The 54,957-nt window shown below is 58.7% G+C and carries 58 protein-coding genes (1 of these 58 cut by a window edge); 30 read left to right on the top strand and 28 right to left on the bottom strand.

The annotated features are described in order from the left end of the window. Window positions 1-57 precede the first annotated feature (57 nt). Window positions 58-1,284 (bottom strand): molybdopterin molybdotransferase MoeA, encoded by a 1,227-nt coding sequence (locus tag ACQKPC_RS10035; RefSeq protein ID WP_427624325.1) that lies wholly within the window; start codon window positions 1,282-1,284, stop codon window positions 58-60. Beyond that, a complete protein-coding gene (gene moaB / locus ACQKPC_RS10030) occupies window positions 1,268-1,807 on the bottom strand; it encodes a molybdenum cofactor biosynthesis protein B (RefSeq protein WP_008075630.1) in 540 nt (179 codons plus the stop codon). The genes ACQKPC_RS10035 and moaB overlap by 17 nt, the downstream gene beginning before the upstream one ends. Window positions 1,808-1,888: 81 nt before the next feature. On the opposite strand from moaB, the gene mobA reads away from it, so the two are divergent. Both mobA and ACQKPC_RS10020 read left to right on the top strand, forming a co-directional pair. After that, entirely contained in the window at window positions 1,889-2,491 is a 603-nt protein-coding gene (gene mobA / locus ACQKPC_RS10025) for a molybdenum cofactor guanylyltransferase MobA (RefSeq protein ID WP_427624323.1), read from the top strand. A 76-nt stretch (window positions 2,492-2,567) separates the two neighbouring features. Then, the gene (locus ACQKPC_RS10020) at window positions 2,568-2,789 is read left to right on the top strand and encodes a YgdI/YgdR family lipoprotein (protein ID WP_007895056.1); all 222 of its coding nucleotides are present in this window, start codon (window positions 2,568-2,570) and stop codon (window positions 2,787-2,789) included. Window positions 2,790-2,878: 89 nt separating this feature from the next. Here ACQKPC_RS10020 and ACQKPC_RS10015 read toward each other — a convergent pair whose 3' ends face one another. The 3 genes from ACQKPC_RS10015 to ACQKPC_RS10005 all read right to left on the bottom strand — a co-directional run bounded on the left by ACQKPC_RS10015 (window position 2,879) and on the right by ACQKPC_RS10005 (window position 4,569). Beyond that, complete coding sequence (locus ACQKPC_RS10015) at window positions 2,879-3,769, bottom strand: pseudouridine synthase (RefSeq protein ID WP_427624321.1); 891 nt, start codon at window positions 3,767-3,769, stop codon at window positions 2,879-2,881. Window positions 3,770-3,842: 73 nt separating this feature from the next. Then, window positions 3,843-4,163: a hypothetical protein gene (locus ACQKPC_RS10010; RefSeq protein WP_008075636.1), complete on the bottom strand. Its 321-nt coding sequence runs from the start codon at window positions 4,161-4,163 to the stop codon at window positions 3,843-3,845. Window positions 4,164-4,326: 163 nt separating this feature from the next. Continuing rightward, on the bottom strand, window positions 4,327-4,569 hold the full coding sequence (locus ACQKPC_RS10005) for a glutaredoxin family protein (RefSeq protein WP_032835369.1): 243 nt from the start codon (window positions 4,567-4,569) through the stop codon (window positions 4,327-4,329). Between the two features lie 207 nt (window positions 4,570-4,776). Here ACQKPC_RS10005 and ACQKPC_RS10000 point away from each other — a divergent pair, with 207 nt between their 5' ends. Further along, window positions 4,777-6,489 carry a cation:proton antiporter gene (locus ACQKPC_RS10000; protein WP_427624318.1) on the top strand — a complete coding sequence of 571 codons (1,713 nt, stop codon included), beginning with the start codon at window positions 4,777-4,779 and terminating at the stop codon, window positions 6,487-6,489. A 1-nt stretch (window position 6,490) separates the two neighbouring features. On the opposite strand, the gene ACQKPC_RS09995 is transcribed toward ACQKPC_RS10000, so the two are convergent. Beyond that, window positions 6,491-7,699, bottom strand: a complete 1,209-nt coding sequence (locus ACQKPC_RS09995; protein ID WP_427624316.1) for an ammonium transporter — start codon at window positions 7,697-7,699, stop codon at window positions 6,491-6,493. Window positions 7,700-8,005: 306 nt separating this feature from the next. Here ACQKPC_RS09995 and ACQKPC_RS09990 point away from each other — a divergent pair, with 306 nt between their 5' ends. The 9 genes from ACQKPC_RS09990 (at window position 8,006) to ACQKPC_RS09950 (ending at window position 19,938) form a co-directional block, all read left to right on the top strand. Next, window positions 8,006-8,320 (top strand): DUF883 family protein, encoded by a 315-nt coding sequence (locus tag ACQKPC_RS09990; protein ID WP_427624314.1) that lies wholly within the window; start codon window positions 8,006-8,008, stop codon window positions 8,318-8,320. Between the two features lies 1 nt (window position 8,321). Beyond that, window positions 8,322-8,711: a phage holin family protein gene (locus tag ACQKPC_RS09985; protein ID WP_367372439.1), complete on the top strand. Its 390-nt coding sequence runs from the start codon at window positions 8,322-8,324 to the stop codon at window positions 8,709-8,711. Further along, entirely contained in the window at window positions 8,708-9,049 is a 342-nt protein-coding gene (locus ACQKPC_RS09980) for a hypothetical protein (protein ID WP_218397486.1), read from the top strand. The genes ACQKPC_RS09985 and ACQKPC_RS09980 overlap by 4 nt, the downstream gene beginning before the upstream one ends. 122 nt (window positions 9,050-9,171) lie before the next feature. Further along, window positions 9,172-10,335, top strand: coding sequence for an EAL domain-containing protein (locus ACQKPC_RS09975; RefSeq protein WP_427624312.1), 1,164 nt, complete (start codon window positions 9,172-9,174; stop codon window positions 10,333-10,335). Window positions 10,336-10,501: 166 nt separating this feature from the next. Next, on the top strand, window positions 10,502-11,833 hold the full coding sequence (locus ACQKPC_RS09970; protein ID WP_008075647.1) for a deoxyguanosinetriphosphate triphosphohydrolase: 1,332 nt from the start codon (window positions 10,502-10,504) through the stop codon (window positions 11,831-11,833). A gap of 169 nt (window positions 11,834-12,002) precedes the next feature. After that, a complete protein-coding gene (locus ACQKPC_RS09965) occupies window positions 12,003-12,407 on the top strand; it encodes a response regulator (RefSeq protein WP_427624310.1) in 405 nt (134 codons plus the stop codon). 256 nt (window positions 12,408-12,663) lie between these two features. Continuing rightward, a complete protein-coding gene (locus ACQKPC_RS09960) occupies window positions 12,664-13,290 on the top strand; it encodes a response regulator transcription factor (RefSeq protein ID WP_095634681.1) in 627 nt (208 codons plus the stop codon). 8 nt (window positions 13,291-13,298) lie between these two features. Then, on the top strand, window positions 13,299-16,943 hold the full coding sequence (locus tag ACQKPC_RS09955) for a transporter substrate-binding domain-containing protein (RefSeq protein WP_427624309.1): 3,645 nt from the start codon (window positions 13,299-13,301) through the stop codon (window positions 16,941-16,943). Between the two features lie 49 nt (window positions 16,944-16,992). Then, on the top strand, window positions 16,993-19,938 hold the full coding sequence (locus tag ACQKPC_RS09950) for an HD domain-containing phosphohydrolase (protein WP_427624308.1): 2,946 nt from the start codon (window positions 16,993-16,995) through the stop codon (window positions 19,936-19,938). Here the strand turns inward: ACQKPC_RS09950 and ACQKPC_RS09945 are convergent, their stop codons facing one another. Both ACQKPC_RS09945 and ACQKPC_RS09940 read right to left on the bottom strand, forming a co-directional pair. After that, the gene (locus ACQKPC_RS09945; RefSeq protein WP_008075659.1) at window positions 19,939-20,421 is read right to left on the bottom strand and encodes a GAF domain-containing protein; all 483 of its coding nucleotides are present in this window, start codon (window positions 20,419-20,421) and stop codon (window positions 19,939-19,941) included. Continuing rightward, window positions 20,418-21,308: an ATP-binding protein gene (locus ACQKPC_RS09940; RefSeq protein WP_427624307.1), complete on the bottom strand. Its 891-nt coding sequence runs from the start codon at window positions 21,306-21,308 to the stop codon at window positions 20,418-20,420. The genes ACQKPC_RS09945 and ACQKPC_RS09940 overlap by 4 nt, the downstream gene beginning before the upstream one ends. Before the next feature lie 153 nt (window positions 21,309-21,461). Between ACQKPC_RS09940 and ACQKPC_RS09935 the strand changes: the two genes are divergently transcribed. After that, window positions 21,462-23,783, top strand: a complete 2,322-nt coding sequence (locus tag ACQKPC_RS09935; RefSeq protein ID WP_427624306.1) for a response regulator — start codon at window positions 21,462-21,464, stop codon at window positions 23,781-23,783. Here the strand turns inward: ACQKPC_RS09935 and ACQKPC_RS09930 are convergent. The 3 genes from ACQKPC_RS09930 to msrB all read right to left on the bottom strand — a co-directional run bounded on the left by ACQKPC_RS09930 (window position 23,767) and on the right by msrB (window position 25,239). Beyond that, on the bottom strand, window positions 23,767-24,228 hold the full coding sequence (locus ACQKPC_RS09930) for a MarR family winged helix-turn-helix transcriptional regulator (protein WP_007895038.1): 462 nt from the start codon (window positions 24,226-24,228) through the stop codon (window positions 23,767-23,769). The genes ACQKPC_RS09935 and ACQKPC_RS09930 overlap by 17 nt on opposite strands. Then, window positions 24,225-24,710 carry a glutathione peroxidase gene (locus ACQKPC_RS09925; RefSeq protein ID WP_008075665.1) on the bottom strand — a complete coding sequence of 162 codons (486 nt, stop codon included), beginning with the start codon at window positions 24,708-24,710 and terminating at the stop codon, window positions 24,225-24,227. Before ACQKPC_RS09925 ends, ACQKPC_RS09930 begins: the two co-directional genes overlap by 4 nt. A gap of 133 nt (window positions 24,711-24,843) precedes the next feature. After that, entirely contained in the window at window positions 24,844-25,239 is a 396-nt protein-coding gene (gene msrB, locus ACQKPC_RS09920) for a peptide-methionine (R)-S-oxide reductase MsrB (protein ID WP_052963997.1), read from the bottom strand. 225 nt (window positions 25,240-25,464) lie between these two features. Between msrB and ACQKPC_RS09915 the strand changes: the two genes are divergently transcribed. Then, entirely contained in the window at window positions 25,465-26,676 is a 1,212-nt protein-coding gene (locus ACQKPC_RS09915; RefSeq protein ID WP_427624379.1) for a pyridoxal phosphate-dependent aminotransferase, read from the top strand. A gap of 317 nt (window positions 26,677-26,993) precedes the next feature. Beyond that, window positions 26,994-27,881 carry a protease HtpX gene (htpX, locus tag ACQKPC_RS09910; RefSeq protein WP_007895034.1) on the top strand — a complete coding sequence of 296 codons (888 nt, stop codon included), beginning with the start codon at window positions 26,994-26,996 and terminating at the stop codon, window positions 27,879-27,881. Window positions 27,882-28,058: 177 nt separating this feature from the next. Here htpX and ACQKPC_RS09905 read toward each other — a convergent pair whose 3' ends face one another. Beyond that, window positions 28,059-28,715, bottom strand: a complete 657-nt coding sequence (locus ACQKPC_RS09905; protein WP_427624304.1) for a thiopurine S-methyltransferase — start codon at window positions 28,713-28,715, stop codon at window positions 28,059-28,061. Window positions 28,716-28,818: 103 nt separating this feature from the next. Between ACQKPC_RS09905 and ACQKPC_RS09900 the strand changes: the two genes are divergently transcribed. After that, a complete protein-coding gene (locus ACQKPC_RS09900; protein WP_427624303.1) occupies window positions 28,819-29,586 on the top strand; it encodes a DODA-type extradiol aromatic ring-opening family dioxygenase in 768 nt (255 codons plus the stop codon). A gap of 183 nt (window positions 29,587-29,769) precedes the next feature. On the opposite strand, the gene ACQKPC_RS09895 is transcribed toward ACQKPC_RS09900, so the two are convergent. After that, the gene (locus tag ACQKPC_RS09895) at window positions 29,770-31,443 is read right to left on the bottom strand and encodes a DEAD/DEAH box helicase (RefSeq protein ID WP_007899905.1); all 1,674 of its coding nucleotides are present in this window, start codon (window positions 31,441-31,443) and stop codon (window positions 29,770-29,772) included. Between the two features lie 422 nt (window positions 31,444-31,865). On the opposite strand from ACQKPC_RS09895, the gene ACQKPC_RS09890 reads away from it, so the two are divergent. Further along, on the top strand, window positions 31,866-32,657 hold the full coding sequence (locus ACQKPC_RS09890; RefSeq protein WP_427624301.1) for a crotonase/enoyl-CoA hydratase family protein: 792 nt from the start codon (window positions 31,866-31,868) through the stop codon (window positions 32,655-32,657). Between the two features lie 161 nt (window positions 32,658-32,818). On the opposite strand, the gene ACQKPC_RS09885 is transcribed toward ACQKPC_RS09890, so the two are convergent. After that, window positions 32,819-33,574 (bottom strand): spermidine synthase, encoded by a 756-nt coding sequence (locus tag ACQKPC_RS09885; RefSeq protein WP_123501247.1) that lies wholly within the window; start codon window positions 33,572-33,574, stop codon window positions 32,819-32,821. Window positions 33,575-33,725: 151 nt separating this feature from the next. Between ACQKPC_RS09885 and ACQKPC_RS09880 the strand changes: the two genes are divergently transcribed. Further along, window positions 33,726-35,072 (top strand): class II 3-deoxy-7-phosphoheptulonate synthase, encoded by a 1,347-nt coding sequence (locus tag ACQKPC_RS09880; RefSeq protein ID WP_007899909.1) that lies wholly within the window; start codon window positions 33,726-33,728, stop codon window positions 35,070-35,072. Between the two features lie 132 nt (window positions 35,073-35,204). Here ACQKPC_RS09880 and ACQKPC_RS09875 read toward each other — a convergent pair whose 3' ends face one another. Together ACQKPC_RS09875 and ACQKPC_RS09870 are read right to left on the bottom strand one after the other, a co-directional pair. Beyond that, window positions 35,205-36,434 carry a winged helix-turn-helix domain-containing protein gene (locus tag ACQKPC_RS09875; protein WP_427624300.1) on the bottom strand — a complete coding sequence of 410 codons (1,230 nt, stop codon included), beginning with the start codon at window positions 36,432-36,434 and terminating at the stop codon, window positions 35,205-35,207. A 64-nt stretch (window positions 36,435-36,498) separates the two neighbouring features. After that, complete coding sequence (locus tag ACQKPC_RS09870) at window positions 36,499-36,714, bottom strand: DUF1127 domain-containing protein (protein ID WP_008075682.1); 216 nt, start codon at window positions 36,712-36,714, stop codon at window positions 36,499-36,501. Window positions 36,715-36,810: 96 nt separating this feature from the next. Here ACQKPC_RS09870 and ACQKPC_RS09865 point away from each other — a divergent pair, with 96 nt between their 5' ends. Then, window positions 36,811-37,665, top strand: a complete 855-nt coding sequence (locus tag ACQKPC_RS09865) for a LysR substrate-binding domain-containing protein (protein ID WP_007899911.1) — start codon at window positions 36,811-36,813, stop codon at window positions 37,663-37,665. Here ACQKPC_RS09865 and ACQKPC_RS09860 read toward each other — a convergent pair. Next, window positions 37,655-38,404, bottom strand: a complete 750-nt coding sequence (locus ACQKPC_RS09860; protein WP_427624298.1) for a sulfite exporter TauE/SafE family protein — start codon at window positions 38,402-38,404, stop codon at window positions 37,655-37,657. The genes ACQKPC_RS09865 and ACQKPC_RS09860 overlap by 11 nt on opposite strands. A 108-nt stretch (window positions 38,405-38,512) precedes the next feature. Here ACQKPC_RS09860 and ACQKPC_RS09855 point away from each other — a divergent pair, with 108 nt between their 5' ends. The 4 genes from ACQKPC_RS09855 (at window position 38,513) to ACQKPC_RS09840 (ending at window position 41,816) form a co-directional block, all read left to right on the top strand. Then, entirely contained in the window at window positions 38,513-39,469 is a 957-nt protein-coding gene (locus ACQKPC_RS09855) for a LysR family transcriptional regulator (protein ID WP_427624378.1), read from the top strand. Between the two features lie 69 nt (window positions 39,470-39,538). Then, window positions 39,539-40,000 carry a MarR family winged helix-turn-helix transcriptional regulator gene (locus tag ACQKPC_RS09850; RefSeq protein WP_427624297.1) on the top strand — a complete coding sequence of 154 codons (462 nt, stop codon included), beginning with the start codon at window positions 39,539-39,541 and terminating at the stop codon, window positions 39,998-40,000. Window positions 40,001-40,350: 350 nt separating this feature from the next. Further along, on the top strand, window positions 40,351-40,770 hold the full coding sequence (locus ACQKPC_RS09845) for an organic hydroperoxide resistance protein (RefSeq protein ID WP_008009416.1): 420 nt from the start codon (window positions 40,351-40,353) through the stop codon (window positions 40,768-40,770). 32 nt (window positions 40,771-40,802) lie between these two features. Next, a complete protein-coding gene (locus ACQKPC_RS09840) occupies window positions 40,803-41,816 on the top strand; it encodes an alpha/beta hydrolase fold domain-containing protein (RefSeq protein ID WP_427624295.1) in 1,014 nt (337 codons plus the stop codon). A gap of 165 nt (window positions 41,817-41,981) precedes the next feature. Here the strand turns inward: ACQKPC_RS09840 and ACQKPC_RS09835 are convergent, their stop codons facing one another. Beyond that, window positions 41,982-42,551 carry an elongation factor P gene (locus ACQKPC_RS09835; RefSeq protein ID WP_427624293.1) on the bottom strand — a complete coding sequence of 190 codons (570 nt, stop codon included), beginning with the start codon at window positions 42,549-42,551 and terminating at the stop codon, window positions 41,982-41,984. Between the two features lie 48 nt (window positions 42,552-42,599). Beyond that, window positions 42,600-43,757: an elongation factor P maturation arginine rhamnosyltransferase EarP gene (gene earP, locus ACQKPC_RS09830; RefSeq protein WP_427624292.1), complete on the bottom strand. Its 1,158-nt coding sequence runs from the start codon at window positions 43,755-43,757 to the stop codon at window positions 42,600-42,602. A gap of 124 nt (window positions 43,758-43,881) precedes the next feature. Between earP and ACQKPC_RS09825 the strand changes: the two genes are divergently transcribed. Both ACQKPC_RS09825 and ACQKPC_RS09820 read left to right on the top strand, forming a co-directional pair. After that, on the top strand, window positions 43,882-44,280 hold the full coding sequence (locus tag ACQKPC_RS09825) for a hypothetical protein (RefSeq protein ID WP_008075695.1): 399 nt from the start codon (window positions 43,882-43,884) through the stop codon (window positions 44,278-44,280). Window positions 44,281-44,294: 14 nt separating this feature from the next. Then, window positions 44,295-44,777 (top strand): GreA/GreB family elongation factor, encoded by a 483-nt coding sequence (locus ACQKPC_RS09820; RefSeq protein WP_427624290.1) that lies wholly within the window; start codon window positions 44,295-44,297, stop codon window positions 44,775-44,777. 3 nt (window positions 44,778-44,780) lie between these two features. On the opposite strand, the gene cysB is transcribed toward ACQKPC_RS09820, so the two are convergent. The 5 genes from cysB to ACQKPC_RS09795 all read right to left on the bottom strand — a co-directional run bounded on the left by cysB (window position 44,781) and on the right by ACQKPC_RS09795 (window position 48,740). Further along, complete coding sequence (gene cysB, locus ACQKPC_RS09815; protein ID WP_007899921.1) at window positions 44,781-45,755, bottom strand: HTH-type transcriptional regulator CysB; 975 nt, start codon at window positions 45,753-45,755, stop codon at window positions 44,781-44,783. Window positions 45,756-45,868: 113 nt separating this feature from the next. Next, a complete protein-coding gene (locus ACQKPC_RS09810) occupies window positions 45,869-46,372 on the bottom strand; it encodes a universal stress protein (protein ID WP_008075701.1) in 504 nt (167 codons plus the stop codon). A gap of 97 nt (window positions 46,373-46,469) precedes the next feature. Beyond that, window positions 46,470-47,375: a 5'-nucleotidase gene (locus ACQKPC_RS09805; RefSeq protein ID WP_008075703.1), complete on the bottom strand. Its 906-nt coding sequence runs from the start codon at window positions 47,373-47,375 to the stop codon at window positions 46,470-46,472. Between the two features lie 25 nt (window positions 47,376-47,400). Then, window positions 47,401-48,357 carry a putative 2-dehydropantoate 2-reductase gene (locus ACQKPC_RS09800; protein ID WP_427624289.1) on the bottom strand — a complete coding sequence of 319 codons (957 nt, stop codon included), beginning with the start codon at window positions 48,355-48,357 and terminating at the stop codon, window positions 47,401-47,403. Beyond that, a complete protein-coding gene (locus ACQKPC_RS09795; protein ID WP_008075707.1) occupies window positions 48,354-48,740 on the bottom strand; it encodes a thioredoxin family protein in 387 nt (128 codons plus the stop codon). The genes ACQKPC_RS09800 and ACQKPC_RS09795 overlap by 4 nt, the downstream gene beginning before the upstream one ends. Here ACQKPC_RS09795 and ACQKPC_RS09790 point away from each other — a divergent pair. Together ACQKPC_RS09790 and ACQKPC_RS09785 are read left to right on the top strand one after the other, a co-directional pair. Beyond that, a complete protein-coding gene (locus tag ACQKPC_RS09790; RefSeq protein ID WP_192344076.1) occupies window positions 48,739-49,167 on the top strand; it encodes a PilZ domain-containing protein in 429 nt (142 codons plus the stop codon). The genes ACQKPC_RS09795 and ACQKPC_RS09790 overlap by 2 nt on opposite strands. A gap of 202 nt (window positions 49,168-49,369) precedes the next feature. Then, complete coding sequence (locus tag ACQKPC_RS09785; protein ID WP_007899930.1) at window positions 49,370-50,446, top strand: 3-deoxy-7-phosphoheptulonate synthase; 1,077 nt, start codon at window positions 49,370-49,372, stop codon at window positions 50,444-50,446. Window positions 50,447-50,511: 65 nt separating this feature from the next. On the opposite strand, the gene ACQKPC_RS09780 is transcribed toward ACQKPC_RS09785, so the two are convergent. Continuing rightward, window positions 50,512-50,793, bottom strand: a complete 282-nt coding sequence (locus tag ACQKPC_RS09780) for a GNAT family N-acetyltransferase (protein WP_007899932.1) — start codon at window positions 50,791-50,793, stop codon at window positions 50,512-50,514. 629 nt (window positions 50,794-51,422) lie between these two features. On the opposite strand from ACQKPC_RS09780, the gene oprI reads away from it, so the two are divergent. Next, on the top strand, window positions 51,423-51,674 hold the full coding sequence (gene oprI, locus ACQKPC_RS09775) for an outer membrane lipoprotei OprI (protein WP_003172710.1): 252 nt from the start codon (window positions 51,423-51,425) through the stop codon (window positions 51,672-51,674). Window positions 51,675-51,798: 124 nt separating this feature from the next. Here oprI and ACQKPC_RS09770 read toward each other — a convergent pair whose 3' ends face one another. The 3 genes from ACQKPC_RS09770 to ACQKPC_RS09760 form a co-directional block, all read right to left on the bottom strand. Next, entirely contained in the window at window positions 51,799-52,770 is a 972-nt protein-coding gene (locus tag ACQKPC_RS09770) for a L,D-transpeptidase family protein (RefSeq protein WP_427624287.1), read from the bottom strand. Between the two features lie 303 nt (window positions 52,771-53,073). Further along, window positions 53,074-53,367 (bottom strand): hypothetical protein, encoded by a 294-nt coding sequence (locus ACQKPC_RS09765; protein WP_008075246.1) that lies wholly within the window; start codon window positions 53,365-53,367, stop codon window positions 53,074-53,076. A 56-nt stretch (window positions 53,368-53,423) separates the two neighbouring features. After that, window positions 53,424-54,029 (bottom strand): arylesterase, encoded by a 606-nt coding sequence (locus ACQKPC_RS09760; RefSeq protein ID WP_427624286.1) that lies wholly within the window; start codon window positions 54,027-54,029, stop codon window positions 53,424-53,426. Between the two features lie 10 nt (window positions 54,030-54,039). On the opposite strand from ACQKPC_RS09760, the gene ACQKPC_RS09755 reads away from it, so the two are divergent. Together ACQKPC_RS09755 and ACQKPC_RS09750 are read left to right on the top strand one after the other, a co-directional pair. Continuing rightward, window positions 54,040-54,723 (top strand): ABC transporter ATP-binding protein, encoded by a 684-nt coding sequence (locus ACQKPC_RS09755; protein ID WP_007899869.1) that lies wholly within the window; start codon window positions 54,040-54,042, stop codon window positions 54,721-54,723. Next, on the top strand, window positions 54,723-54,957 hold the 5' portion of the coding sequence (locus ACQKPC_RS09750) for an ABC transporter permease (protein ID WP_427624285.1). The gene runs 2,270 nt beyond the window's last position; 235 of the gene's 2,505 nt are visible here — the first part of the coding sequence; it begins with the start codon at window positions 54,723-54,725; the stop codon falls past the right edge of the window. Before ACQKPC_RS09755 ends, ACQKPC_RS09750 begins: the two co-directional genes overlap by 1 nt.

The raw sequence follows: 54,957 nt of genomic DNA, 5'->3' as shown, positions 1-54,957 counted from the left end.
CACGCACGCAAGCCCGATGCGATCAACCGGGCTTGCGGGGCAAAACCAGTGCCTGTATCAGCTCAAGACTTCACTCAGCGGGATGAAGCTCACCCAATCACCCTCAATCAGCGTACGGTCCTCCAGCACTTCAACCAGACCGTCAGCCCAGGCAGCACTGCGCAGTACGCCAGAGCTCTGATTCCTGTAGATGATTGCCCGGCCATTCTCCAGACGTCCGCGCAAGTACTCTCGTCGGTTACCAGCCTTTGGCCAGACAAACCCTGCCGGCACCTGAAACTTCAGGGGCTCAACTTCTTTTACGCCTTGGCGGCGCAAAAGGTAGGGCCTTGCCAACAGAGCAAAAGTCACCAGGGTAGACGCCGGATTGCCGGGTAAACCGATCACAGGCACGCCGCGAAAATGCCCGAACGTCAGCGGCTTGCCTGGTTTGATGGCAAGCTTCCACAGCGTCAATTCGCCCTCTTCCCGCAAGGCAATGCCCAGAAAGTCGGCCTCTCCCACCGATACGCCACCGGTCGAGAGAATCAGGTCGACATCCTTCAACTCACCGAGGCGGGCACGAGTGGTCGCTAAATCATCGGGAAGAATACCGGCGTCGATCACCTCACAACCTAACCGCTGCAACCAGCTGCAAAGCAACACTCGATTACTGTTGTAGATCTGTCCTGGCCCAAGGGCCTGACCAGGCTCAATCAACTCATCACCGGTAGACAAGACCGCAACACGAACCTTGCGAACCACGTCCAGCTCAGCGCATCCCAGCGATGCCGCCAGCCCCTGTTCAATAGGCCCCAGACGCGTTCCGGCGGGCAGGATCAGCTCACCGACGGTGGCTTCCTGACCTTGTGGACGGATGTTCTTTCCTGGGGTCATGGTTTCGGTGAAACGTACTCGCTCATCCGCCTGAACCTCGGCGTTCTCCTGCATCTCGACACAGTCGGCACCGGCGGGCACAGGCGCGCCAGTGAAGATCCGCGCACAAGTACCTGGCTTCAAGGGCTCCGGGGCCTGGCCTGCAAAAATCTTCTGACTGACCACCAACGGCTCTCCCGTCCAGTCGGCCAGGCGCAAGGCATAACCGTCCATGGCACTGTTGGGCCAAGGCGGCAAATCAAGTGTCGAGACCAGGTCAGCAGCCAGTACACGCCCCTGAACCTGCGCCAACGGCAAGCGTTCGTGCTCACGAATCTTCGAGGCGTCGGCCATTTCCAGTAAACGCGCCAGTGCCACCTCGACAGCCATCAGACTGCCTGTCTTGCCTGGCTTACCCGCGGGTTTCACAGGGTGCCGCCTGTTTCAGATGGGCCACGAAATTGCACGGACGGTGACGAGAATCCAGTTGCTCGGCGAGAATACCGTCCCAACCGGTGCGCACCGCGTTGGTCGAGCCCGGCAAGCAGCACACCAGCGTGCCATTGGCCAGACCGGCCAAAGCCCGGGACTGAACCGTCGAGGTGCCGATATCCGCTACCGATATCTGCCGGAACAATTCACCAAAACCATCGACCTGTTTATCCAGCAGGCAACTCACGGCTTCGGGCGTGCTGTCGCGACCGGTGAACCCGGTACCGCCGGTGATCAGCACCACTTGCACGACCTCATCAGCAATCCAGTTGGCGACTTGCGCGCGAATTTTGTAGAGGTCATCTTTAAGCAATACACGGGCCGCCAGGTTATGACCGGCAGCGCTCAAACGGTCGACGAAGACCTGGCCTGAGGTATCGGTTTCCAGGGTACGGGTATCGCTGACAGTCAGCACCGCGATGTTGAGCGGTGCGAAAGGTACATCAGCCTTGGCTTTCATAGGCTCGTCCAGTTGTAGGAGAAACAGCCCGGTGTTATATCACAGCGCCTCATTTTTTCGCCGCCCTCATGGAGAAGTGCGATGACCTCGAATACACCTCTGGCACCTTGCTCCATTCTGCTCCTGGCCGGCGGTCGCGGCCAACGCATGGGCGGTCAGGACAAGGGATTGCTGGATTGGCACGGCGAACCGCTGATCGCGCATCTGCACCGCAAGACGCGCCCGCTGAGTGATGACCTGATCATCTCCTGCAACAGAAACCCGGAAAAATATGCGCCTTATGCGGATCAGTTGGTCCATGACGACGAAGGCGACTTTCCGGGGCCGTTGGCGGGTATTCGCGCTGGCCTGAAGGCCGCCCGTCACGCCTGCTTACTTGTGCTGCCCTGCGATGTGCCACGCATCGATGCCGCGCTGCTCCAGAACATGCGTGAAACTGCCGGGCAGCATCCGGACAAACCGCTGATGCTGCGCCATGGTGAACATTGGGAACCCTTGCTGTGCATGATTCCCGTCGCCCTTTCAGCGGCTTTCGAGACTGCCTGGAACGAAGGCGAGCGCAGCCCGGGTCGCCTTATGCGCAAGCTGGGCGCCACAGCCCTGCAATGCCCGGATAACGACCCCCGCCTGGCCAATCTTAATACGCCTGAACTGTTAAGCACACACCACACTGTGTCAGACTGACACGCGAAGGAACTTGCGCGCGTTGTATACGTCTCAAGCTCAGCAACCAAAAGAATTCCCATTCGGAGACACACCCATGACTCAACGGACCCTCGCCACTTTCATGCTCGCACTGGGCCTTGCCACCCTCGCCGGTTGCGCATCGCCTACAGTGATCACCTTGAATGACGGTCGAGAAATCCAGGCCGTCGACGCGCCTAAGTACGATGAAGAATCGGGCTTTTACGAATTCGAACAACTGGATGGCAAGCACACCCGCGTCAACAAAGATCAGGTCCGTACCGTTAAAGATCTGTAATCTTTACGGCGACAACCAGATACAGAAAAGCCCGCTTTTAAAGCGGGCTTTTTCGTGGCTGAAGAAAAGCAGGGTCGTTAGCCCTGTGATCACCACTGTAAGGTGATGGTGCTTTCGAATTCTCTTTCCTGCCCCGTGACCGGATCGACAAATCGCAGCCCCTGGGCCAACAGCTTCAAGGGGTTGGCATAGTCATCTTCTACGTCCTTGAGCACCTGCGGATAGAACGGATCATTGCAGATGCTGGCCCCCAGGGCTGTCATGTGAACTCGCAACTGATGTTTCTTGCCCGTCACCGGGTACAACGCATAACGCCAGAGTTCACCGTTTTTTTCCCTGACCTCGACAGCCGTCTCGGTATTGCTGATGCCCGGACCTTCTTGCATGCGAAAAAACGGCTCGCCATCGATAAGTCGGCTTTTATGAACCAGCGGGAAGGTGTGCTCCGGCAATGCCCGGGCGATTGCTTCATAGCGCTTTTCGATCTGGCGTGCAGGAAACAAGGATTGATACGCCGACCGACTCTGAGGGTTGGCTGAAAACAGCACCAGCCCCGCCGTATGCCGGTCAATGCGATGCAAAGGCACCAGATGCGGGTTATCCAGGCGACGGATCAGCCGCCGCAGCAATGTCTGCTCCACGTATTCGCCCGCCGGAGTCACGGGCAGAAAGTGCGGCTTGTCCGCCACCACCAGATGCTCGTCGGCATAGAGGATCGACTCCACCACCGGGATCGGTTTTTCGTCGGGCACCTCACGGAAATAATGAATCCGCAGACCTTCCTTGTAAGGCAGGTTCAGGGGGATCGGCAGGCCTTGCCCATCAAGGACACGACCGCGAGCAATTCTGTCCAGCCATTGTTCACGACCGATGGCGCTGAAGTGTTCGCACAGGCAATCGAGGACGGTCTGCCACGTCCCCGGCGGCAGATAGAGCGTGCTGGCCTGGTTGTGTGCGGCAGAAAAAGATGAAGTGGACATACGAAAAGCTCTAACCCCTCAATACAGAGCGGCATTATCCAACAGTGGCCGGAACGAACCTAGAAGAGAATCCTCAGGCCGGTATCGACTGTGCTCGAGCGGCCGCTTCGGTGAACTCCTTGAGCCAGCGCAGCACATCGACCGCTTCCCAGCGCCCCGGATCATAAAGCGCATACAACAACCCCTGATAGCCCACGACATCCAGCTGCCGGTGGTAGCCCGCACGCTGGAACAAGGCTTCGATTTCGGCGAAACAGGTATTGAAATGCAATTTGTTGAAGGGTGTTTTCCCCTCCGTGACCAAACCATCCAAACGCAGTTCGAGGACAGCCTCGCGCACCACGTCTGCCGACATCCGGTTCACGCTGTTCTTCAATTGCTCGACATTGACCAAGGTTCATCCCTCTGACGTCCGGGATCGCCTGCGTAAACCCGAAACCGGGAAAAGCATGGCAGGCAATCGGAGTAACTGTATGAACATACAGTAACCGAATAACCTGTCTTTGGCCAAGGGATGAAACGAGGATCGCGACAGGTGGGGCGCATCGCCAGCAGCGTCAGGGTTCGCGCAGGAACGCCACCACTTCATCGGCACCGAACGGCCAGCCCAACTCAGCGCCGGTATCGACCCGTCGCAACACCGGAATACGCAGACTGTAAGCTTCGAACCAGGTTTCATCGTCAGCGATATCCACCAGCTCCACCAACAGACCACGCTCGACAAACTCCATCAGCATGGCTTCGGCGACTTCACAAAGATGGCAACCAACGGTGCCGAACAACTGACATTCAGGAGGCATGACGACAAGACCCATCGAAGTAAGCGCTCATTCTAGGCCCGCGATCAAAAGCAGTCGAGCCGATGCCCTATCTGTCTGAGCAATGGCATTTCAAGAGATTTCGGCAAACTCCTGACGCACATCATTCGCCTTAACGGCCATTTGCGCGATGCTCGCGTCTTTTTTACTTCTACGCTTGAGTAGCCAGATCCCTCACCGGAGTTTTTTGTGTTCGCCAATCTGTTGATCATCTTCACCGCCTCTTTGGTAGTGATTGCACTGTTCCAGCGCCTGCGCTTGCCACCGGTGCTGGGTTACCTGTGCGTAGGGCTGATGATCGGACCGACCGCGTTCAACTGGGTGAATGAAAGCGAAGAGTTGCCCGACCTTGCCGAGTTGGGCGTGGTGTTCCTGCTGTTTTCTCTCGGGCTTGAATTTTCTCTATCGAAAATGCTCGCACTGCGCCAAGTGGTGTTTGGCCTGGGCAGCCTGCAAGTGCTGGTTTCCGGGATCGCGCTGGGGATGTTGCTGATGCTGTTCGGCATGCCAACCACGCCTGCACTGTTACTCGGTGCCGGTTTGGCGCTGTCGTCCACCGCCATTGTCAGCAAGGAGTTAAGCAGCCTCGGTGAGCTTTTCAGCCGCCACGGCCAGAATGCCATCGCCGTGCTGTTGTTCCAGGACGTGGTCGCAGTGCTGCTACTGACCCTGGTGCCGGTGTTCGCCGGTAATAGCGACCAGGTCTGGTATTGGGCTCTGCCATTGACGCTGGGCAAGACGATCGTGCTGTTCGTCGGTCTGCTGCTGGTCAGTCGCTGGTTTTTGCCACGGCTGTTTCATGAAGTCGCCGCGTCCCGGTCCGCCGAGCTGTTCGTGCTGTTGGCGCTGGTGATCGTTCTGCTGACGGCCTGGCTGACTCACCTGCTCGGCCTCTCCCCAGCCCTGGGCGCCTTTCTCGCCGGCATGCTACTGGGGGAAAGCCACTACCGACATCAGATCGAGGCGGACATCCGTCCGTTTCGCGACATTCTGCTCGGGGTATTCTTCGTCAGCATCGGCATGTTGATCGACTTGCGCTTGTTTGCCAGCCACGGCTTGCTGATTCTCGGACTGACGCTGGGATTACTGCTGATCAAAGGCACCGTGGTCGCGCTGCTGGTCAAATGGCGCGGCAGCGATGTCGAAACCGCCTGGCGCAGCGGCCTGGCCTTGGCTCAAGGGGGTGAATTCTGTTTTGCCCTGATGACGCAAATGCAGCAGAACAAACTGATGCCCGCCGACTTCGGTGGCCTGCTGCTAGCCGCCACGTTCTGCTCGATGCTGGTGACGCCTTTACTGCTGCGCGCCGCTCCCCACATCGCCACACGCCTGCACCACAAGCCCAACGAAGAAGCCGAACTCGAAAAAATCAGCGCACTCAACGCTGGCTTGCACAATCACGTGGTGATCTGTGGGTATGGCCGCGTAGGTCAGTCCATCGGGCGCGTCCTGCGTAATGTAGATCAACCGTACATTGCGCTGGATACCGACCCGGTGCGGGTTCAGGAAGCAGCCGTCAATGAAAACTGCGTCCATTACGGCGATTCACGTCGCGGCGAACTGCTGGTGGCGATAGGGCTGGAACGCGCCAGACTATTGGTGATCGCCGTGGATCAGACGGACATCGCACTGTTGATACTCAAGGAGGCACGCCGGTTCAACCCGAGTGTGTCGATCCTGGTGCGCACACGGGACGACAGTCAGTTGGCCGAGTTGAAGGCAGCCGGTGCCAGCGAAGTCGTACCCGAGTTGCTGGAGTCGAGCCTGATGCTCGTCTCCCACGCGCTGATCATGCTGGGCATACCCGGCCAGCAGGTGCGAGACCGGGTCGACCAGGTACGGCGTGACCGCTATCGCCTGCTGCACGGCTTTTACCCCGGTGCCGACGATGAGGAACGCTGATTCAATCCTGGCTCACGGCACCGATCTTGTGCACCGACAAGTCCGCGCCGTAATACTCCTCTTCCTGGCTCAGGCGCAGACCATGGAACGCCTTGATTACGCCATACACCGCAAAACCGCCGGCAAGCGCCACGATCACACCCAGAGAAGTGCCGATCAACTGACTGATCAGGCTCACGCCCCCCAAACCACCCAAGGCGGTTTGACCAAAGATGCCGCAAGCGATCCCGCCCCAGACACCACACAGCCCATGCAGAGGCCAGACGCCCAGCACATCATCGATATGCCATTTGCCTTGGGCGGCGGTAAAGCACCAGACAAACAGTGCCCCGGCGATGGCACCGGTCACCAACGCGCCCACCGGGTGCATCAGATCCGATCCGGCGCAGATCGCCACCAGTCCGGCCAATGGGCCGTTATGCAGGAAGCCCGGGTCATTGCGCCCGGCGATCAACGCCGCCACGGTGCCACCGACCATGGCCATCAACGAATTCACCGCGACCAGCCCGCTGACCCCTTGCAGTGTTTGAGCGCTCATTACGTTGAAGCCGAACCAGCCAACGATCAGAATCCAGGAACCCAACGCCAGAAAGGGAATGCTCGACGGTGCGAATGCCACCAGTCGTCCATCGCGATAACGACCTTGCCTTGGGCCGAGCAACAACACCGCCGCGAGTGCCAGCCAGCCACCCATGGCGTGAACCACCACAGAGCCTGCGAAGTCATGGAAACTGGCACCGAAGCGTTCCAGCAACCAGGCTTGCAAACCAAAGTTGCCATTCCAGATCATGCCTTCGAAGAAGGGATAGATGAACGCCACGATCAGCGCCGTCGCACACAACTGCGGGACGAACCGGGCGCGCTCGGCGATGCCTCCCGAAATGATTGCCGGTATCGCCGCAGCAAAGGTCAACAGAAAGAAAAACTTCACCAGCCCATAGCCATGATCGGCGGTGATCACCGCCGCCGGCTGCATGAAAGTGACTCCGTAGGAAATCCAATAGCCTATAAAGAAGTAGGCCAGGGTCGAAATGGCGAAGTCGCTGAGGATCTTCGACAAAGCGTTGACCTGGTTTTTTTGTCGAACCGTACCCACCTCGAGAAAGGCGAAACCGGCGTGCATGGCCAGGACCATGACCGCACCGATAAGGATGAACAACGTGTTGGAGCTATGGACCAGACTGTCCACAGCACTTTGCAGATTTTCCATGGATTGGCAGACCTGAAGGCTGAAAAAAAGCACCAAAGCAGTTCGTGCAGAAGGCTGACGCACCAAGTTGCAGCCGATCCAGACTGAAGCGCTGATCCGGATGAACCGCTTTGGCGCACAAGAACGGAACCTTTGCGCGAGTTTTGATTATTTGAGTTAAGGTTTTCCTGAAATCATGCCCAGCAACAGCGCGACGGCGCAGGCTGACGCACCACGACATAGCAAAAGTTGTACCAGTCATTTGTACTGAACCTTCACGCAAGGCTCATACTCGAACGCTTCAGAAGCCACTCACGGAGATCACCAATGGCACGCACCACAGCAAAGACTGCTCAAGAAGTTTTGATGGAAGATTTTCAGACACTGGTCACCGACACTGAAAGGTTGCTGGAGCACACCAAATCCCTGGCTGGCGATCAAGCCGATGAGTTGCGCCAGCAGATCCATGACAGTCTGCTGCGCGCGCGGGAAACCCTGAAATTGACCGAAGACTCTGTGCGCGAGCGCGGCAAAGCCGCTGTCACCGCCACGGAAGATTACGTCCAGGCCAACCCATGGCAATCGATCGGGATCGCGGCTGGCGTGGGGTTCCTGATCGGCCTGCTGGCCACTCGGCGCTAATATGGCGATCGGCGAATCCGACCCGTCCGCGACGGGCACCGGCTCATCCCCGCGGCGCCTCGGTGCCGCGTTTCTTGGACTGCTGCACAGTCATGTCGAACTGTTTGGCATTGAATTGCAGGAACAAAAAGCACGCACGGTAAGCCTGTTGTTGTTTGCAGGCCTGACGCTGGTCTTTGCCTTGTTATTGCTGGTGGGCTTGTCGACGCTGGTGTTGATCCTGTTTTGGGACACCTATCGCCTGGCAGCAATCATCGGGCTCTGTGTGTTCTATACCCTCGCCGCGTTGTTCTGTGCGATGCGCTTGAGAGCAGCGATTTTCGATGAATCCTCGCCCTTCCACGGCACTCTGGAAGAGTTGGCCAATGATCGGGAGCGTCTGTTGCCATGAGCCTGTCTGAACTTCCCCGCAACAGCTCGCGCACGGAAATGCGCAAGGCGCTGATTCGCCTGCGCATGGAAATGCATCGCCAGGAAATTCGCCACGAATCCCAACAGCTGCTGCATCCCTTGCAACGGGTGCGTGGCATGACGCAAAACCTGCAAGACGGTCTCGGCATCAAACACGCCCCGCTCTGGGGCATCGCGGCCGTGATCGGGTTGGGCTTTCTGACCGGCAAGGGTGCCAAGGGTGGCGGTATCGGCAGCCTGACTCGGCTGGCTCGCCTGGGCGTCACGCTGGGGCCACTGATCAAGCTGATCATGCAGAACTCTTCGCGCAAACACTAATCAGTCCTGTTTGGCTGCATTCTTGCAACACCACCTGGATTAACCTCTTTATGAGAGGTTAGTCCTGCGTGCCTGCTTGGTGTCCAGGTTTACCCGGAACAAAACCTTACTAAGGAGGCCTTGTGATCGACGGGCAACCGCTCGCCTGCTTTCAGCCGTTCATCGATACCGCCACGGGCCGCATCGCTGGCGTCGAAGCGCTGGGTCGACTGCGTCAGGCCGACGGTCAACTGACCTCGGTAGGACCGCTGTTCGCCGACCCGCGAACCCCCGCCATCGCCCTGCGTCGTCTTGATCGCCAGATTCGCGATGATGCGCTGAGCCGTCTGCATGAAGCGCCCCCGGACTGGTTTCTCAGCCTCAACATATCGCCCCGCTGGATCAGTCGCTTGCACCGGGACCAGGCACTGCCAAGCCTCAAGCAGCTGAGCAGGCATGGCGTCGACGCGCAACGAATCGTCTTTGAGATCACCGAACTGGGCGGTGACAGCCAGCGTCTTGCCGAAGTCGTGGCCCGTTACCGACAAGCCGGGGCGCGGATCGCCATTGATGATTTCGGTGCCGGTTACTCTCAGCTCGATCGCGTGCTGGCCCTGCAACCGGACATTCTCAAGCTCGACATGCGATTGTTCCAGGCCGCCGCATTGGGAGGCCCCAGCAGCGAGGTGGTGAAGGCACTGGCGCAAATGGCGGAGAAAACCGGTTGCTGGATTATCGCTGAGGGCGTGGAAACCGAAGCTCAACTGAATTTTGCCCTGGAGTGTGGTTCACGCTACGTACAGGGCTTTCTGTTCGCCCGTGCGCAAGCTGATTTCTTCGCCACAGATGCCTTTGTCGAGCGCTTCGCGCAACTGCGTCAGCGCTATGTTCAGCAAAAACTGGCTGAGCGCGCTCGCCTGATGATCATGCGCCAGCAACTCAGCGAACTGATGACCATCCTGCAAGCCTGGGCTCAAGCCAGCGCGCCCCTCAGCACCTTGCCGCAACTGGAAGCGTTTCCCTGGTTGTTGCGCTTTTATCAATGCGACCGCCACGGCACGCAGCTGACCCCCAATCTGGAATGGCGCAACAACGGCTGGGAAGCCGATAACCGCTACTTGGGCCATAACTGGTCATGGCGCCCCTACTTTTATCACTTGCTGGCCGAGGGTTGGGATGAGCGCCGGCTGACGCTTTCCAACACCTACCGCGATGCCACCAGCAATCAGTACTGCCTCACCGCCGGGCAATTCTTCGATAACGGCGAGCGACTGCTGCTCATCGATATCGATGCCGCGGGGCTTTAGGGTCTGTTGACGTATGGTGGCGAACCGCGTTGCTGTGCCAACTTGTGCGAGGCAAGTGGGCCGCCGTCGCGGTCGTCACCATACGTCAACAGACCCTGGTTCCTCTTGCAGGTATCGGCGCGAACCGGGAAGCTAGGGGATCAGTCACCTGACGGAGAAACCAGCCTTGGATTGGCAAACCCTGCTCACCCGCGAACGCCTCGGAAAGCCTGTGCACAGCCCGGAAGAACTCGGCCGCAGCCCTTTCCATAAAGACCACGACCGCATCATTTTCTCGGGCGCATTTCGCCGTCTCGGGCGCAAGACCCAGGTCCATCCGGTCTCCAGCAACGATCACATCCACACGCGCCTGACCCACTCGCTGGAGGTCAGCTGCGTCGGCCGTTCGCTGGGCATGCGTGTCGGTGAAACCATCCGTAGCGCCCTGCCCGACTGGTGCGAACCGAGCGATCTGGGCATGGTGGTGCAATCGGCTTGCCTGGCCCATGACATCGGTAATCCGCCCTTCGGTCATTCCGGTGAAGACGCGATCCGCCACTGGTTCCAGCAGGCCGCCGGCCGTGGCTGGCTGGATGCGATGAGCGAAGCCGAACGCAACGACTTCCTCAATTTCGAAGGCAATGCCCAAGGTTTCCGGGTACTTACCCAGCTTGAATACCACCAGTTCGAAGGGGGGACCCGGCTGACCTACGCCACGCTGGGCACCTACCTCAAATACCCGTGGACTGCCCGGCACGCCGACTCACTGGGCTACAAGAAGCACAAGTTCGGCTGTTATCAGAGCGAACTGCCACTGCTGGAACAGATCGCTCACAAGCTCGGTCTGCCCCAACTGGACGAACAACGCTGGGCGCGCCATCCGCTGGTGTACCTGATGGAGGCCGCCGACGACATCTGCTACGCGCTGATCGATCTGGAAGATGGCCTGGAGATGGACCTGTTGGAGTACGCCGAAGTCGAGTCCCTGCTGCTGGACCTGGTGGGCGACGATCTCCCGGAAACCTATCGCCAGCTCGGCCCGCAAGATTCGCGCCGGCGCAAACTGGCGATCCTGCGGGGCAAAGCCATCGAACACCTGACCAACGCAGCAGCCCGAGCGTTCGTCGAGCAACAGGACGCGCTGCTGGCCGGCACGCTGGCTGGCGACCTGGTGGAACACATGCACGGCCCCGCCAAACGTTGCGTCTTGAATGCCAAGGACATGGCGCGCAAAAAAATCTTCCAGGACAAGCGCAAGACACTCCACGAAATTGGCGCCTACACCACCCTGGAAATCCTGCTCAACGCCTTTTGCGGCGCAGCGCTGGAGCAACACAACGGCCGTACGCCATCCTTCAAGCACCGCCGCATACTCGACCTGTTGGGCAATAATGCACCCGATCCTCACGGCCCTTTACACACCTCCTTCTTGCGCATGATTGATTTCATCGCCGGCATGACCGACAGCTATGCCGGTGAAATGGCGCTGGAAATGACCGGGCGTTCAAGCCACCGATAAAAACGTATCGATCAGCCTGTCAGAGAGCTCTGAGCGGCTGATCGAATTCTCGACATTCATCTGTATTTCAACGTCGACAGAATCGCCCTACACCTTGTGCGGAGCGGACTGATCGATTGTTCGGCCATCTCGCGAAATAATCTCACTCCCTTTGCTCGACAGATGACTCATGAAAGCTCCTATGTTCAAACATGATTGGCGCATCTTGCTGGTGGAAGATCATCCCTTTCAGCTACGGGCGACTCAGTACCTGCTCGAGAGTTTTGGCTTCACCCAACTGACCGCCACTGACAGTGCCAGAGGCGCCTTGCAACAAATGCTCAAGGCTGCGCAACCGTTCGACATTCTTCTGTGCGATCAATGCCTGCCCGACCTTGCAGGCCTTGATTTGATCGAATACGCCAGTCACCGGGGGATGATCAGGCAGGCAATACTTCTGAGCAGCCTGACATCCGTCGAACTGGACAAACTTAAAGTAATGGCCTACGACCATGGATTACCCTTGCTCGGTTACTTGATCAAACCATTGAAACAATCAGACTTCAGAAACTTATTGACCTTGGCCTCCGTATAAAAACACAAAAACCCAAACACACTAAAACAATGAACAACGTATAGATTCAGACCTCTAGCTCAATGCTTTCAATCGCTTGACTAGTCCTACCAAACTTTCGCCTTTCCTCATGCACAACCTAGTTGATACGTAGTCCCATTCTTCTTCAGTTGTAGGACTTTTCCTATATTGCCGCTATAGCTCCCTCAGTTCATGCGGCCCCATAACTATCTGAGCTAAGGTGCGCGCATTATTTGTGCACGTATGGGAATTGATTATGAACTCCGTTTTTATTGTCGACGATCACCCTGTCATCCGCCTTGCGGTTCGAATGCTGCTGGAACATGAAGGTTACAAAGTCGTCGGCGAAACTGACAATGGGGTCGATGCAATGCAGATGGTTCGCGAATGCATGCCTGACCTGATCATCCTCGACATCAGCATTCCCAAACTGGATGGGCTGGAAGTTCTTTCCCGCTTCAATGCCATGAGCACACCGTTAAAAACACTGGTATTAACTGCACAATGCCCGACACTTTTCGGTATTCGCTGCATGCAGTCCGGTGCATCGGGCTATGTATGCAAACAGGAAGACCTCAGTGAACTGATGAGTGCGATCAAAGCAGTTTTATCTGGTTACAACTACTTCCCCAGTCAAGCGTTGAACCCTGTTCGTCGTGACGACGTGCGCTGGGCCGACCTGGAATTGTTCAAATCCGTTAATGATCGAGAACTGATGGTATTACAACTTTTCGCCCAGGGCCGTACAAACAAAGAAATTGCCAAGGGCATGTTTCTCAGCAACAAGACGGTCAGCACTTATAAAAAACGACTGATGCAGAAACTCAAGGCCAAATCCCTGGTTGAACTCATCGATATGGCAAAACGTAACGCGTTAGTGTGAGAAACAGGATGCCCAGCCGTTTCAAGGATTGTCTGATACTCATGGCCGCGGGTTTATGCCTGAGCACTTCAGTACTCGCGGCTCAGACAGCCAGCGAACACTACACCCTGCTCAGTCGTTCAACGGCCGGGCACATGGAAGTCCAGCTGGATACCTCACAACGACAATGGGTCAAAGACAAACGTGAATTGATCCTGGGTACATCGGCCCCGGATTATCCTCCTTTCGACCTGACCCTCAGCGGCCACGACTATGAAGGTTTCACCGCCGATTACGCAGGCATCCTCGGCAAGGCCATAGGGTTGCCGGTCAAGGTTCAGCGCTTCGCCTCCCGAGGGGCCGCTATCGAGGCGCTGGAAAAAGGCCAGGTCGACATGCTTGGCACCGCCAATGGGTTCGAGGCCGACAATGCCGACATTGCCCTGTCCACGCCTTATGCGGTGGATCAACCGGTACTGGTGACACGAGAAGGAGAAACCAGATCGCTGACCGATGGACTTGCCGGCATGCGGCTCAGCATGGTGTATCACTATCTGCCTCTGGACGAAGTCAGGGCGCTGTATCCGAAGGCAATCATCACCTCTTACCCGTCCTACCAGAATGCAATCAATGCGGTTGCCTTCGACCAGGCCGACGTTTTTCTCGGCGACACCATTTCAACCCACTACATGATCAACAAGGGGTATTTGAACAACATCCGCATGGCCAACTTCGGTAAACACGAAGCCCATGGTTTCAGCTTTGCCGTGCAGAAGGACAATCCGGATCTGCTCGCTATCATCAACGCAGTACTCAAGGCCATCCCCACCAGCGAGCGAGAAAACATTGCCAAACGCTGGAGTGCCGGCAGCGACATTCTTCTCACCGATCACAAGCTGCAACTCAGCCACCGTGAAGAGCGCTGGCTGGCACAACATCCAGTCGTGCGCGTCGTGGTCAATGAAGCGTTTGCGCCACTGACGTTTTTCGACAGCGACGGCAACTTTCGGGGCGTCACGGCTGATCTGCTCGAGCTGATCAGATTGCGCACCGGTTTGCGTTTCGACATCCAGCGCAGCCGAAGCGATGACGAGATGATCGAGCAAATCGCCAACCATCAGGCCGACCTGATCGCCGCCCTGCTCCCCAGCGTTCAACGTGAAACGACGTTGAGCTTCAGCCGTCCCTATCTGGAAAACTCCTTTGTGCTGCTGACGCGCAAAGCGGCCGACAGCCCGACAAACCTCACGCAATTGCAGGACAAACGCCTGGCCATCGCCCAAGGCAACCCACTGGTGGATTACCTGCGCAGCGAGTTTCCGCGAATCAACCTGGTTGAGACCCCGGACACGTTCAGTGCCGTTGAGTTGCTCGCCGAGGGCCAGGCAGAAGGTGCGGTGAACTCACTGGTGACCGCCAACTACTTCATTTCATCGCGGACCTTCGAACAGACACTTCAGATCAGCACCACCATCGGTACCCGACAGGCAGCGTTTTCCCTGGCGACCGGGCGCGACGCCAAGGAACTGAATGCCATCCTCGACAAGGCGCTGCTGAGCATCGCCCCCGAAGAGCTGGGCATCATCAACAACCGCTGGCGCGGCTATTCAGCAGTCTCGCAAAGTACCTGGCGCAACTATCATCGCGTGTTCTATCAGATCGTTATAGGCGCCGGCGTGTTGCTGCTGATATCCGTTGCCTGGAACGCCTATATGAGGCGCCAGATCAAACAGCGGCAGGCGGCCGAGCGCGCATTGAACGATCAACTGGAATTCATGCGATCGCTGGTCAATGGCACGCCTCATCCCATTTACGTGCGTGATCGCCAGGGATTGCTGCAAAGCTGCAACGACAGTTATCTGGAAACCTTCTGCGCGAAACGCGAAGACATCATCGGTAAAGGTGTCATACAGGGCACCCTCGGCAACCTCTTCGAAGCACGGGAATATCAGGCGGACTACCAGCGCGTCATGGCCGAGGGAACGCCGCTGATTCTCGACCGTCCGTTGCACATCGAAGACCGCAAGCTGACGATCTATCACTGGATTCTTCCCTATCGCGACTCGAGCGGTGACGTGCAGGGCATCATTGGCGGCTGGATCGACATCAGCGAACGCCGGCAACTGTTCGATGAACTACGGGCCGCGAAGGAACAAGCCGATGCTGCCAACCGAGCTAAAAGCACCTTTCTGGCGACCATGAGCCATGAGATCCGCACGCCCATGAATGCAATCATCGGCATGCTCGAACTGACGCTCAAACGTATCGATCACAGTCATCCGGATCGCCCCGCCATTGACGTCGCGTACCACTCGGCGAAAGACCTGCTGGAACTGATCGGGGACATTCTTGATATTGCGCGCATCGAATCCGGGCGTCTGAACCTGAGCCCGGAGCGCGTCAATCTGGCTGAAACCGTAGCCTCGGTGGTGCGGATTTTCGATGGGCTGGCCCGGCAGAAAAATCTCGGACTGCAACTGGAGTTCAGCCCTGCCAAACCGACCACCGATGTCGTATTGGACCCGATGCGCTTCAAGCAGGTGCTGTCCAATCTGATCAGCAATGCCATCAAGTTCACGCAACAGGGCCAGGTCAGGATCAGCGTCGAGTTGCAGTCGACCGACGAGCCCGACCGGGTCCAGTTGCAGTTACTGGTGGAAGACAGTGGCGCAGGAATCAGCGAGCAGGATCAACAGCGGTTGTTCGAGCCTTTCGTCCAGGCCGATAACTCCGGCCAGTTAGCCAGAGGCGGTGCGGGGCTGGGCCTGGTGATCAGTCGCAATCTGTGCGAAATGATGGGCGGCAGCCTGCAATTGAACAGTCAGTCGGGAGTCGGCACGAAGGTCCGCATTTCGCTGAACCTGGCCACCCTGCCGACGGAACGGATGCCGGAATCTGTCGAGCCGCAAATCCAGCCAAGCACTACCCCCTTGAACGTGCTGGTGGTCGATGATCATCCGGCCAATCGCTTGCTCATGTGTCAGCAACTGGAGTTTCTGGGGCATCGGTTCAACGTCGCAGCGGATGGCGAGGCGGGGTTCGAAGCCTGGAAGAGTCAGCCATTCGACCTGGTGATTGCCGATTGCAACATGCCGATCATGAATGGATATGAGCTGGCCAGGGCCATTCGCCAACATGAACAGCACCTGCAACGCCCTCCCTGTACCGTTCTGGGTTTCACCGCCAACGCACAGCCGGAGGAAAGACAACGCTGCAAACTGGCCGGGATGGACGATTGCCTGTTCAAACCTCTCAGCCTGACGGCCTTGAGCCAGAGGGTCGAAGGCATCACGCCGACGGTCCGCGCACCGGCCTTCAGTCTGGAGGGGCTGCACCTGTTGACCGGTGGCAACCCGACACTGAACCAGCGATTGTTGACCGAACTGCTGAACAGCACCCGCCTGGACCGCAAAGCGCTGCTGGCGTTATCCGAGTCAAAGGACCGGCAATCACTCCTCGACATTGCCCACAAAATCAAGGGCGCGGCCCGAATCGTCCAGGCCTGCCGACTGATCGACAGCTGCGAGGCGCTCGAACAGGCCTGCAATAACAGACTCCACCACGATGAAGTGGCCGATTGCAGCAAGGCCATGGAGCGCGCCATGCTCGAACTGGAGCAATCATTGCAACAACAGATGGCACGCCATGACAAAAGCACAATGAAGGAGCATTAACTATGCTTGGGGGCTGAGCAGTGTGTTAATCATCATGGAGAAAGCTGCAATGCCCAGCCCACTGCGCCCGGATCAACGCCGGTTTCCTCTGCACATCCATATCAGCGTGATGTTCACCTTCCTGTTGTTACTGACCGGGGTGGTACTGGGTATTTTCAACTATCGGCAAACCACCCAGATCATCCTTTCCAGCAGCGAAAAACTCTTCAACCGCATCGAGCAGGATGTCCGTCTGGACCTGCATCGCACCTATCAGCCGATTCGTCATCTGCTCAACCTGCTGGCGGACAACCCGGCGACCCAGGCGCCTGACCTTGAGCAACGCCTGGCGTTGCTCAAGCCCTTCAGCCAATCGCTCAAGGACAATCCCGATCTGGCCTCGCTGTACCTGGGCTACGCTAATGGCGACTTCTTCATGGTTCGTCCCCTGCGTACCGTCACCCTGAAAACACAGGTCAAGGCACCGGCCACGGCGGCGTATCAGGTGTGGAGCATCGAACACCCAGGCGCCGGCCAGATCCGCTCCCGATCATTGTTTTTCGATCAGAACCTGGCCCTTGTCAGCCGCCAGGACAACCCCGACGAGACCTACGATCCCCGTACCCGCGCCTGGTTCTCCAGTGCCCTCGGCAACCATGATCAGATCACCACCGAGCCCTACCTTTTTTTCTCCACTCACAACGTCGGCACCACACTGGCCCGGCGCAGTGGCGAGCATGCAGTGATGGGGGCCGACCTCACGCTGGCTGAACTGTCCGCAACCCTGGCCGAACATGTGGTGACCCCCAGTACCGAAATTGTGCTGTTCGATGCCCAGGGCAATGCCATCGCTTACCCCGACAGCAGCAAGCTGATCGTCGACGACCAGACCGCCCGGTTAATCAAAGCCGCCGATCTGAGCCCCTCGCTCGCGGCTTTGCTCACCAGCCCCTCCGAGGTCAATCGCCTGAACACCGCGGGCCGTCAATGGATCGTGGCGCGCAGCAGCATCCAGGAGGGTGGCCCGCAGGGACTGCAACTGGCGCTACTGGTGCCGGAGGACGAATTGCTAGTCGATGCCTACCGCATACGCTGGCAAGGCGCGTTGATTACCCTGGCGACGCTGCTGTTGTGCCTGCCGATGGGTTGGCTGACCTCGAGAATCCTGGTCAAACCCTTGCGCGCCCTGGTGCAGGAAGCCGATGCGATTCGCAGTTTCGATTTCAACTTTCCGGCCTCCCGTCGCTCGCCGGTGCTTGAAGTCGACCAACTGAGCGTGTCGATGGCGCGCATGAAAGACACCCTGGCGAGTTTTTTCCAGATTACCGACAGCCTGAGCGCCGAGACCCGTTTTGCCCCGCTGCTGCAACGGGTGTTGTTTGAAACCGTAAAGATCGGCCAGGCCCAGGCCGGTCTGCTCTACCTGCGGGAAAGTGATGACGATCGCGTGGAGCCTCATGCGCTGGTCATCCATGGCAGCTCACAGGCGTTGCCGTCATTCGCCATTCAAGGACACACGCTTCAGGACCCGCAGAGCCCTCAATGGATGCAGAAATTGTCGAACGCCAACAATGTCGTCACCAGCCTGGGGTTCGAAGAGGCGGGAGATTTGCAGAAGGTTTTGCTCGCACTGGAGTGCCCCAGGGTTCATCTGATCGGTATCCGGCTGCACAATCGCCATAACGAAACCGTCGGCCTGCTGATCCTGCTGCTGGCAGACAGCGGCACGCAGGAAGACCTGGAAAAACTTCGCCCGGACCGCATCGCGTTTCTCCAGGCGGTTTCCGGTGCAGCCGCCGTGAGTATCGAAAGTCAGCGCCTGCAAGCCAAACAGAAGCAGCTGCTGGACTCTTTTATTCAACTGCTGGCTGGCGCGATCGATGCCAAAAGTCCCTATACCGGCGGTCATTGCCAACGGGTGCCGGCACTGACGCTGATGCTGGCGCAGGCGGCCGCAGCCAGTCAGGCCCCGGCCTTCAGCAGCTATCGGCCCACCGACGATGAGTGGGAAGCCTTGCACATCGCTGCCTGGCTGCATGATTGCGGCAAGATCACCACGCCTGAATACGTGGTCGACAAAGCCACGAAGCTTGAGACCCTGAACGACCGCATCCACGAAATCCGCACACGGTTCGAAGTGCTCAAGCGTGATGCCTGGATCAACTATTGGCAGGCCATCGCCCTAGGGGGAGACGAGCAGCCTCTGGCGCAATTACGCCATGCGAACCTGGCGGCGCTGGATGATGATTTCGCATTCATTGCCCGCTGCAATCTTGGCAGCGAGGCCATGGCCGAGGCCGATCTGCAACGCCTGAACACCATCGCCAAACGCACCTGGACCCGAACCCTGGACGATCGACTGGGGGTTTCGTGGGAAGAGAACCGTCGTCAGGCACAGACCCCGCCGCCGACTCTGCCGGTCAGCGAGCCGCTGCTGGCGGATAAACCCGAACACCTCATCGAACGCGCCGACAGTGAACTGATTCCGGCCGACAATCCGTGGGGATTCAAGCTTGACGTGCCACGCTACAAGTACAACCGGGGGGAGCTCTACAACCTGAGCATCACCCGAGGCACCCTGACCCGCGAGGAGCGTTACATCATCAATCACCACATGGTACAGACGATACTGATGCTCAGTCACCTGCCCTTCCCCGGCCACCTCAACAACATCGCGGAGATCGCCGGTGGCCACCACGAAAAAATGGACGGCACCGGTTATCCCAAACGGTTGAAGCGCGAAGACATGAGCTTGCCGGCGCGGATGATGGCGATTGCCGATATTTTCGAAGCGCTGACCGCCGCCGATCGCCCCTACAAGAAAGCCAAGTCCTTGAGCGAAGCGCTGGGCATCATGGCCACCATGTGCCGTGACGCCCACATTGACGCTGAGTTGTTCGGGCTGTTCATCAACGACGAAGTCTACTTGCAGTATGCCAACCGTTTTCTCGACCCACGACAGATTGATGCGGTCGACCCGTCAAGCCTGTTGATCAAGGCCGGCTTGAAGACCTGATCAGCAGTCAGTCAGACGCAGGAAAATCGCCGCCAGTTGCTCGATACCGGCCTGATCTTCAGCAGTAAAACGTGCAAGTTTCGGGCTGTCGAGGTCCAGCACACCGATCAGTCGACCGTCCTTGACCAGCGGCACCACCAGCTCACTGTTCGAGGCACTGTCGCACGCGATGTGCCCGGGGAACGCATGTACATCTTCGACCCGTTGAGTCTGCAAGGTGGCCGCTGCCGCCCCGCACACACCACGACCGAATGGAATTCGTACACAGGCGATCTGCCCCTGAAACGGGCCAAGCACCAGTTCTTCGTTGCGATTAAGGTAGAAGCCGGCCCAGTTCAGGTCATCGAGCTGGTTGAACAGAAACGCCGAAAATTGTGCGGCATTGGCGATAAAATCACGCTCGTCTGCCAGCAGTGATTCCAGCTGCGCCCACAGCATGCCGTAGCCCTCCAGGCCCTGGCCGCTCTTTTGTAAATCGATCATGCCTTGTGCTCCAACAGCTTCAGCCCGACCCAATAGCGGGCAAATTGATACGCGCAACGTCCGTTGCGATTGCCCCGGCCCGTGGCCCAGCGCACTGCGAGGATGTCCAGCTCTTCGTCACGCTGCCACTCAAGGCCGGCCTTGTCGGCCAATTGGCCGATCCAGTGTTCGACGACGTTGAGGAAATGCTCCTGAGTAAACGGATAGAACGACAGCCACAGGCCAAAACGGTCCGACAGCGCGATCTTGTCTTCCACCGCCTCACTGGGATGGAGTTCGCCATCGACCCTTTTCCAGTTCTCGTTATCGCTTTCCTTTTCCGGCACCAGATGGCGACGGTTGGAGGTGGCGTACAGCAGAACGTTATCTGGCGCCTGTTCGAGAGAACCATCGAGCACGCTCTTGAGCACGCGGTAATCGCCCTCGCCCGAATCGAACGACAGGTCATCGCAAAACAGCACAAAGCGCTGAGGCAACTTGGCGATCTGCTCGACGACGCGTGGCAAGTCCGCCAGGTGATCGCGTTCGATCTCGATCAGCCGCAAGCCACTTTTGGCGTGTTCCGACAGCAAGGCACGCACCAGCGACGATTTACCGGTGCCACGCGAGCCCCAGAGCAAAGCATGGTTGGCCGGCATGCCGTCGAGGAACTGTCGGGTGTTGCGGCCCAGTTGCTCCAGTTGCCGGTCAACGCCGATCAAGTCGGACAAACGCGTGTCCAGGCTGACTTGCAGCGGCAACAGAAAACCGCTGCGTCCCTCACGCTGCCAGCGTGCGGCCAGGCAGTGCGCCCAGTCGATGGTTTGCCGAGGCGCGGGCAGCAGCGGCTCGATACGGGCCAGAACGGCATCGGCGCGTTCAAGAAAAGCATTCAATCGGGAATCCACGTCTTCTCCTCGGGCACGTTCAAGGTAATGATGGCGGTACAACGACGAAACACAGCATCTACACCCCTACAAGTGTTTTGCCAGAACATCGGTATCCATTGATGATCGACTATGCTTGAGCAGCGAAGGGAAACGGAAGTGGTTCAACATCCCATGGATATCAAGTTCAGCCACCGGCTGTCGTACAAACAAGCCAGGATTACGGTGCTGGCTGGTTTCATTCTGGGCACGCTGCTCAGCCTGCTGCAAATAGGCATCGATTATGCCAGCGAAGACGCCTCCATCAACCGCGAAATACTGTCCTTGCTGGAAATCAGCCATAACCCCGCATCTCGCATCGCCTACAACATCGATGCCGAACTCGCTCAGGAACTGGCCCTGGGTCTGTTGCGTTCCCCGGCAATCATCGGCGCGCAATTGACCGACAACAACAATACCGTGCTGGCCAGCGTCAAACGTCCGGGTCTGGAAAACAATGACCGGATGATCAGCGACTTCCTGTTCGGCGCCAACCGGCAGTTCGCAGACCGCCTTTACCTCGACCACTTGCCGGACGAATCCCTCGGGACCTTGCAACTGGAAGTCGATACCTACACCTTCGGCAGTCGTTTCCTGCGCCGGGCCGAAGTGACCCTGCTCAATGGCTTCGCGCGCAGCCTGATTCTCACGGGCATTCTGCTGGCGCTGTTTTATGTGATGCTGACCAAACCGCTGGTGCGGGTTATCCGCGAACTCAGTGGCCGTGATCCGCGCAGCGCGGAACCTACGTTGCTGGAGTGTCCGACGGGGCATGAAAACGATGAAATCGGGGTCTTGGTCGAGGTCGCCAATCAGCAGTTCGAAAATATCGCCACCGAAATCCAGCAACGGCGCAACGCCGAAAACCGCCTGACTGACTACCTCTCGCAACTGGAAAACATCGTCTCGGCCCGCACCGCGGAACTCAAGGCGATCAATACCCGCCTCAGCCAATCCAACGAGGAATTGGAAATCGCCCGCAGCACTGCCCTGGACATGGCCGAAGCGCGCTCGGTGTTCCTGGCCAACATGAGTCATGAAATCCGCACGCCCCTCAACGGTCTGCTGGGGATGATCGCGCTCTCGCTGGACGGCCCGCTCAATGCCGAGCAGCAGCAACAGCTGTCCATCGCCCATGACTCGGGCAAAGTGCTGGTGGAACTGCTCAACGATATTCTCGACCTGTCGAAGTTCGATGCCGGCCAGCTCGAACTCGAACACATTCCGTTCGACCTTGGTTCGCTAATCGAAGACACCGCCAACCTGCTGTCCCAGAACGCCGCGCCCAGTGTCGAGCTGGCATGCCTGATCGACCCGCAATTTCCCGCTCTGGTGCTCGGTGATCCGACCCGGGTCCGGCAGATCGTCAGCAACTTGTTGTCCAACGCTCTCAAATTCACCCGTTTCGGACGGGTCGATGTGCGTCTTTCAACGTTCGAAGACGGTGTGCGAATCGAAGTCTGCGACACTGGCATCGGCATCGCCCAAGACGCGCAGGTCAAAATCTTCCAGCCCTTCACCCAGGCCGGTGCCGGTATTACCCGGCAATTTGGTGGCACCGGGTTGGGCCTGGCGCTGACTTATAGCCTCTGCGAAGCCATGCAAGGGCGTCTGACGATCAGCTCGGAAGCGGGCTTCGGCAGCCAGTTCTGCGCCGACCTGCCCCTGCCCTGCCATACCCGGGCCATTTCCCCGGCCGCACTGCGGGGCAACATCGTCGCGATCACCGCCGCCAGCAGCGGTCTGGCGGAACTGCTGCACAGTCTGCTGCCCAGCTGGGGGCTCGACTATCAGCAACGTTCCATCGATGACCGGTTGATCGGGCTGGAGCCGGATGTGCTGATCACCGACTGCCCCGAATGCCTGTTTGGCCTGCGCCCTACCTTCACCGCGCCGATTCTGCTGGTGACCGCCTACGGCAGTTTCCTGCCCAGCGACCAAGTCAACGCTCTCGCGCCCTTGCAGCAACAGGCGCGACCTCTGGCGCGCAATGCGCTTTACCAGACATTACGGCGGATCCTGCAGCCGGAACTCACCACCATCAACGGGGCGCGGATCGAAGCCATCTCACCCCTGCGACGCGGACGCATCCTGCTGGTGGAAGACAACCCGGTCAATCAGTTGGTGGCCAAGGGCATGCTCGGAAAACTCGGTTGCGAGGTGAGCGTCGCGGCCCACGGCGGCGAAGCGCTGGATCAGCTTGAGCAGAGCGAATTCGATCTGGTGCTGATGGACTGCAACATGCCGGTGATGGATGGCTATGAAGCCAGTCGGCAGATTCGTCGCAGCGGGCGCTGGCCACAGCTGCCCATCGTCGCCCTGACCGCCAACGCCATGTCCGAAGAGCGTGAACGCTGCCGTGCGGCGGGCATGAGTGACTACCTGGCCAAGCCTTTTCGCAGGGAAGAACTGGCTGCCTTGCTCGACTTGTGGATACCCGCTACGACAGCGCTTTGATTTGCCCCAGCAGGTGATCGAGGCCATCGCGCAGATCATTCAGGCGATCCAGATCGACGCCGCTATCGCATAACAGCCGGGCCTTGAGCGGCCCGACCTGATCGCGCAAAGCCTTGCCGGCGGGCGACAGGCTCAAGTGCACCTCACGCTCATCTCGCGCCGAACGCTGACGCTGCACCAGTTGCAGTTGCTCAAGGCGCTTGAGCAGCGGCGTCAAGGTTCCAGAGTCCAGCGCCAGGCGCTCACCCAGGGCCTTGACCGTCGGCTGCTCTGGCGCCGTCTCCTGCCATTCCCACAACACCAGCATTGCCAGGTATTGCGGGTAAGTCAGGCCCAACTGATCGAGCATAGGCTTGTAGGCACGGATCACCGCCCGCGATGCGGCATACAGCTTGAAGCAGAGTTGACTGTCGAGCTTCAGTGAATCAACTGACAACGTATTCATTTGAGCAGGGCTTCGATCTCGCGGCTCAGGTCCTGCGGCTTGGTCGCCGGAGCAAAGCGTTTGACCAACTTGCCATCCTTGCCGATCAGGAACTTGGTGAAGTTCCACTTGATGCCCTGGGATCCCAGCACGCCCGGTGCGCGTTTTTTCAACTGAACGAACAGTGGATGGGCGCCGGCACCATTGACTTCGATCTTTTTGAACAGCGGGAAGCTCACCCCGTAGTTCAACTCGCAGAACTCGGAAATCGCCCCCTCGTTGCCCGGCTCTTGCTTGCCGAACTGATTGCAGGGAAAGCCGAGCACCACCAGGCCTTGATCCTTGTAGGTCTGCCACAACTCTTCGAGACCTTTGTATTGCGGGGTGAACCCGCATTTACTGGCGGTGTTGACCACCAGCACTGCTTTGCCGGCGAAATCGGCCAGGGTCTTTTGCTCGCCCTTGATGGTGGTACAAGGAATGCTCAACAGGTTGTCGCTCATGGCACGAACTCCGAGTGGAAGAACAAAGACCAAACATAGCGAGCAATTGAATTGCGTGCAATTTAATAAATCAATAGAGACCCGCACACGATTCTCATCGTAGGGGCGGGGTACATCCGCGCCCCTGCGCAGATTATTGGCGGGGAACGAGGTCCAGGCACACCGAGTTGATGCAATAACGCAGGCCGGTGGGCGGTGGACCGTCCGGGAACACGTGCCCAAGGTGCGCATCGCATGTGGCGCAGACCACTTCAGTGCGAATCATACCGTGGCTGACATCACGGATCTCGACCATCGCGCTGTCGCCGATCGGTGCGTAGAAGCTCGGCCAGCCGCAGCCGGAATCGAATTTGGTCTTTGAGTCGAACAGCGGCGCGTTACAGCAGATGCAGTGATAAACACCGTCGACCTTGCTGTCGTTGTACTTACCGGAGAACGGCCGCTCGGTGCCCTTGAGGCGGCAAACGTTGTACTGCTCCGGATCGAGCATTTCACGCCATTCTTCCAGGGTTTTTTCCAACTTTTCCATGATCACACCTCAGCAACTGAAAAAGCCCGATCTGTACCTTTTCCACGGATCGGGCGGCACGTATGATTGCGCCTCGTCAAACGCCAGTCTGGCAGCCAGACCACGCGCATTCAAACGGATTATGAGTGCCGCGACTCAAGGCGTCAGGCCTGTGTGAATACGCAGGATTCCCAGTACGGTCGTTCATACGCCGCCTGGATCGTTCATTATCGGGAACACATCGCCATGCAGGTCAGCAAATCGAACAAGCTCGCCAACGTCTGCTACGACATTCGCGGCCCAGTGCTCAAGCACGCCAAACGCCTGGAAGAGGAAGGCCATCGCATCCTCAAGCTGAACATCGGCAACCCGGCGCCCTTTGGTTTCGAAGCGCCGGATGAAATCCTTCAGGACGTGATCCGCAACCTGCCGACCGCCCAGGGCTACAGCGACTCCAAGGGCCTGTTCAGCGCCCGCAAGGCCGTGATGCAGTACTACCAGCAAAAACAGGTGGAAGGCGTCGGCATCGAAGACATCTACCTGGGCAACGGCGTTTCCGAGCTGATCGTGATGTCGATGCAGGCCCTGCTCAACAACGGCGACGAAGTGCTGGTGCCGGCTCCCGACTATCCGCTGTGGACTGCCGCAGTCAGCCTGTCGGGCGGCAACCCGGTGCATTACCTGTGCGACGAGCAGGCCAACTGGTGGCCGGACCTGGCCGACATCAAGGCCAAGATCACCCCGAACACCAAGGCGCTGGTGATCATCAACCCGAATAACCCGACCGGTGCGGTGTACTCGAAGGAAGTGCTGCTGGGCATGCTGGAACTGGCCCGCCAGCACAATCTGGTGGTGTTCTCCGACGAGATCTACGACAAGATCCTGTACGACGACGCCGTGCATATCTGCACCGCCTCGCTGGCGCCGGACTTGCTGTGCCTGACCTTCAACGGTCTGTCCAAGTCCTATCGCGTGGCCGGTTTCCGTTCCGGCTGGGTCGCCATTTCCGGCCCGAAACATCATGCCCAAAGCTACATCGAAGGCATCGACATGCTGGCCAACATGCGCCTGTGTGCCAACGTGCCGAGCCAGCACGCCATTCAGACCGCGCTGGGCGGCTATCAAAGCATCAACGATCTGGTTCTGCCACAAGGGCGTCTGCTGGAACAGCGCAATCGTACCTGGGAACTGCTGAACGACATTCCGGGCGTGAGCTGCGTCAAGCCGATGGGCGCGCTGTATGCGTTCCCGCGGATCGACCCGAAAGTCTGCCCGATCCACAACGACGAGAAATTCGTGCTCGACCTGCTGCTCTCGGAGAAGCTGCTGGTGGTACAAGGCACGGCCTTCAACTGGCCATGGCCGGACCACTTCCGTGTGGTCACCCTGCCACGGCTCGACGACCTGGATCAGGCAATCGGCCGGATCGGCAACTTCCTCAAATCCTATCGCCAGTAAGTGCTCTGTCACCGTGCGACGCGGGTTAAAGTCGCACGGTGATTAATTCAGCAACACATCTGTGCCCCCTACCCTGTATCGTTGTTTCAAGCGCTGACGGACGACACGTTTCATGCCCGCGCCTAACAACGGCGGGGGCCTGCGACGCTAATTGGCTGACAACCGTTTCCCATGCCGACGTCGGAAATGCCCTTCAAGCCGCTAGACTGTTGTTGTAGGACACAGTTTGAAATAGTCACTCGGTTGAATAGCCCGGTGCAGCACCTTATATACCCCGCAGTACGCTACATCTTTAGCACGAGGAGATTTCTACAACCATGATGCGCATTTTGCTGTTTTTGGCCACTAACCTGGCGGTCGTGCTGATTGCCAGCATCACCCTGAGCCTTTTCGGCTTCAACGGGTTCATGGCGGCCAATGGGGTTGATCTCAACCTCAATCAGCTGCTGATTTTCTGTGCGGTCTTTGGTTTCGCCGGTTCCCTGTTCTCGCTGTTCATCTCCAAGTGGATGGCGAAAATGAGCACCAGCACCCAGATCATCAGCCAGCCGCGCACCCGGCACGAGCAATGGCTGCTGCAAACTGTCGAGCAATTGTCCCGCGAAGCCGGGATCAAGATGCCCGAAGTCGGGATTTTCCCGGCCTATGAAGCCAACGCCTTCGCCACCGGCTGGAACAAGAACGATGCACTGGTCGCGGTCAGCCAGGGCTTGCTCGAGCGATTCTCGCCGGATGAAGTGAAAGCCGTTCTGGCCCACGAAATCGGCCACGTGGCCAATGGCGACATGGTTACCCTGGCGTTGATCCAGGGCGTGGTGAACACCTTCGTGATGTTCTTCGCCCGGATCATCGGCAACTTTGTCGACAAGGTGATCTTCAAGAACGAAGAAGGCCAAGGCATTGCCTACTACGTGGCGACCATCTTCGCCGAACTGGTCCTGGGCATTCTGGCCAGCGCCATTGTCATGTGGTTCTCGCGCAAGCGTGAGTTCCGTGCGGACGAAGCCGGTGCACGCCTGGCCGGCACCAGCGCAATGATCGGCGCCCTGCAGCGTCTGCGTGCAGAACAAGGGCTGCCAGTGCACATGCCGGACACGCTGAATGCCTTCGGCATCAACGGTGGTCTCAAACAAGGGTTCGCCCGTATGTTCATGAGCCACCCGCCGCTGGAAGAGCGCATTGACGCATTGCGTCGTCGGGGCTGACAGGCTCCGCACCAAAAGAAAAGGCCCGCAGTGATAATGCGGGCCTTTTTTTGTCTGCTTGAGTGTGTGGTGCTCATTCTGGCCCCATCGCGAGCAGGCTCGCTCCCACAGTGGAGCGACGCTACCTAATGTGGGAGCGAGCCTGCTCGCGATGGGGCCGGTACAACCACTACAAATCTATCGGCTGGAAACCCGATAAACCCGCTCCTCAAGCCGCGTGACACCGGCCTCGAGAAACTTCCAGCTCTCACCCAGGACGTCCTGGTCTTCCAGAATCTTCAGCGCCCACACATCGCCGAACAACCGCTGCACCTCATCATCCAGCACCGCAAACGGCGGCCCGTCCATCTGCACCTGATCGTAATCCAGGGTAATCAACAGCCCCAGAGAATCCTTCGGCAGAATGCGAATCAAATGAGCCGCGTATTGCTCACGCATCGCCGGCGGCAGGGCAATCAATGCCGCGCGGTCGTACAAACCGCTGCAGTCGGCCACATCGCCTGCCGTCAACTCAAAGAAATCGCCACACCACAACTCGATTGAACCGGCACGGTAGACCTTGAACGGCCCCTGCTCACTGACGTCCGGGTCAAATTGATGCTCACTGAAGAAATCCTCCACGGCCTTTTCCGACAGCTCAATCCCCAAGACCTCATGACCTTGGTGCGCCAGCCACAACAGATCCAGGCTTTTCCCACACAGCGGCACCAGCACGCGAGCGCCCTCTTCCAGGCTCAACGCTGGCCAGAACCGTTGCAGATAAGGATTCACTTCCGGCAGATGAAAGCCGATCTGATTCGACGCCCATCGTTTGTGCCAAAACTCCGGCTGCATAATTAACCCCGAAAAATTCGATCAAAAGACCCTAAAACTTATATTAGATTTAGATCAATGATCTGACTGAAGATGGTGCCATCTTACTCTCAGGAGCTCATTCATGTTCCCCAGCCTGTATATCTCTCATGGCTCTCCGATGCTAGCCCTGGAACCGGGCGCCAGCGGGCCGGCCCTCGCGCGCCTGGCCGCCGCATTGCCGAAACCCAAAGCCATCGTGATAGTTTCCGCGCACTGGGAAAGCAGTGAACTGCTGGTCAGCGGCAACCCTCAGCCTGAAACCTGGCACGACTTCGGCGGCTTTGCGCAGGCCTTGTTCGAGGTGCAATACCCGGCCCCGGGCAATCCGCAACTGGCGGCGGAGGTGGTCGAGCTGCTGAAGGGCGATGGCCTGCCGGCGCGCATCGACACCCAGCGACCGTTCGATCATGGCGTCTGGGTACCCTTGTCGTTGATGTATCCGCAAGCTGATATCCCGGTGGTGCAGGTCTCGCTACCCACCCGTGGCGGCCCCGCCCTGCAAACTCGCGTCGGCCATGCCTTGGCCAGCCTGCGCGAGCACGGCGTGCTGTTGATCGGCTCCGGCAGCATCACCCACAACCTGCGCGAACTGGACTGGCACGCCGGCCCGGAAAGCGTCGAACCCTGGGCCAAGGCGTTCCGCGACTGGATGATCGAGAAACTCGAAGCGAACGACGAAGCCGCGTTGCACGACTATCGTCAGCAAGCTCCGAATGCTGTGCGCAACCATCCGAGCGACGAACATCTGCTGCCGCTGTACTTTGCCCGCGCGGCTGGGGGTGAGTTCAGCATTGCGCACCAGGGTTTCACCATGGGGGCGTTGGGGATGGATATTTATCGCTTTGGCTGACACTTGATCGTTCCCACGCTCTGCGTGGGAATGAATCAATGGACGCTCTGCGTCCGCTTCTGGGACGCGGAGCGTCCCGGGCTGCATTCCCACGCAGAGCGTGGGAACGATCAACAACAGGCAAAAAAAATCCCCGAACCAGTCGGGGATTTTTTATGTGCGATCAATCAGCTCGAGAGCGGATCAATCTTCGCGATAGCGACGCAGCTTCAACTGCTTACCGGCAACGCGAGTGTCCTTCAGTTTGGTCAGCAGCTTCTCCAGACCATCTTCCGGCAGCTCGACGAGGCTGAAGCTGTCACGCACCTGGATGCGGCCGATGGCTTCACGTGCCAAACCGCCTTCATTCAGGATGGCGCCCAGCAGGTTCTTGGCAGCGATACCATCACGCGCACCCAGCGCGGTACGGCAACGAGCACGACCTTCGGCCAATGGAACCGGAGCACGACGCTCGCGATCACCACGGTCCGGACGATCACCGGAACGCTCTGGACGATCGCCACGCGGTGCGTTGTTCGGCACCAATGGACGTTCTTTCTCGATTGCGGCCAGGGTCAGCGCCTGAGCGTTGGTTGCCTTGCGCAGCAGAGCAGCGGCCAGTGCACGCGGGGTGCAACCGATGTCGGCGGTCAGGCGATCCAGCAGATCACCGTGAGTCGATTCGGCATCAGCGACCAGCGGCGACAGGCTGTTGGTCAGTTTCTTGATGCGAGCATCGAGAACGGCCTGGGCGTCCGGCAGACGAACTTCGGCAACCTTCTGACCGGTTACACGCTCGATCACTTGCAGCATGCGGCGCTCACGAGGAGTCACCAGCAGCAGTGCACGACCTTCGCGACCGGCACGGCCGGTACGGCCGATACGGTGAACGTAGGATTCCGGGTCGTACGGCATATCAACGTTGAATACGTGAGTGATACGCGGAACGTCCAGGCCACGAGCGGCAACGTCGGTCGCCACAACGATGTCCAGACGGCCATCCTTGAGGGATTCGATCACGCGCTCACGCTGGTTCTGAGCAATGTCACCGTTCAGCGCAGCGGCTTTGTAGCCTTTGGCTTCCAGGGCACTGGCCAGGTCCAGGGTCGCTTGCTTGGTGCGCACGAACATGATCAGGGCGTCGAAATCTTCCACTTCCAGCAGGCTCAATACAGCCGAGGTCTTCTGGTCAGCGTGAACCAACAGGTGAGCCTGTTCGATCGCGGTAACGGTCTGAGTCTTGGTCTGGATCTTCACGTGTTGCGGATCGCGCAGATGGCGTTCGGCAATGGCACGGATCGACTGCGGCAGGGTGGCCGAGAACAATACGGTCTGACGGGTTGCTGGCAGGGCCTTGAAGATAACTTCGAGGTCGTCCATGAAACCCAGTTTGAGCATTTCATCGGCTTCGTCGAGAACCAGGTGGTTCACGGTAGCCAGAACTTTTTCGTCACGACGCAGGTGGTCGCACAGACGGCCCGGCGTGGCGACAACAATCTGTGCGCCATTACGGATTGCTTTCAGTTGTGGGCCCATAGGCGCGCCGCCGTAAACGGCCACAACGGTAACGCCCGGCATTTGCTTGGCGTAGGTTTCGAAAGCGGTTGCTACTTGCAGCGCCAACTCACGGGTTGGCGCCAGGATCAGGGCTTGCGGCTCGCGCTTTGCAGGATCGATGCGGTGCAGGATCGGCAGGGCGAACGCGGCGGTTTTACCCGTACCGGTTTGCGCCTGACCAATCATGTCGTGACCGGCCATGATGATCGGGATCGATTGCTGCTGAATAGCCGAAGGTTCTTCGTAGCCGGTCGCAATGACAGCTGCAAGAATATTCGGATTAAGATTAAAAGCGGCGAAGCCGCCGGTTTCCTGGGTCATGGGTCTGCCTCTAAGTGCATCCGCAAAGACCCATGCTCCAAAGCTGCGCATGCCGTGTAAGACTCAAGAGTCGCCCTGGCTGCTTTGTCGGCGGGGATTTGCGAAAACGAATGAATGAAAAAGATTCGTCAAGGAAGAGTCCGCTGTGCGGACGTGCAGCCGAAGCTGGCTTCGGGGAATTGCGCTACCTAAACGCGGCCCGGTTAAAGGCCGGCGCGCACTATACCGGAATTCGCCCAAAAAGGGAGCTTTTTTTATCGGAAAAAACCGGCGCATACCGTTGTGTCACGGGCTTTGCGGATAATTGTGCGACGGTCTATTTTGCAAAGGCCCGGCCCTGCTGACGATGGCGCTAAAACGGTTCACTCTAGCGACGCAGCCCCTTCGGTCTGACACCCCTTCCCCACCCGAGGAAATGTCCCATGAATCAGCCCAGTCCCAGTCGTGTAACCCGTGAACGACACGGTCATGTCCTGATGATCGGTCTGGATCGGGTGGCCAAACGTAATGCTTTCGACCTCGACCTGCTCAACGAACTCAGCCTGGCCTATGGTGAGTTCGAGGCCGACAGCGAGGCGCGGGTGGCGGTGGTGTTCGGCCATGGCGAGCATTTCACTGCAGGGCTCGATCTGGTCAGCGCCGGCGCGGCCCTGGCCGAAGGCTGGCAGGCGCCGCCCGGTGGCTGCGACCCATGGGGCGTGCTCGCAGGCCCTCGGGTCAGCAAACCGGTGATTGTCGCTGCGCAAGGCTACTGCCTGACCGTTGGCATCGAGCTGATGCTGGCCGCCGACATCAACCTGTGCGCCAGCAACACCCGTTTTGCCCAGAAGGAAGTGCAGCGCGGAATCTTCCCGTTCGGCGGCGCGACCTTGCGCCTGCATCAGGTCGCCGGCTGGGGCAATGCCATGCGCTGGCTGCTTACTGGCGATGAGTTCGATGCTCATGACGCCTTGCATCTGGGGTTGGTACAGGAGGTCATGGCCAGCGAGGACTTGTTGCCGCGGGCCATTGAATTGGCGGAGCGGATTGCCCGACAGGCACCGCTGGGGGTTCAGGCAACGCTGATGTCGGCCCGGCAGGCGCGCTATGAGGGTGAAATGGCGGCAGCTCAGGCCTTGCCGGCACTGGTGAAAAAATTGCTGAACAGCGAGGATGCCAAGGAGGGTGTGCGGTCGATGATCGAGAAGCGGCCGGGGGTTTTCAAAGGCTGCTGACATTCAACCTGTGGCGAGGGGGCTTGCCCCCGTTGGGTTGCGCAGCAACCCCAAAACCATTCAATTCGGGTGTATCAGGCACACCGCAATAGCTGATTTTACGACGGCTTCGCCGCCGAACGGGGGCAAGCCCCCTCGCCACAATGAATTCATGCAACCATTCAAGTCGCCGGCCGAATAGCCTTGATCAACGACTGCAACGAATACCCCAATCGCGGCGCCAGGCCTTCAGCGCGAGCGATCAGCCCATCCATGTCCAGTTCCTGATCCAGCTCCGATGGCACAATCAGAATCACGTTACCCTCCTTCACTGGCAGTTCCCAGTAATGCCGGTGATAGAGACCGCGCAACAACGCCGCCCCCAACGGCCGACCATCGTCGGTGGCCCACTGGTTGATCACCAGCCAGCCACCAGGATTCAAACGCTTCTGACAGTTTTCCAGAAAACCCCAAGCCAGATGCCCGACACCCGGCCCGACATCGGTATAGAGGTCGACGAAAATCAGATCGGCCGGTTCAGCCGTTTCGAGTAGCTCAAGGGCATCGCCGACGCGGATGTACAGCCGCGGATCGTCATCCAGCCCGAGGTATTCGATGGCCAGGCGCGGTACATCCGGGCGCAGCTCGATGGCTTCGACGTCTTCCAGCGGCAGGAACTTGAGGCAAGCCTGGGTCAGCGTGCCGGCGCCGAGCCCGAGGAACAGCGCGCTTTCCGGCAGTTCGTGGCACAGCGCGCCAATCAGCATCGCCCGGGTGTAATCGTACTCGAGCCAGCTCGGGTCAGCGGTGAACACACAGCTCTGTTCGATGGCATCACCGAACTCCAGGAAACGGTAATCGGCCACTTCCAGCACGCGAATCACGCCGAACTCATCCTGTACCTCGGCGAGCAGATGCTCGACGCGCTCCTCAGTCATTTCGTCTCCTGATCGTCACCGGGATCCGGCAACGTAATAAGACCGCGTGGGTGGCGCGGCAAAGGCGCGATTGTCCGCGAAGCGACGGGAACAGGTCACGCACTAATTGCTGATAACATAACCGTCCGAGCGTAAAACACTAGAGACTGCAATGAGCCAACCCTGGAGCCCTGACAGCTGGCGCGCCCTGCCGATCCAGCAACAACCTCAATACCCCGACGCGGCGCATTTGCTGCACGTCGAGCAAACCCTGGCGAGCTATCCGCCGCTGGTGTTTGCCGGTGAAGCCCGGGAGTTGCGTCGTCAGTTTGCCGAAGTGACCCAGGGCCGGGCGTTTCTGTTGCAGGGCGGTGACTGCGCCGAAAGCTTCGCCGAATTCTCCGCCGCGAAAATTCGTGACACGTTTAAAGTGTTGCTGCAAATGGCGATCGTCATGACCTTCGCCGCCGGTTGCCCGGTGGTCAAGGTCGGACGCATGGCCGGCCAGTTCGCCAAACCCCGTTCGGCCAACGATGAAACCATCAACGGCGTGACGCTGCCGGCTTACCGTGGCGATATCGTCAACGGCATCGGTTTCGACGAAAAAAGCCGTGTACCGGACCCGGATCGCCTGCTGCAGTCTTACCACCAGTCCACCGCAACCCTGAACCTGCTGCGTGCCTTTGCCCAGGGTGGCTTTGCCGACCTGCATCAGGTGCACAAGTGGAACCTGGACTTCATCGCCAACTCGGCGCTGGCCGAGAAATACAGCCATCTGGCCGACCGCATCGATGAAACCCTGGCCTTCATGCGCGCCTGCGGCATGGACAGTTCGCCGCAACTGCGCGAAACCAGTTTCTTCACCGCCCACGAAGCGCTGCTGCTGAACTACGAAGAAGCCTTCGTACGTCGCGACAGCCTGACCAACGACTACTACGATTGCTCGGCCCACATGCTGTGGATCGGCGACCGTACCCGTCAACTGGACGGCGCGCATGTCGAATTCCTGCGCGGGGTGCACAACCCGATCGGCGTGAAGGTCGGCCCGAGCATGAACCCCGAAGACCTGATTCGCCTGATCGATGTGCTCAACCCGGACAACGATCCGGGTCGCCTGAACCTGATTGCACGGATGGGCGCGAACAAGGTCGGCGATCACCTGCCGCAGCTGATTCGCGCGGTGCAGCGCGAGGGCAAGCAGGTGCTTTGGAGTTCCGACCCGATGCACGGCAACACCATCAAGGCCAGCAGCGGCTACAAGACCCGCGACTTCGCGCAGATCCTTGGCGAGGTGAAACAGTTCTTCCAGGTTCACGAGGCGGAAGGCAGTTATGCCGGCGGCATCCACATCGAAATGACCGGGCAGAACGTCACCGAATGCATCGGCGGCGCGCGGCCGATTACCGAGGATGGGTTGTCGGACCGTTACCACACCCATTGCGACCCGCGGATGAATGCCGATCAATCGCTGGAATTGGCGTTTTTGATTGCCGAGACGTTGAAGCAGGTTCGGCGGTGAGTCAGTAGGTTTTTTTACTACCTGACAGGCCGCCATCGCGGGCAAGCCCGCTCCCACAATGACCGCGCCGTTCACAAACTATGTGTCTGGCACGAACCCTGTGGGAGCGGGCTTGCCCGCGAAGGCGTCGGCTCAATCACCCTCAATCTGTGCCAATGCCACCCGCAATCTTGCCGCACTTGCCCGCGGGCAATTCAATTGAATCTGCGCAAGCCCCAACCAATCCGCCATCTGCCGCAGATTGACCGCCAACGCCATCATCCCGTTCTCATCCAACCCCGGCTCTTCCTCATGCACGGCATGCACCGCCAACCGGCCCAACGCCCGTTCGGCACGCAAGTCGACCCGCGCAGCAACCCGCTCATTGTGCAAAAACGGCAATACGTAATACCCATAGACGCGCTTGTGCTGCGGCGTATAAATCTCCAACCGATAACGGAAATCGAACAATCGCTCGGTACGGCTGCGTTCCCAGATCAGCGAATCGAACGGTGAAAGCAACGCACTGGCCTCAACCTTGCGCGGTACTTTCGGCTCTGCCAGGCAATAGGCCGGTTGCCGCCAGCCTTCAACCTCACACACCAGCAGATCACCCGCCTCTACCAACTCCGCCAGCCGCGGCCGGCTGTCTGCCGGGCTCAGGCGAAAATAATCCCGCAGGTCCTTTTCCGTCGCCACGCCCAACGCATTGGCGGCATGCAGCAACAGGCCTCGCTGAGCCTCGGCCTCGCTGAGCAAGGGCTGTTGAAGTATCGCCGAAGGAATCACCCGCTCCGGCAAATCATAAAGCCGTTCGAACCCGCGCCGGCCGGCCACGGTCACTTCGCCGGCGGCGAACAGCCATTCCAGCGCATGTTTTTCCGCGCTCCAATCCCACCACGGCCCTGCTCGCTCCTGACGGGTCGACAAACTGCCCGCACCCAGCGCACCGAGCTCCTGAACCGAGGCCAACACGCGGCGAATCGTGTCTTGCTGCTCACGACCGAAGCGCGCCAGTTGCTGATAGATGTCTTCGCCGCGGGTTGCACGCTGCATGCGCCAGCGCATCAAGGGGTACATCGACAAGGGCAACAAAGACGCTTCATGGCCCCAGTACTCGAACAATGTGCGTCGACGGCCCTGACTCCAGGCAGCCTGATCAAGCAAGTCGGAGGAGTAATTGCCAAGACGGGAAAACAAGGGAAGGTAGTGCGAACGCACCAACGCATTGACCGAATCGATCTGCAGAATGCCCAGGCGTTCGATCAGCCGGTTGAGCTGAACCGGTTTGACCGCCGCCGGCGGCTGACGCCCGTTGAACCCTTGGGCAGCCAGCGCCAGACGCCGAGCCTGTTTGAGGGAAAAAGACAGTGTGGCGGGCATGAGCATCTCCTTGTCTGCTCGCAACCTACCTCACCCGCAAGTGGTTTGTGTAGCGATGGCATCATCATTTATGCATCGGGTCATCCCAGAACGGTCTTACCGTCTCATGCTCCACATCCGCACGGCTCACGCCGATATCCTTCAGTGCTTCGTCGCTCAAGCCCGCCAACATTTCACGTTCACGGTGAAGTTCGTACCAGCGACTAAACTTGTGCAGCAGATCGGATACCGCGTGGATTGAGAATTTTTGTTCCGTTACATGCTCGTTGTGACCTTTCATCGTATTGCCCTCCTTTAGGGATGGCTCAAGTCTCGCGCCAGCGATAAGATCAATCCAACGAATGTTTCTGATGGCATACATCTCGGAGATTGATGAATGTCCGCCTACCCCAGTATCGACACCGATGTACTGCGCACCTTCGTCGCGATTGCCGATCAGGGCGGTTTTACCCGCGCCGGTGAAATGGTCAACCGCACCCAGTCGGCGGTGAGCATGCAGATGAAACGCCTGGAAGAAGACGTGTTGCAGCGCCAGCTGTTCGAACGCGACGGGCGCCAAGTCAAGCTGACCGCCGAAGGCCAGGTATTGCTGGGCTATGCGCGGCGCATCCTCAAACTCCACAGCGAAGTCTTCAATACCCTGCGCGAGCCGCACATGGTCGGCACGGTGCGCATCGGCACACCCGACGATTACGTCATGCGCTTTCTGCCGGGCATCCTGTCGCGCTTTGCGCAGTTCTACCCGCTGATCCAGATCGAGGTTCATTGCGAATCGACCCGGCAACTGTTGCAGCGCCAGGACCTGGACCTGTCCATCGTCACCCGCGAGCCGGGCAACGAGATCGGCCAACTGCTGCGCAAGGAGCGTTTTGTCTGGGCCGAAGCCCAATGCTTCAGCGCCCATGAGCAAACACCGTTGCCGCTGGCGATGTTCAACAGTGATTGTTTCTGCCGCCTCTGGGCATGCAATGCCCTGGATGCCATGGGCCGCGACTACCGCATTGCCTACAACAGCTCCAGCCTGTCGGCGTTGATGGCCGTGGTCAGCGCGGGCCTGGCGATCACCGCGCAGCTGGAAAGCCTGATCACACCGGACATGCGCATCCTCGGCGCCAACGAAGACCTGCCGCTGTTGCCGGAAGCCAGCATCATGCTGATCCGCAACCTGAACAACCCTTCGCCGATCACCGAATGCCTGGCCGAGCACATCGTCGAAGGTTTCAAACTTTAAACGCGAGCATCACCGCACAGACCACCAGAAAACCACAGAACAGCCCGCGCAGAAGCCGCTCCGGCAATGCGTGGGCAATTCTCACGCCCCAACTGATGCTCATCAATCCACCGACCGCCAACGGCACACCGATCGCCCAATGCACCTGATCGTGCACCGCATAAGTCGCCAGGGTGACGCCCGTACTCGGCAACGCCAGCGCCAGCGCCAACCCTTGGGCAACCACTTGAGTGGTACCGAACAGGCTGGTCAACACCGGCGTTGCCACCACTGCCCCGCCAACACCAAATAGTCCGCCCATCGTCCCGGAAGCCGCGCCGAGCACACCCAGCCACGGCCAGGAATAGCGCATCTGCGAAGAGGCTGGTGCGTTGGTGGTGAACATTCGCATCAGGTTGTAGGCCGACAGCGCGATCAGGAAAGCGACGAAGCCCAAGCGCATGGATTGCGCATCGATACCCACCGCCCAGATCGAACCGATCCAGGCAAAGCAGAACCCCATCGAGGCCAGTGGCAGCGCATGCCGCAATTCGATGCGATTGCGCTGGTGATAGCGCCACAGCGCCAGCATCACGTTCGGCACCACCATCACCAGCGCCGTGCCTTGGGCGATCTGCTGATCAAGACCGAACCACACGCCCAGCAGCGGGATCGCGACCAACCCGCCACCAATGCCGAACAGGCCGCCTAGGGTTCCCAAGGCCGCGCCAAAAACCAGATACAACAAGAACTCAATCACAGGCGATTTCCTTTTGTCAGGCTGTTCATCCTACGCAGTCGGCTCTGGCGGGGAAACGCACAGCAACGCACAATGGCTGTGCCAATTTCGCACAAGCGCAAACAAACCATGAACCCCAATCAATTGACCGAACAACTTGGCCTGTTTCTCGATGTGCTGGAAAGCGGCAGTTTTTCCGCCGCGTCCCGACGCCATCCCTTGACGCCTTCGGCCGTGGCGCGACGCATCGACAGCCTCGAAAGCGCCGTTGGCAGCCAGTTGTTCATTCGCAGCACCCATGCGGTGCGCGCTACCCCGGCCGGTCTGGCTTTTGCTGAGCGTGCGCGGCGGATCGTCGCTGAACTGCGCCTGGCCCGGGCGGAAGCGGTGTCTCTTAGCAGTGCGCCGGAAGGCTTGATTCGGGTGGATGCGCCGGCAGCGTTCGGACGCCGACACCTGGCGCCGGTGATTGCCGATTTTCTGACGCTTTACCCTGGCCTCGACGTGCAATTGCACCTGATCGACAGCTTTGTCGACATGCAGGGCTCGAATCTGGGCAAGGTCGATCTGGTATTGCGTGCCGGGCAGATGGCCGACACCCGACTGGTGGCGACGCCGCTGGCGAGTATGGTGCGTATCGCCTGCGCCAGCCCCGATTACCTGCAACGCCGTGGCGTGCCCACCGACCCTGCGCAGTTGATCGACCATGATGGCCTCGATTGGGAGGGCCTGGCTCCGCCCTTCGCCTGGCGCTTCGAGCGAGATGGGCAGATGCACTTGCACCGGCCAGCGCGAATCCGCATGAGCGCCAACAATGCCGAGGCGCTGGTGTGCGGCGCACTGGCTGGATTGGGCATCGCGCATTTGCCGACCTGGCTGGCCAGCGAATATTTATTACGCGGCGAACTGCTGCCGCTGTTCTGCGAGAACGGTCTGCCAAAACCGGAAAGCACCGGCATTTATGCGTTGCGCCTGGAACAGCAACCCAGCTCGCGCAGCCGCTTGTTGCTGGAATACCTGAAAACCCGTTTCAGTCCCATCCCGCCATGGGATCTGGCGCTGCAAACCAACCTGGACCGCCACTAGTCCAGAATTATCTGGCGCATTAAAGATTCGCCCGCTAGATTCATGACGATCACTGATCAAGGCTTTAAAATGAACACCGAGCGCAACAACCCGGATAACTGCGACGACCTGCTGCTGGACAATCAGGTCTGCTTCGCCCTGCATTCCACCTCGCTGCTGATGACCAAAGTCTACAAGCCGCTACTACAAGCGCTGGGCCTGACCTATCCGCAGTACCTGGCGATGATGGTGTTGTGGGAAAAGGATGGGTTGACGGTCGGCGAAATCAGCACCCGCCTGCTGACCGATCCCGGCTCCCTCACCCCGCTGCTCAAGCGCCTGGAAGCCGAAGGCCTGCTGAGCCGTACCCGCAGCCGTGAAGACGAGCGAGTAGTGCTTGTCGAACTGACCGAGCAAGGCCATGCACTGCGAGACAAGGCGCGGGGCATTCCCCAGTGCATCCTCGGCGCCAGCGGACAAACGCTGGAACAGTTGAAAAAGCTGCAAGCGGATCTTCAAGCGCTGCGGAGTCATCTGCAAGACAGCCTCTGACCAAATCATCACCGACCCCCCTGTGGGAGCGAGCCTGCTCGCGATAGCCATGTGACATTCAGCATTGATGTTGACTGACACAGTGCTATCGCGAGCAGGCTCGCTCCCACATTTGTTTTCGGGCGTCCTTTCCACGCTCGTTCGCCTTCCTCCTCAAAAAAATTCTCCGCTGAATAAAACCGCCTCGACAGCTCTAACTCAACACTTCTAACCGCATACGTTCAATCGGGATCAAATTTTTTCGAAAATTTATCTTGCACGCTAAATACTTGCGAGCTACATTCATCTCGCACTTACTTAGCGCGCAAACATTTAGCGCAAAACACACAAATCCAAATGAGGCTCACACCATGCAAACTCTCTACACCGCAATCGCAACCTCCACCGGCGGCCGTGACGGTCGTGCGATCTCCAGCGACAACGTCCTCGACGTCAAACTCGCGACCCCGAAAGAACTCGGTGGTGCTGGCGGTGCGGCAACCAACCCTGAACAACTGTTCGCAGCTGGCTACTCCGCCTGCTTCATCGGCGCGCTGAAATTCGTCGCCAGCCAGACCAAACGCAAAATCCCGGACGACGCATCGATCACCGCCCATGTCGGCATCGGCCAGATCCCTGGCGGTTTCGGTCTGGACATCGACCTGCACATCAGCCTGCCGGGCCTTGAACAAGCCGACGCACAAAGCCTGGTAGAAGCAGCACACCAGGTTTGCCCGTACTCCAACGCCACCCGTGGCAACGTCGATGTGCGCCTGCACGTTACCGTCTAACCGCTGACTCCAAGGCCTGACAGGAAATGAACATGAACACTTTCAGCAACGTCTTGACCGGTACTCTTCTCGCCCTGTCCATCAACAGTGCATTCGCAGGCAATGGGGTTGAACACAACACCCAGGCGTTCCTCGATGTACTGAATGCCGGCACCGGCAAACCGATGGAACAGCTCACGCCTGCCGATGCCCGCGCGGTGTTGGTGGGTGCGCAGGCCGGGGTGAAACTGACGCTGCCAAAAGCCGATGTCAGCGAGAAGACCATCCAGGTCGACGGCCAACCGATCAGCCTGACCATCGTTCGGCCGGCCGGGGTCAAAGGCGAGCTGCCGGTGTTCATGTTCTTCCACGGTGGTGGTTGGGTGCTGGGGGACTTCCCGACCCACGAACGACTGGTTCGTGATTTGGTAACGGGTTCGGGCGCGGCGGCGGTGTTCGTCAATTACACCCCGTCGCCGGAGGCGCATTACCCGGTGGCGATCAACCAGGCCTACGCTGCGACGAAGTGGGTGGCCGAGCACGGTAAAGAAATCAACGTCGACGGCAAACGCCTGGCCGTGGCCGGCAACAGTGTCGGTGGCAACATGGCAGCCGTGGTTGCGCTGATGGCCAAAGACAAAGGCACACCGGCGATCAGGTATCAGGTGTTGTTGTGGCCGGTGACTGACGCCAGCTTCGAAACGGCGTCTTACAACCAGTTCGCCGAGGGGCACTTCCTCACCAAAAACATGATGAAGTGGTTCTGGGACAACTACACCACCGATGCCAAGCAACGGAACGAGATATACGCGTCACCGCTGCGGGCGAGTACCGCGCAACTCAAGGGCTTGCCACCCGCGCTGGTGCAGACGGCGAGCGCCGATGTCCTGCGCGATGAGGGTGAAGCCTACGCCCGCAAACTCGATGAGGCTGGTGTGCCGGTCACGGCAGTGCGCTACAACGGCATGATCCATGACTACGGTTTGCTCAATGTGGTGAGCCAGGTGCCCGCGGTGCGTTCGGCGATGTTGCAGGCCTCTGAGGAGCTCAAGCAACACCTGAAATAAAGCAAAAAGATCGCAGCCTCGTTTCACTCGACAGCTCCTACAGGGGGAATACAAAATCCATGTAGGAGCTGTCGAGTGAAACGAGGCTGCGATCTTTTGATCTCGATCTTCGGTCACAAAAAAGCCCGACTCAATGGTCGGGCTTTTTCATTCCTGAGACTGTGCTTATTTAGCACGGCCTTTGTAGGAACCGCCTTCGCGGGTATCGATCTCGATCATGTCGCCGATTTCGATGAAGTCAGCAACCGACAGCTCGGTACCGTTCTTCAGTTTGGCAGGCTTCATCACCTTGCCGGAAGTGTCACCGCGAGCGGAACCTTCGGTGTAGTCAACCTGACGCACGATAGTGGTCGGCAGTTCTACGGAAACCAGACGCTCTTCGAAGAAGATCGCTTCGCAAACATCGGTCATGCCTTCTTCAACGAAAGGCAGAACGGCTTCGATGTCTTCAGCGTTCAGCTCGTACATGGTGTAGTCAGTGGTGTCCATGAACGTGTAGGTGTCGCCGCTGATGAAGGACAGGGTCGCGTCTTTGCGGTCGAGGATTACGTCGTCCAGCTTGTCATCGGCGCTGTAAACGATATCGGTCTTGTAACCGGTCAGCAGGTTTTTCAGCTTGGTCTTCATGATCGCGCTGTTACGACCCGACTTGGTGAATTCAGCTTTCTGAACCAGCCAAGGATCGTTTTCGAGACGGATCACGGTACCGGGTTTCAGTTCTTTACCAGTTTTCATTGCGAATATCCGAATTTGGATGGGATTTACAAAAATCTAGGCCGCGTATCATATCCAATTTAGGTAAAACTGTACCAGCGCTGCGGCAAGATCTGCCTGCAAGGCTTGTTCCAGACACCATGTCTCGGCATGTTTTTCCAGTTCAGGCCAGTGTTTGCGGGTTGATTTCCAGTGATCGGTCATTGTCTCACCTGCATTCCATGCCCGCCATAGACCACTGATCGCCTCGCGGGCAGGCCCGGACAGGCCTTGGGTGTACAGGGTCAGGAAGGCGTCGAGCTTATCCAGATGGATGTCTTCGTCCTGCCGATAGATGTGCCAGAGCAGCGGCCGGCCTGCCCATTGGGCGCGGACGAAGGAGTCTTCGCCACGCACAGCGTTGAAATCGCAGCTCCACAGCAGCAGGTCATATTGATCCTGCCGGACGAACGGCAACACTTGCACGGTCAAGGCGTCACGCACATGCACCGCACCGGCCTTCAACCCATCCACCCCGAGCCAGCGTTCGACATCGCCGAGAATCCGCCCTTCGGGCACCAGCAGATGAGTCGGCGTCAAGTCGCCAGCCATCGCGTCGAGCCAACTGGCCAGCCCGGTATTTTCGTAGGCAAACAGCGAGATCAGTTGTGCATTCGGCGCGCGCTCAATTCCCAAGCCTTGCAGGAATTCTTGCTGAGCTTGCGGACTTTGCTGAAACTGCCGACGCCGCTCCAGCAATCCGCTTTCACGTAACAAGCCGCCGGTGCCCTTGCGAAAGCCCGGGAAGAAAAAGAACTTCTGCACGTTCTTGAACTTCACCGACGGCAAGCCGTGACAGCCGACGACCCAGTCTTCGGCACTCAGGTAATCGAGGTTCATCCACAGCGGCGGTTTTTCCCGTTCCGCCATGGCCTCCATATAGGCACTTGGCAATTGGCAGGCGAATGCGGCTATGACGACATCAGCGGCTTCAGTGGGTTGCCAGTCGGCCGACCACTGTCGCACCTCTACGCCCTGCTGCCACTGCTGCGCAGCGTTGATATCGATCTGCGGACACAAACGCTCGAAGGCTCGCAGGTCGTCGACCCACAAGCGCACCGTCACGGCATGTTCGGCCACCAGTTGTCGGGCCAGGCGCCAGGTCACACCGATGTCGCCGAAGTTGTCGACCACGGTGCAAAAAATATCCCAGCGCCAGCGGTTTTTCACTTGAGGCATTTCAGGCATTCCAGGCTCCCGTTGGCAAAGGCGCCGATTGTCCGCATAAATTACCCCGTGCAGAAGAGCCGACGGCGATTAATCTTCATGCGACAATCGCCACTTGCCCGCGACCACCCGCCAGGAGGCAGTAATGCCCTACCGTCCCAACCCGCGCCGTCCCTTGCCGATCCAGTTTAATGCGCTGCAACTGACCGGCAGTATTGCCCTCGGTTTGTGGCTGGGATTCATCGCGATCGCACTGACTTGCTGGCTCGCCTGGCGCCTGTTGTTCAACGAGCAATTGGCGCCCTTGGCCCAAGCGGTGGAGCAACTGGCAAAGCCACCGGTGATTGAGCAACCCGCCTCGCAGAACCCGATGTTCGAACAGTACGAGGACCATCTGCGCAGGAATGAACAGCAGCAAATGGTGGAACAGGCCAGAAGCAGCAAACACAATCTGTCCAATCCAAAATGCCAGTTCTGGCTGCAGCAAAATCAAACGGCGCCGAGCGAAAAAAGCCGCGCCAACGTCCTGCAATTCTGCGACTGATCAAGAAGCTCTCCATGCACAAGCCGACCGTCCACCAACTGATTATCGACAAGCTGCGGATCGATCTCGACATCGCTGAACGTGCCGCGCAAACCGCTTACGAAACCGCGACCCACGAAGAAAACATAGCCGAAAACAAGTACGACACGCTGGGGCTGGAGGCGTCTTATCTGGCGGCCGGACAGGCCAAGCGAGTGGAAGAAATCAGGCAGTCATTGGCCCTTTGCCAGAACCTGACATTACGGCCTTATGACGATCAGCGCGGCATCGAAGTCGGTGCCCTGCTCGGTCTGGAAGACGAAAAGGGTCGCGAACAATGGCTGTTCCTGGCCCCCGACGCGGCCGGGCTGAAGATCGATCTGGTGGGGCAATTGATTACCGTCATTACCCCTCGCTCGCCGCTGGGCAAAAGCCTGCTGGGCAAGTTCGAAGGGGATGAAGTGGAGATTCTGGTGGCGGGCGCTCGGCAACAGTTTTCTGTCACCGAGGTGATCTAGCGATTAATGCACCGGCAGTTCAACGCCGTCGAACAGCTCTTCCAGTTCCTGTTTGTTGTGGCACTGAATGGCCTTGGCCATGACTTCGCGGGTCAGGTGCGGCGCGAATTTCTCGATGAAGTCGCACATGAAACCACGCAAGAAGGTGCCGCGACGGAAACCGATTTTGGTAATGCTGGATTCGAACAACTCGCTGGCATCGAGCACCACCAGGTCACTATCGAGTTTGGTGTCGACCGCCATTTTCGCCACGATGCCCACGCCCAGGCCCAGACGAACATAAGTCTTGATCACGTCGGCGTCGGCGGCGGTGAACACCACCTTCGGTGTCAGGCCGCGATGACTGAAGGCTTCGTCGAGTTTCGAGCGGCCGGTAAAACCGAACACGTACGTCACGATCGGGTATTCGGCCAGGGCTTCAAGGGTCAGCTTCGACAGCTTGGTCAGCGGGTGGCCTTGAGGCACGACCACGCAGCGGTTCCAGCGGTAGCACGGCATCATCACAAGGTCGCCGAACAACTCCAGCGCTTCGGTCGCGATGGCGAAATCGACGGTGCCGTCAGCGGCCATCTCGGCGATCTGCATCGGCGAACCCTGGTGCATGTGCAGGGCAACGTCCGGGTATTGCTTGATGAAATTGCTGATCACCGGTGGCAACGCATAACGCGCCTGGGTGTGCGTGGTAGCGATCGACAGGGTGCCTTTTTTCTCGTTGGAGAATTCCTGGGCGATCTGCTTGATGCTTTCAACTTTGCGCAGGATTTCGCCGGCGGTGGTGATGATGCGCTCGCCAGCCGGGGTAACCCGGGTCAAGTGCTTGCCGCTGCGGGCGAAAACCTCGACCCCCAATTCGTCTTCCAGCAGACGGATCTGTTTGCTGATGCCCGGTTGCGAGGTGTAGAGGCTTTGGGCTGTAGCTGAAACGTTGAGGTCGTGGTGCGCCACTTCCCAGATGTAGCGCAATTGTTGAAGCTTCATATGAATCCCTCAAAGCAGGTAGACGCCACGGGCATCAGCGACGATATATAACTATATTAATGGTTTGATTAATAAATCTAGAACTTTTTTATCAAAACGCCATTATTCGTGTCCTAGCGATCCCCTTTGCGGCGACGTTCCATCAGCGGCACCAGATAGACCGGCACTCTGGACAGTTGCAACACGCGCGCAGCGGTTCGGCCCAATGGCGTTTCGGCGCCAGCGCCATGACTGTGACTTCCTACGATCAGCAAATCGACGGAGAGTTTCTGCGCCTGCTCGAGAATCACCTGCGACGGATCGCCCTGCAGCACCCGCACTGCCCGAATCCGTTCCAGGTCCTGCTCCCCCTCATCCCCCAGCTCTTCGCGAAAGCTGTCGAGCACCCGCTGCTCGATATTGGCAATCACCGTATTCAGGCCCTGGCTGTGAAACTCGTTCAAGGCCTGCTCATCGAGGTAACTCTGAAGCACCGATTCGGCGAACAACCCCATCGGCTCAACCGCATGCACCACATACAAATCGGCATTGAATGTTCGAGCCAGTGCCAACGCATGCTGCATCACAAAAGGTGCGTACAGACCGAGGTCGGTGGCATACAGCATCGAATGAATCATAGGGACCTCCTTTAATGCCAACATGGCGGAGATTGATTCAGCTTAGCAGTGCGGTGACGAGTGCGGCGTTCGGCGCAACGCATTGAACCGCAGCGCTTTAAATCGACGGCTCGTTACTGATGCCATGCGGCACGTGACCGGTGGCGACCACTTCGCGGGCCAGCTCGCAATGGCCGGCCTGGTCATCGAAAAATACGTCGGCGGCAAAGGCTTCGAGAAAGGCTGATTTGGTCAGCCCTCCAAGGAACAGCGACTCGTCCAGACGGATGTCCCATTCGCGCAAGGTGCGGATCACCCGTTCATGGGCCGGCGCCGAGCGCGCAGTCACCAGTGCGGTGCGGATCGGACAGGCATCGTCGGGGAACTCGCGCTGCAAAAGGTTGAGCGCCGCGAGGAATCCTTTGAACGGCCCGCCGCGCAAAGGCTCGCGGGCGGCCTCACGCTCGCTGGCCTGAAACGCTGCAAGGCCTCCCGATTGATAGACCCGCTCCGACTCATCGGAAAACAGTACCGCGTCACCGTCGAATGCAATGCGCAATTCATCGCTGGCGGCGCGACTGGCACCGCCCGACAGAATAGTCGCTGCCGCGAAACCGGCATCCAGCGCACTGCGCACATCGTCGGAATGGGTCGAAAGAAACAGGTCGCAGCCAAAGGCCTTCAGGTATGGGTAAGGACTGCGCCCGCCGACAAATGCCGCACGCGAAATCGCCAAGCCATAATGATGAATCGAATTGAAAACCCGCAGGCCGGTGTCGGCGCTGTTGCGCGACACCAGGATTACCTCGACCCGGGCACGGCCGAGACTGGCGTTCAGGTTCAGGAGTTTTTCGACTAACGGGAACGCATCGCCGGGCTCGAGAATTTCGTCTTCGTGTTCGATCTGGTATTGCCGATAGGCCTCGACGCCGCTCGACAGATAAACCTTGTGGCTCTCGCTCAAGTCGAACAGTGCTCGCGAAGAAATCGCCAACACCAGTTTGTCGTCTATGCCATTGGCCATGCCCTTCCCTCTCCTTTTGGCCGACTCAGTGATTACGTCGGTCGATAAAACTCAAGCTGCGATACAAGGCTTCAATTCGCGGCAACTCACATCCCGCCGCTTTCGCCGCTGCCAGTGGCCGAGTGTAGATGGCATCCAGTTCCAGCGGTCGCTTGTGCAGGAAGTCGTGGTACATGCTCGGCCAGTAGTCGGGCATTTTCTCGGTCATCATGAACAGATGGTCGGCATATCCGGCCGGCATTTCGTGACCGCAGGCCGTTGCCCCCTGAACCACTTCGGTCATCAGCGCCTTGATCAGCTCCCGGCAGTCGGTATCGGCCATCAACGGCGTAGTGCTTGCCCTGAGCAGAACCGACAGACCGTTGTAAGGGATATTCCAGACCAGTTTTTGCCAACGCGCCTGATGCAGGTTCGGCATGGCCTGGGAATCGATTCCGGCGGCACGGAACAGCCCGGCGCCTTCCTCGACAATCGCCATCCGCGCCTGCTCATCGATTGCCGGGCCGCTGTGGTAGCCGACATTCACCGCGCCGAGCGCCTGATGGGTGATGACGCCAGGTCCCTCGCGATGGACGCAGATAAAACAGAGCCCACCAAGCAGGTGCAGCGAATCGGGGAGCAAGTCGCGCAGGCTGTCTTCGACGTCCAGGCCATTTTGCAACAACAGCACTTTGGCATTCGGAGCGGCAGCTTGAATGATTGTCGGCGCCAAGTCCGCGTTACTGGTGGTTTTCGTGCCCACCAGCAACCAGTCGCAGGGCGGCATATCTTCGGCCGTCGAATAGGCCTGAACCGGGTTCAACGTCAACGTGCTGTGCATCGCACTGTCGAGTTGCAGCCCGTGTTCGGCCACCGCTGAAAATTCACTGCGCAACAGAAAATGCACATCGAAGCCGGCACGCGCCAGCATCAACCCGTAGAAACCGCCGATCGCGCCGGTTCCGATAATACCGATTGTCGGCTTGGCAACTGCCCCTATCATGGTAATTCCTCTGCTATTCGACTCAACGCCAGCCCCACGGCTGCATTGAGCTCGGCGCTGATCAAACGCGACTGTAGTGCCCCAAAGAATTCACCGTCGCGCACTACAAACAGCGCCGGCAAATGAAAGACCCGATAACGCTCGACCACGCCACCATTGTTCCCGGCATCGATCCAGCACAGTCGATCGACCGCCAGATCGAACGTGGGCAATTGCTCACGGGCAAAACGGCAGCTCGCGCAGCCGACGCTGGTAAAGATCACCAGGGAAATACCGTTCATCGCCAACAGCCGTTGGTCGGCGTCGAAATCGGTCAGTTCCGATTCGACCACTATACTGGGAGAAACGATGTCAGATGGCCGACACAGGGAGTCCGTGTTCATGGGACGTTATCTTCCTCATCCTGACGATGTACCCGTCGAATTGACGTTGCTCAAACATGAGTGCATTTCGCGGCAACAGCTGCACACTATCAGCCTCGGCGGCGTGGCTTGCAATTACCACCGCGGATGGCGAAGGGGCACCGCACTTCAAGTACGCATGCCGACCCTGAGCACCACAATCTGTTACCTGGGCTATGTGGCGTGGTGCCTGCGACGAAAACGCAGCTACCTGGTGGGCATCGCTTTTGTCGACGAACAGACCCTGTTCAGCGCGCGAATGGGTGAGCAGGTTTGCCAGATCGAACGTTACTGCCGTCAGCACGAACTCCAAAGCGAACAGGTGAACAACCAGACCCTGGCCCTCGAATGGGTCCAGCTGCACGCCAACGAGTTCTCCCACGACACGGTTCGCAAGGCATTTGCATAGGTAATGCTGGTTTAGGGGGCGTTCTCAGTCAGTTTCCCCGGCGCGGCGGGGAAACTAACCGAGAATGCCCTCTAACCGGTGTCTGCCCATTGTCGAGCCACGGTGTAACGCGCTAAGGTTCAGCTCCCCGACGCGCTTAATTTGCTGTGCTCCGCCGCGCGGGTTCGCTGGCGGCCGGCACCCGTGACCTGACGAGTAAACGATGGCTGATTTACCGATCAACGACCTTAACGTCGCCTCCAACGAGACCCTGATCACTCCCGATCAGCTCAAGCGTGACATCCCTCTGAGCGACGCTGCCCTGCGCACCGTCACCAAGGGCCGCGAAGTCATTCGCAACATTCTTGATGGCACCGACCACCGCCTGTTCGTCGTGATCGGGCCGTGCTCGATCCATGACATCAAGGCTGCCCACGAATACGCCGAGCGTCTGAAAGCGCTCGCGGCGGAAGTGTCCGATACCTTGTATCTGGTCATGCGCGTGTATTTCGAGAAGCCACGCACCACCGTCGGCTGGAAAGGCCTGATCAACGACCCGTACCTGGACGACTCGTTCAAGATTCAGGATGGCTTGCATATCGGGCGTCAGTTGCTGCTGGACCTGGCCGAAATGGGCCTGCCGACCGCAACCGAAGCCCTCGACCCGATCTCCCCGCAATACTTGCAGGACCTGATCAGCTGGTCGGCGATCGGTGCACGCACCACTGAATCCCAGACTCACCGTGAAATGGCTTCCGGCCTGTCCTCGGCTGTCGGCTTCAAGAACGGCACCGATGGCGGCCTCACAGTGGCCATCAACGCCTTGCAATCGGTCTCCAGCCCGCACCGCTTCCTGGGCATCAACCAGGAAGGTGGCGTGTCGATCGTCACCACCAAGGGCAACGCCTACGGTCACGTGGTGTTGCGCGGCGGTAATGGCAAACCGAACTACGATTCGGTCAGCGTCGCGCTCTGCGAGCAAGCGCTGAACAAGGCGAAGATCAAGCCGAACATCATGGTCGATTGCAGCCACGCCAACTCCAACAAGGACCCGGCTCTGCAACCGCTGGTGATGGAGAACGTCGCCAACCAGATCCTCGAAGGCAACCAGTCAATCATCGGCCTGATGGTCGAAAGTCACCTGAACTGGGGCTGCCAGGCGATCCCGAAAGACCTCGCCGACCTGCAATACGGCGTGTCGATCACCGATGCCTGCATCGATTGGACCGCCACCGAAAACACCTTGCGCAGCATGCACGCCAAGCTCAAGGATGTGTTGCCTAAACGCGATCGCAGCTGATCACCGTTTCACGCAAAAAAAAACGCCAGGCTTAAACCTGGCGTTTTTTTATGCGCTCGCTTTATTCACAGCTTGGCGGCATGCCGCGCGTGACGCTCCATGTAGCGCTCCACATAGGAACACGATGGAATGACTGTGTAGCCCATTTCCTCGGCGTATTGCAGTGCCTGCTCGGTCAACGCCGCCGCGATGCCGCGACCACGCAGCGCGTTGGGCACAAAGGTACGATAAATATCCAGGGTCTGTTTCCCCAGATCCATATAGGTCAGGTAGGCACGATAACCGTCCACAGTGGTCTCGAACTGATGACCAGCCTGGTCATGGTGGATGGACAACGCCTCGCTCATCACTACTCCTCGCGGGTCTTTAATTCTGACCCCTACCTTACCGATGTTTTTCCGGCGAAGGAACATCTACGCCACCCTGTGCCTGAATGGACACCGAGAGAGCAACACCAATCTCGCGCAACCGAGCACGTATCAAATAGTAGGCACCATTGGCAGAAATGCTCAAGGGACGCTCGTCATGCTGGCAGGCGGATGTTGCTTGGGTAATGCAGGGGCGGCCTGACCGGAATCTTCCCGAGTCGAGCCTGAACATTGCCGGATATTGCGACTTAAGACGAGCGCCATTTGTTTAAGTCACCTCAACATGGATAAAGATATGAGAGTCGCTGCGCAAAATCCGAACAAAAGTCTGGACGATTCCATCTAGACAGACTTTAGTCGAGACTGAAAAACAGCTGCCGAGGTGGGGAACTTTTCTTTGGCGGCTCGCTCAGCTCGGGCCTCGCAGCTGGATATTTTTTATACAATGCAGTTAAAAGTTGCTCGAAAAAGAATCAACGCCTACAATTTTTTTTGCTTCTTGCTCTACGTCAGTTTACTTACTACAAGTAATGGGTAGTATGTACGCCGGCTATTTCCTCACTCTGAGGAGACAGCTACTTAATAGAAAGTCCTTGAAGGGGAACACGATGAACAACGTTCTGAAATTCTCTGCTCTGGCTCTGGCCGCAGTTCTGGCTACCGGTTGCAGCAGCGTATCGAAAGAAACCGAAGCACGTCTGACTGCTACTGAAGACGCAGCAGCTCGCTCCCAGGCTCGTGCAGACGAAGCTTACCGTAAAGCTGATGAAGCTCTGGCTGCTGCTCAAAAAGCACAACAGACTGCTGACGAAGCTAACGAGCGTGCTCTGCGCATGCTGGAAAAAGCTAGCCGCAAGTAATAGTCCTTCGGGATTGTTATCAAGCCGACCCATTTTTTGGGTCGGCTTTTTTATTGCCCGCTGTTTCTGCAGGCCATAAAAAACCCGCCGACGCGGCCTGCGTCGGCGGGTTGCTTTTAACGCGTTACTGCTGCAGATCGATCGGTGCACTCGATACCATCGGCGCCGACGCATTCGGCACGGCGATTTCCACCGGCAGGCCATCTTCAGCGGCAACCACGTCACGCACCACATCCCAGTTCATGCGCAAGTTGTTAGTGATGTCTTCACGCTTGAGCATCGCGTTGATGACTGCGGTGTGTTTGTCGACCACCGAAGGGTTGCCCTTGTCGTCCAGCGGCGTGTGCGCTTCCAGATAAACCTTGCCGGCGCTGAGGCCGAACTTGTACGGGTCATTGATGATCCGCACCGACGTCCCGACCGGCACCATGCTGGCCATTTCCAGCACGTTGTTGTTGAACATGCGGAAGCAACCGTGGCTGGTGCGCATGCCGATACCGAATTTCTTGTTCGAGCCGTGGATCAGGTAGCCCGGAGTGCCAAGAGTGAACTTGAACGGCCCCAGCGGGTTGTCTGGGCCAGCTGGCACCACATTCGGCAGTGGATCGCCATCAGCGGCGTGCTCGGCCTTGATCGACGCTGGAGGCGTCCAGGTCGGGTTCGGCGTCTTGGCGATGATGCTGGTATGGGCAATCGGCGAGCCCCAGCCTTCACGGCCGATACCCAGCGGGAAGGTGTACACCACGTCCCGGCCTTTCGGGAAATAGTAGAGACGGTATTCAGCCAGGTTGATGACGATACCTTCACGAGGACCCGGCGGCAGGATGAAACGCGTCGGCAAGACGATTTCGGTCCCGGCGCCCGGCAGCCATGGATCGACCCCTGGGTTGGCCGCGACCATTTCCGAGTAGCCCAGATCGTAGGTGGTGCCAAGGTCGGCGAAGGTGTCTTCGTACTTGGCCTTGATCACTTGCACCTGGCCGATGATGTCTTCACCGGCAGGTGGCAGGGGTAGCTCCAATGCTGCTACCGGACCCGCGACACAGAGGGCGGCAAGAGACAGGCAGCGGGTGACGGCGGGAAAGCGCGGCAACATCCGGAAAATCCTTCGCATGATCGACAAGGGTATAAAAACGGGATTGTACACCGCCTCCCGTTATTTCGGGGAGACGTAAAGACCTGTGGTTGGGGGATCTGCGGATGGAGGCTTGCCTGTGGCGAGGGGGCTCTGTGGCGAGGGGGCTTGCCCCCGTTGGGTCGCGCAGCGGCCCTGAGACAGGCGCTGCAGTCTATCAGGCATGTCTCATTCATCCGCTACGACGGCTGCGCCGCCGAACGGGGGCAAGCCCCCTCGCCACAAGAGCCCCCTCACTACAGGGGGGTCCTTACCACAGGCGATCTAAAGCTCGAACCGCAACTCAGGCCAGATCGGTGAGGTGCCGCGTTTTTGCGACTCCAGAATGGCCCGGCACAGCGAGCACAGACGCTGGTCCTGGAACACGGTACGGTCGACGCTCGACCAGCGCGGTTGCGCCGGCAACAGGCTGCCGCACAAGGTTCGGTCCACCGAGCCGCCCAACTCCAACTGACGAGTCACCAGATGCACACGCACTTCCTGGCAGGCGAACAGATCCAGCTGTTCGTCAGGCTCGATCAGTTGGTAGGCAAATAGGGACCAGGCAGGACGCGGCATCGGGGGCTCCAAATCGGGGGCGCCACCTTAGCCGAAACACCGCCGCTAGAAAAGCGTCAAAGCAGCGGTTTCAGTGTCGGCCAGACATTTTCCAGCAACTTGTCCTGAGCCTCCGCAGCCGGGTGCAGGCCGTCGCCTTGCATCAGGTCCGGATGACCGCCCACACCGTCGAGAAAAAACGGCACCAGCGGAATCTTTTTCTCGTTGGCCACCTTGATGAATACCTCGGCAAAGGCCTGGGTGTAACGCACGCCATAATTGGGTGGCAATTGCATGCCCAGCAACAGCACCTTGGCGCCACTGACGCGGGAGCTGTCGATCATCGACGCAAGATTTTGTTGCAATTGTGTTGGCGGCATTCCGCGCAGGCCGTCATTGCCCCCCAACTCGAGGATAACCAGCTCAGGCTTATGCTCTGCAAGCAGCGCCGGCAGGCGCGCCCGGCCTCCGGCGCTGGTGTCGCCACTGATGGATGCATTGACCACCTTATCGTCGAAACCTTCGCGCTTGAGCCGTTGCTCGAGCAACGACACCCACCCCAAGCGGGTATCCAGGCCGAAACCGGCGCTGATACTATCGCCAACGATCAGGACTGTACCCGCCGCTGCGTTCTGGGCCATGCACATCAAGGCCAGGCCAGCACTCAAAAACCACACACGCATCGGATTCTCCATGGGCGCAAGCATTCTCACCGCGAAGAACCTCAGCAAAGTGGTTCCGAGCGCGGAAGGTGAACTGACTATCCTGCACGAACTCAGCCTGGAACTGAACAAGGGCGATAGCCTGGCCATCGTCGGCGCCTCCGGTTCCGGCAAATCCACCCTCCTGGGCCTGCTCGCTGGCCTCGATCTGCCGAGCAGCGGTGAAGTCACCCTCGCCGGGCAAGGCCTGAGCAATCTCGATGAAGACCAACGCGCACGCATCCGCGCCGAGCATGTGGGGTTTGTTTTTCAATCATTCCAGCTGCTCGACAGTCTCAATGCTTTAGAAAACGTCATGCTGCCGCTGGAGCTCGATGGCCGTAAAGACGCCCGCGAGCGCGCCACCGAACTGCTGCAACGGGTCGGTCTGGGCCAACGCCTGACCCACTCACCGCGCCAGCTTTCCGGTGGCGAACAGCAACGCGTAGCGATTGCCCGGGCCTTCGCCGCCGAGCCCGACGTGCTGTTCGCCGATGAGCCCACCGGCAACCTCGACAGCCACACCGGCGAGCGCATCAGCGATTTGCTGTTCGAACTCAACCAGGAAAGCGGCACGACCCTGGTGCTGGTGACCCACGATGAGCGCCTGGCACATCGCTGCCGGCGCCTGATCCGCCTTGAAGCCGGCCTGCTGGTCGCCCCTCTGGAGCCTTGATGGCACGCTTGCCGCTGTTGCGCCTGTTCAGTCTCGCCCTGCGCCAACTATTGCGCGATGCCCGTGCCGGTGAGTTGCGCGTTTTGTTCTTCGCCTTGCTGGTGGCCGTGGCGGCGAGTACCGCTATCGGTTACTTCGGCGCTCGCCTGAACGGCGCCATGATGCTGCGCGCCACCGAGTTTCTCGGTGCCGACCTGGTACTCGAAGGCAGCTCACCGGCGCGACCGGAACAGG

This window comes from Pseudomonas sp. NPDC089918 (assembly GCF_050280605.1).
Classification (GTDB): Bacteria; Pseudomonadota; Gammaproteobacteria; order Pseudomonadales; family Pseudomonadaceae; genus Aquipseudomonas.
This window is presented reverse-complemented; position numbering and strand designations above follow the sequence as displayed.

Excerpts from the sequence above, each read along its gene's own strand:
- ACQKPC_RS09790 (WP_192344076.1), top strand. The coding sequence starts at position 48,739 with ATGGGACGTTATCTTCCTCATCCTGACGATGTACCCGTCGAATTGACG.
- ACQKPC_RS09900 (WP_427624303.1), top strand. The coding sequence starts at position 28,819 with ATGTTCCCCAGCCTGTATATCTCTCATGGCTCTCCGATGCTAGCCCTG.
- ACQKPC_RS10015 (WP_427624321.1), bottom strand. The coding sequence starts at position 3,769 with ATGTCCACTTCATCTTTTTCTGCCGCACACAACCAGGCCAGCACGCTC.
- ACQKPC_RS09770 (WP_427624287.1), bottom strand. The coding sequence starts at position 52,770 with ATGTTGCCGCGCTTTCCCGCCGTCACCCGCTGCCTGTCTCTTGCCGCC.
- mobA (WP_427624323.1), top strand. The coding sequence starts at position 1,889 with ATGACCTCGAATACACCTCTGGCACCTTGCTCCATTCTGCTCCTGGCC.
- ACQKPC_RS09785 (WP_007899930.1), top strand. The coding sequence starts at position 49,370 with ATGGCTGATTTACCGATCAACGACCTTAACGTCGCCTCCAACGAGACC.
- ACQKPC_RS09905 (WP_427624304.1), bottom strand. The coding sequence starts at position 28,715 with ATGCAGCCGGAGTTTTGGCACAAACGATGGGCGTCGAATCAGATCGGC.
- ACQKPC_RS09965 (WP_427624310.1), top strand. The coding sequence starts at position 12,003 with ATGAAAGCTCCTATGTTCAAACATGATTGGCGCATCTTGCTGGTGGAA.
- ACQKPC_RS09820 (WP_427624290.1), top strand. The coding sequence starts at position 44,295 with ATGCACAAGCCGACCGTCCACCAACTGATTATCGACAAGCTGCGGATC.
- ACQKPC_RS09780 (WP_007899932.1), bottom strand. The coding sequence starts at position 50,793 with ATGAGCGAGGCGTTGTCCATCCACCATGACCAGGCTGGTCATCAGTTC.
- ACQKPC_RS09885 (WP_123501247.1), bottom strand. The coding sequence starts at position 33,574 with ATGACTGAGGAGCGCGTCGAGCATCTGCTCGCCGAGGTACAGGATGAG.
- ACQKPC_RS09980 (WP_218397486.1), top strand. The coding sequence starts at position 8,708 with ATGAGCCTGTCTGAACTTCCCCGCAACAGCTCGCGCACGGAAATGCGC.
- ACQKPC_RS09945 (WP_008075659.1), bottom strand. The coding sequence starts at position 20,421 with ATGATCGATTTACAAAAGAGCGGCCAGGGCCTGGAGGGCTACGGCATG.
- ACQKPC_RS09925 (WP_008075665.1), bottom strand. The coding sequence starts at position 24,710 with ATGAGCGACAACCTGTTGAGCATTCCTTGTACCACCATCAAGGGCGAG.
- cysB (WP_007899921.1), bottom strand. The coding sequence starts at position 45,755 with ATGAAGCTTCAACAATTGCGCTACATCTGGGAAGTGGCGCACCACGAC.
- ACQKPC_RS09930 (WP_007895038.1), bottom strand. The coding sequence starts at position 24,228 with ATGAATACGTTGTCAGTTGATTCACTGAAGCTCGACAGTCAACTCTGC.
- ACQKPC_RS10005 (WP_032835369.1), bottom strand. The coding sequence starts at position 4,569 with ATGCCTCCTGAATGTCAGTTGTTCGGCACCGTTGGTTGCCATCTTTGT.
- msrB (WP_052963997.1), bottom strand. The coding sequence starts at position 25,239 with ATGGAAAAGTTGGAAAAAACCCTGGAAGAATGGCGTGAAATGCTCGAT.
- ACQKPC_RS09895 (WP_007899905.1), bottom strand. The coding sequence starts at position 31,443 with ATGACCCAGGAAACCGGCGGCTTCGCCGCTTTTAATCTTAATCCGAAT.
- ACQKPC_RS09760 (WP_427624286.1), bottom strand. The coding sequence starts at position 54,029 with ATGCGTGTGTGGTTTTTGAGTGCTGGCCTGGCCTTGATGTGCATGGCC.
- ACQKPC_RS09825 (WP_008075695.1), top strand. The coding sequence starts at position 43,882 with ATGCCCTACCGTCCCAACCCGCGCCGTCCCTTGCCGATCCAGTTTAAT.
- ACQKPC_RS09955 (WP_427624309.1), top strand. The coding sequence starts at position 13,299 with ATGCCCAGCCGTTTCAAGGATTGTCTGATACTCATGGCCGCGGGTTTA.
- ACQKPC_RS09995 (WP_427624316.1), bottom strand. The coding sequence starts at position 7,699 with ATGGAAAATCTGCAAAGTGCTGTGGACAGTCTGGTCCATAGCTCCAAC.
- ACQKPC_RS09800 (WP_427624289.1), bottom strand. The coding sequence starts at position 48,357 with ATGATAGGGGCAGTTGCCAAGCCGACAATCGGTATTATCGGAACCGGC.
- ACQKPC_RS09805 (WP_008075703.1), bottom strand. The coding sequence starts at position 47,375 with ATGGCCAATGGCATAGACGACAAACTGGTGTTGGCGATTTCTTCGCGA.
- ACQKPC_RS09915 (WP_427624379.1), top strand. The coding sequence starts at position 25,465 with ATGCAGGTCAGCAAATCGAACAAGCTCGCCAACGTCTGCTACGACATT.
- htpX (WP_007895034.1), top strand. The coding sequence starts at position 26,994 with ATGATGCGCATTTTGCTGTTTTTGGCCACTAACCTGGCGGTCGTGCTG.
- ACQKPC_RS09935 (WP_427624306.1), top strand. The coding sequence starts at position 21,462 with ATGGATATCAAGTTCAGCCACCGGCTGTCGTACAAACAAGCCAGGATT.
- earP (WP_427624292.1), bottom strand. The coding sequence starts at position 43,757 with ATGCCTGAAATGCCTCAAGTGAAAAACCGCTGGCGCTGGGATATTTTT.
- ACQKPC_RS10020 (WP_007895056.1), top strand. The coding sequence starts at position 2,568 with ATGACTCAACGGACCCTCGCCACTTTCATGCTCGCACTGGGCCTTGCC.
- oprI (WP_003172710.1), top strand. The coding sequence starts at position 51,423 with ATGAACAACGTTCTGAAATTCTCTGCTCTGGCTCTGGCCGCAGTTCTG.
- ACQKPC_RS09845 (WP_008009416.1), top strand. The coding sequence starts at position 40,351 with ATGCAAACTCTCTACACCGCAATCGCAACCTCCACCGGCGGCCGTGAC.
- ACQKPC_RS09870 (WP_008075682.1), bottom strand. The coding sequence starts at position 36,714 with ATGAAAGGTCACAACGAGCATGTAACGGAACAAAAATTCTCAATCCAC.
- ACQKPC_RS09840 (WP_427624295.1), top strand. The coding sequence starts at position 40,803 with ATGAACACTTTCAGCAACGTCTTGACCGGTACTCTTCTCGCCCTGTCC.
- ACQKPC_RS09810 (WP_008075701.1), bottom strand. The coding sequence starts at position 46,372 with ATGATTCATTCGATGCTGTATGCCACCGACCTCGGTCTGTACGCACCT.
- ACQKPC_RS09795 (WP_008075707.1), bottom strand. The coding sequence starts at position 48,740 with ATGAACACGGACTCCCTGTGTCGGCCATCTGACATCGTTTCTCCCAGT.
- ACQKPC_RS09835 (WP_427624293.1), bottom strand. The coding sequence starts at position 42,551 with ATGAAAACTGGTAAAGAACTGAAACCCGGTACCGTGATCCGTCTCGAA.
- ACQKPC_RS09865 (WP_007899911.1), top strand. The coding sequence starts at position 36,811 with ATGTCCGCCTACCCCAGTATCGACACCGATGTACTGCGCACCTTCGTC.
- ACQKPC_RS09855 (WP_427624378.1), top strand. The coding sequence starts at position 38,513 with ATGAACCCCAATCAATTGACCGAACAACTTGGCCTGTTTCTCGATGTG.
- ACQKPC_RS09875 (WP_427624300.1), bottom strand. The coding sequence starts at position 36,434 with ATGCCCGCCACACTGTCTTTTTCCCTCAAACAGGCTCGGCGTCTGGCG.
- ACQKPC_RS09985 (WP_367372439.1), top strand. The coding sequence starts at position 8,322 with ATGGCGATCGGCGAATCCGACCCGTCCGCGACGGGCACCGGCTCATCC.
- ACQKPC_RS09960 (WP_095634681.1), top strand. The coding sequence starts at position 12,664 with ATGAACTCCGTTTTTATTGTCGACGATCACCCTGTCATCCGCCTTGCG.
- ACQKPC_RS09765 (WP_008075246.1), bottom strand. The coding sequence starts at position 53,367 with ATGCCGCGTCCTGCCTGGTCCCTATTTGCCTACCAACTGATCGAGCCT.
- ACQKPC_RS09950 (WP_427624308.1), top strand. The coding sequence starts at position 16,993 with ATGCCCAGCCCACTGCGCCCGGATCAACGCCGGTTTCCTCTGCACATC.
- moaB (WP_008075630.1), bottom strand. The coding sequence starts at position 1,807 with ATGAAAGCCAAGGCTGATGTACCTTTCGCACCGCTCAACATCGCGGTG.
- ACQKPC_RS09755 (WP_007899869.1), top strand. The coding sequence starts at position 54,040 with ATGGGCGCAAGCATTCTCACCGCGAAGAACCTCAGCAAAGTGGTTCCG.
- ACQKPC_RS09890 (WP_427624301.1), top strand. The coding sequence starts at position 31,866 with ATGAATCAGCCCAGTCCCAGTCGTGTAACCCGTGAACGACACGGTCAT.
- ACQKPC_RS09880 (WP_007899909.1), top strand. The coding sequence starts at position 33,726 with ATGAGCCAACCCTGGAGCCCTGACAGCTGGCGCGCCCTGCCGATCCAG.
- ACQKPC_RS09990 (WP_427624314.1), top strand. The coding sequence starts at position 8,006 with ATGGCACGCACCACAGCAAAGACTGCTCAAGAAGTTTTGATGGAAGAT.
- ACQKPC_RS09850 (WP_427624297.1), top strand. The coding sequence starts at position 39,539 with ATGAACACCGAGCGCAACAACCCGGATAACTGCGACGACCTGCTGCTG.